The 57,671-nt window shown below is 59.3% G+C and carries 45 protein-coding genes (2 of these 45 running past the window's edge); 32 read left to right on the plus strand and 13 right to left on the minus strand.

What is annotated here, in order from left to right; translation table 11 throughout:
- Positions 1 to 785, plus strand: partial view of an MATE family efflux transporter gene (locus ACP7A4_RS15965; RefSeq protein ID WP_426247764.1) — the 3' portion only. 562 nt of this gene lie to the left of the window's left edge; the window shows 785 of its 1,347 coding nt (coding positions 563-1,347); its start codon lies off the left edge, out of view; its stop codon occupies positions 783 to 785.
- Positions 786 to 860: 75 nt separating this feature from the next.
- Here ACP7A4_RS15965 and speA read toward each other — a convergent pair whose 3' ends face one another.
- From speA to ACP7A4_RS15985, 4 genes are all read right to left on the minus strand, one after another.
- Positions 861 to 2,777 carry an arginine decarboxylase gene (gene speA, locus ACP7A4_RS15970; RefSeq protein WP_048364353.1) on the minus strand — a complete coding sequence of 639 codons (1,917 nt, stop codon included), beginning with the start codon at positions 2,775 to 2,777 and terminating at the stop codon, positions 861 to 863.
- A gap of 217 nt (positions 2,778 to 2,994) precedes the next feature.
- Positions 2,995 to 3,366: a translation initiation factor Sui1 gene (locus tag ACP7A4_RS15975; RefSeq protein ID WP_048364354.1), complete on the minus strand. Its 372-nt coding sequence runs from the start codon at positions 3,364 to 3,366 to the stop codon at positions 2,995 to 2,997.
- 225 nt (positions 3,367 to 3,591) lie between these two features.
- Entirely contained in the window at positions 3,592 to 4,140 is a 549-nt protein-coding gene (locus tag ACP7A4_RS15980; protein WP_203303006.1) for an NUDIX hydrolase, read from the minus strand.
- A gap of 3 nt (positions 4,141 to 4,143) precedes the next feature.
- Positions 4,144 to 5,211, minus strand: coding sequence for a DUF2333 family protein (locus ACP7A4_RS15985; protein WP_048364356.1), 1,068 nt, complete (start codon positions 5,209 to 5,211; stop codon positions 4,144 to 4,146).
- Between the two features lie 285 nt (positions 5,212 to 5,496).
- Here ACP7A4_RS15985 and ACP7A4_RS15990 point away from each other — a divergent pair, with 285 nt between their 5' ends.
- The 14 genes from ACP7A4_RS15990 (at position 5,497) to ACP7A4_RS16055 (ending at position 24,156) form a co-directional block, all read left to right on the plus strand.
- Entirely contained in the window at positions 5,497 to 7,167 is a 1,671-nt protein-coding gene (locus tag ACP7A4_RS15990; RefSeq protein WP_059763398.1) for a response regulator, read from the plus strand.
- 1,466 nt (positions 7,168 to 8,633) lie between these two features.
- Positions 8,634 to 9,182, plus strand: coding sequence for a methyl-accepting chemotaxis protein (locus ACP7A4_RS15995; RefSeq protein ID WP_371260631.1), 549 nt, complete (start codon positions 8,634 to 8,636; stop codon positions 9,180 to 9,182).
- A gap of 123 nt (positions 9,183 to 9,305) precedes the next feature.
- The gene (locus tag ACP7A4_RS16000) at positions 9,306 to 11,078 is read left to right on the plus strand and encodes a protein-disulfide reductase DsbD (protein WP_426247765.1); all 1,773 of its coding nucleotides are present in this window, start codon (positions 9,306 to 9,308) and stop codon (positions 11,076 to 11,078) included.
- 130 nt (positions 11,079 to 11,208) lie between these two features.
- Positions 11,209 to 11,664 carry a type II 3-dehydroquinate dehydratase gene (gene aroQ, locus ACP7A4_RS16005; protein ID WP_019408789.1) on the plus strand — a complete coding sequence of 152 codons (456 nt, stop codon included), beginning with the start codon at positions 11,209 to 11,211 and terminating at the stop codon, positions 11,662 to 11,664.
- 25 nt (positions 11,665 to 11,689) lie between these two features.
- Entirely contained in the window at positions 11,690 to 12,148 is a 459-nt protein-coding gene (gene accB, locus ACP7A4_RS16010) for an acetyl-CoA carboxylase biotin carboxyl carrier protein (RefSeq protein ID WP_003439221.1), read from the plus strand.
- A gap of 17 nt (positions 12,149 to 12,165) precedes the next feature.
- Entirely contained in the window at positions 12,166 to 13,527 is a 1,362-nt protein-coding gene (gene accC, locus ACP7A4_RS16015; protein WP_426247766.1) for an acetyl-CoA carboxylase biotin carboxylase subunit, read from the plus strand.
- A gap of 250 nt (positions 13,528 to 13,777) precedes the next feature.
- The gene (gene prmA / locus ACP7A4_RS16020) at positions 13,778 to 14,656 is read left to right on the plus strand and encodes a 50S ribosomal protein L11 methyltransferase (RefSeq protein WP_059763401.1); all 879 of its coding nucleotides are present in this window, start codon (positions 13,778 to 13,780) and stop codon (positions 14,654 to 14,656) included.
- 30 nt (positions 14,657 to 14,686) lie between these two features.
- Complete coding sequence (locus tag ACP7A4_RS16025) at positions 14,687 to 15,931, plus strand: DUF3426 domain-containing protein (protein ID WP_426247767.1); 1,245 nt, start codon at positions 14,687 to 14,689, stop codon at positions 15,929 to 15,931.
- A gap of 174 nt (positions 15,932 to 16,105) precedes the next feature.
- Entirely contained in the window at positions 16,106 to 17,119 is a 1,014-nt protein-coding gene (gene dusB / locus ACP7A4_RS16030; protein ID WP_048364362.1) for a tRNA dihydrouridine synthase DusB, read from the plus strand.
- Positions 17,116 to 17,436, plus strand: a complete 321-nt coding sequence (gene fis, locus ACP7A4_RS16035) for a DNA-binding transcriptional regulator Fis (protein ID WP_019408796.1) — start codon at positions 17,116 to 17,118, stop codon at positions 17,434 to 17,436. The genes dusB and fis overlap by 4 nt, the downstream gene beginning before the upstream one ends.
- An 81-nt stretch (positions 17,437 to 17,517) precedes the next feature.
- The gene (gene purH, locus ACP7A4_RS16040) at positions 17,518 to 19,125 is read left to right on the plus strand and encodes a bifunctional phosphoribosylaminoimidazolecarboxamide formyltransferase/IMP cyclohydrolase (RefSeq protein ID WP_059763404.1); all 1,608 of its coding nucleotides are present in this window, start codon (positions 17,518 to 17,520) and stop codon (positions 19,123 to 19,125) included.
- 178 nt (positions 19,126 to 19,303) lie between these two features.
- Positions 19,304 to 20,602 carry a phosphoribosylamine--glycine ligase gene (gene purD / locus ACP7A4_RS16045; RefSeq protein ID WP_059763405.1) on the plus strand — a complete coding sequence of 433 codons (1,299 nt, stop codon included), beginning with the start codon at positions 19,304 to 19,306 and terminating at the stop codon, positions 20,600 to 20,602.
- Positions 20,603 to 20,700: 98 nt separating this feature from the next.
- Entirely contained in the window at positions 20,701 to 23,478 is a 2,778-nt protein-coding gene (locus ACP7A4_RS16050; RefSeq protein WP_059763406.1) for a hybrid sensor histidine kinase/response regulator, read from the plus strand.
- 81 nt (positions 23,479 to 23,559) lie between these two features.
- Positions 23,560 to 24,156, plus strand: a complete 597-nt coding sequence (locus tag ACP7A4_RS16055; RefSeq protein WP_048364366.1) for a MarC family protein — start codon at positions 23,560 to 23,562, stop codon at positions 24,154 to 24,156.
- Between the two features lie 48 nt (positions 24,157 to 24,204).
- Here the strand turns inward: ACP7A4_RS16055 and ACP7A4_RS16060 are convergent, their stop codons facing one another.
- The 8 genes from ACP7A4_RS16060 to ACP7A4_RS16095 all read right to left on the minus strand — a co-directional run bounded on the left by ACP7A4_RS16060 (position 24,205) and on the right by ACP7A4_RS16095 (position 36,533).
- Positions 24,205 to 24,819, minus strand: coding sequence for a hypothetical protein (locus ACP7A4_RS16060; protein WP_203303011.1), 615 nt, complete (start codon positions 24,817 to 24,819; stop codon positions 24,205 to 24,207).
- 14 nt (positions 24,820 to 24,833) lie between these two features.
- The gene (locus tag ACP7A4_RS16065) at positions 24,834 to 25,577 is read right to left on the minus strand and encodes a hypothetical protein (RefSeq protein WP_426247768.1); all 744 of its coding nucleotides are present in this window, start codon (positions 25,575 to 25,577) and stop codon (positions 24,834 to 24,836) included.
- A gap of 25 nt (positions 25,578 to 25,602) precedes the next feature.
- Positions 25,603 to 26,400: a hypothetical protein gene (locus ACP7A4_RS16070; RefSeq protein WP_426247769.1), complete on the minus strand. Its 798-nt coding sequence runs from the start codon at positions 26,398 to 26,400 to the stop codon at positions 25,603 to 25,605.
- 416 nt (positions 26,401 to 26,816) lie between these two features.
- Positions 26,817 to 28,490, minus strand: coding sequence for a precorrin-3B C(17)-methyltransferase (gene cobJ, locus ACP7A4_RS16075; protein ID WP_426247770.1), 1,674 nt, complete (start codon positions 28,488 to 28,490; stop codon positions 26,817 to 26,819).
- Entirely contained in the window at positions 28,487 to 29,218 is a 732-nt protein-coding gene (locus tag ACP7A4_RS16080; RefSeq protein ID WP_426247771.1) for a precorrin-2 C(20)-methyltransferase, read from the minus strand. Before ACP7A4_RS16080 ends, cobJ begins: the two co-directional genes overlap by 4 nt.
- Positions 29,218 to 29,844, minus strand: coding sequence for a precorrin-8X methylmutase (locus ACP7A4_RS16085; RefSeq protein WP_203303015.1), 627 nt, complete (start codon positions 29,842 to 29,844; stop codon positions 29,218 to 29,220). The genes ACP7A4_RS16080 and ACP7A4_RS16085 overlap by 1 nt, the downstream gene beginning before the upstream one ends.
- Complete coding sequence (gene cobG / locus ACP7A4_RS16090; protein ID WP_426247772.1) at positions 29,837 to 31,171, minus strand: precorrin-3B synthase; 1,335 nt, start codon at positions 31,169 to 31,171, stop codon at positions 29,837 to 29,839. The genes ACP7A4_RS16085 and cobG overlap by 8 nt, the downstream gene beginning before the upstream one ends.
- Positions 31,172 to 31,277: 106 nt before the next feature.
- The gene (locus ACP7A4_RS16095; RefSeq protein WP_426247773.1) at positions 31,278 to 36,533 is read right to left on the minus strand and encodes a dermonecrotic toxin domain-containing protein; all 5,256 of its coding nucleotides are present in this window, start codon (positions 36,531 to 36,533) and stop codon (positions 31,278 to 31,280) included.
- A gap of 257 nt (positions 36,534 to 36,790) precedes the next feature.
- Between ACP7A4_RS16095 and cbiE the strand changes: the two genes are divergently transcribed.
- The 14 genes from cbiE to ACP7A4_RS16165 all read left to right on the plus strand — a co-directional run bounded on the left by cbiE (position 36,791) and on the right by ACP7A4_RS16165 (position 50,724).
- Positions 36,791 to 38,002, plus strand: a complete 1,212-nt coding sequence (gene cbiE, locus ACP7A4_RS16100) for a precorrin-6y C5,15-methyltransferase (decarboxylating) subunit CbiE (RefSeq protein WP_203303017.1) — start codon at positions 36,791 to 36,793, stop codon at positions 38,000 to 38,002.
- Complete coding sequence (locus tag ACP7A4_RS16105) at positions 37,995 to 39,092, plus strand: cobalt-precorrin-5B (C(1))-methyltransferase (RefSeq protein WP_426247774.1); 1,098 nt, start codon at positions 37,995 to 37,997, stop codon at positions 39,090 to 39,092. The genes cbiE and ACP7A4_RS16105 overlap by 8 nt, the downstream gene beginning before the upstream one ends.
- Complete coding sequence (locus tag ACP7A4_RS16110) at positions 39,089 to 39,817, plus strand: cobalt-precorrin-6A reductase (protein WP_426247775.1); 729 nt, start codon at positions 39,089 to 39,091, stop codon at positions 39,815 to 39,817. The genes ACP7A4_RS16105 and ACP7A4_RS16110 overlap by 4 nt, the downstream gene beginning before the upstream one ends.
- Before the next feature lie 48 nt (positions 39,818 to 39,865).
- Positions 39,866 to 40,168: a type II toxin-antitoxin system RelE/ParE family toxin gene (locus ACP7A4_RS16115; RefSeq protein WP_059763418.1), complete on the plus strand. Its 303-nt coding sequence runs from the start codon at positions 39,866 to 39,868 to the stop codon at positions 40,166 to 40,168.
- 3 nt (positions 40,169 to 40,171) lie between these two features.
- Complete coding sequence (locus ACP7A4_RS16120) at positions 40,172 to 40,462, plus strand: addiction module antidote protein (RefSeq protein ID WP_059763419.1); 291 nt, start codon at positions 40,172 to 40,174, stop codon at positions 40,460 to 40,462.
- Between the two features lie 107 nt (positions 40,463 to 40,569).
- The gene (locus tag ACP7A4_RS16125) at positions 40,570 to 40,968 is read left to right on the plus strand and encodes a DUF2946 domain-containing protein (protein ID WP_048364379.1); all 399 of its coding nucleotides are present in this window, start codon (positions 40,570 to 40,572) and stop codon (positions 40,966 to 40,968) included.
- 47 nt (positions 40,969 to 41,015) lie between these two features.
- Positions 41,016 to 41,510: a copper chaperone PCu(A)C gene (locus ACP7A4_RS16130; RefSeq protein ID WP_059763421.1), complete on the plus strand. Its 495-nt coding sequence runs from the start codon at positions 41,016 to 41,018 to the stop codon at positions 41,508 to 41,510.
- 48 nt (positions 41,511 to 41,558) lie between these two features.
- Positions 41,559 to 41,927 carry a DUF2946 domain-containing protein gene (locus ACP7A4_RS16135; protein ID WP_059763422.1) on the plus strand — a complete coding sequence of 123 codons (369 nt, stop codon included), beginning with the start codon at positions 41,559 to 41,561 and terminating at the stop codon, positions 41,925 to 41,927.
- A gap of 100 nt (positions 41,928 to 42,027) precedes the next feature.
- On the plus strand, positions 42,028 to 44,118 hold the full coding sequence (locus tag ACP7A4_RS16140; protein ID WP_203303020.1) for a TonB-dependent copper receptor: 2,091 nt from the start codon (positions 42,028 to 42,030) through the stop codon (positions 44,116 to 44,118).
- An 85-nt stretch (positions 44,119 to 44,203) separates the two neighbouring features.
- Entirely contained in the window at positions 44,204 to 45,580 is a 1,377-nt protein-coding gene (locus tag ACP7A4_RS16145; protein WP_426247776.1) for a PepSY-associated TM helix domain-containing protein, read from the plus strand.
- Positions 45,581 to 45,746: 166 nt separating this feature from the next.
- Positions 45,747 to 47,873 carry a TonB-dependent receptor gene (locus ACP7A4_RS16150; protein WP_426247777.1) on the plus strand — a complete coding sequence of 709 codons (2,127 nt, stop codon included), beginning with the start codon at positions 45,747 to 45,749 and terminating at the stop codon, positions 47,871 to 47,873.
- Positions 47,874 to 47,981: 108 nt separating this feature from the next.
- The gene (locus ACP7A4_RS16155; protein WP_426247778.1) at positions 47,982 to 48,770 is read left to right on the plus strand and encodes an ABC transporter ATP-binding protein; all 789 of its coding nucleotides are present in this window, start codon (positions 47,982 to 47,984) and stop codon (positions 48,768 to 48,770) included.
- A complete protein-coding gene (locus ACP7A4_RS16160; protein ID WP_426247779.1) occupies positions 48,767 to 49,717 on the plus strand; it encodes an ABC transporter substrate-binding protein in 951 nt (316 codons plus the stop codon). The genes ACP7A4_RS16155 and ACP7A4_RS16160 overlap by 4 nt, the downstream gene beginning before the upstream one ends.
- Positions 49,714 to 50,724 (plus strand): FecCD family ABC transporter permease, encoded by a 1,011-nt coding sequence (locus tag ACP7A4_RS16165; RefSeq protein ID WP_203303023.1) that lies wholly within the window; start codon positions 49,714 to 49,716, stop codon positions 50,722 to 50,724. The genes ACP7A4_RS16160 and ACP7A4_RS16165 overlap by 4 nt, the downstream gene beginning before the upstream one ends.
- Before the next feature lie 40 nt (positions 50,725 to 50,764).
- On the opposite strand, the gene ACP7A4_RS16170 is transcribed toward ACP7A4_RS16165, so the two are convergent.
- Positions 50,765 to 54,169, minus strand: coding sequence for a DUF4329 domain-containing protein (locus tag ACP7A4_RS16170; RefSeq protein ID WP_426247780.1), 3,405 nt, complete (start codon positions 54,167 to 54,169; stop codon positions 50,765 to 50,767).
- A gap of 297 nt (positions 54,170 to 54,466) precedes the next feature.
- Here ACP7A4_RS16170 and urtA point away from each other — a divergent pair, with 297 nt between their 5' ends.
- The 3 genes from urtA to urtC all read left to right on the plus strand — a co-directional run.
- The gene (gene urtA / locus ACP7A4_RS16175; RefSeq protein ID WP_059763430.1) at positions 54,467 to 55,732 is read left to right on the plus strand and encodes an urea ABC transporter substrate-binding protein; all 1,266 of its coding nucleotides are present in this window, start codon (positions 54,467 to 54,469) and stop codon (positions 55,730 to 55,732) included.
- Positions 55,733 to 55,873: 141 nt separating this feature from the next.
- Complete coding sequence (gene urtB, locus ACP7A4_RS16180; protein ID WP_426247781.1) at positions 55,874 to 57,376, plus strand: urea ABC transporter permease subunit UrtB; 1,503 nt, start codon at positions 55,874 to 55,876, stop codon at positions 57,374 to 57,376.
- A protein-coding gene (urtC, locus tag ACP7A4_RS16185; protein WP_203303026.1) for an urea ABC transporter permease subunit UrtC crosses the window boundary here: on the plus strand, positions 57,376 to 57,671 show its 5' portion. It continues 781 nt past the right edge of the window; only the first 296 of its 1,077 coding nucleotides appear in the window; its start codon is at positions 57,376 to 57,378; its stop codon lies beyond the right edge, outside the window. The genes urtB and urtC overlap by 1 nt, the downstream gene beginning before the upstream one ends.

Here is a 57,671-nt window from a genome sequence, read left to right on the forward strand (position 1 = left end):
TGGGGCTGGACTGGGGCGTGGTCGGTTCGGCGCGCGCCTCGGTGATTGCCGAGTGGAGCGGCGCCCTGCTCGGCCTGTGGCTGACTCGCGGCGCACTGCGCCGGTTTCCGGGCACGGTGGTGTGGGCCGCGCTGCGGGTGTGGCACAACTGGAAACCGCTGCTGGGGGTCAACCGCGACATTTTCATCCGCAGCCTGATGCTGCAATCGGTGTTCTTCCTCATCACCTTGCAAGGTGCGCGACTGGGCGATGCCACGGTGGCGGCCAATGCACTGTTGCTCAACGGTTTGTTGTTGGCGGCGCATGCGCTGGACGGTTTGGCGCACGCCGTAGAAGCCCTGTGCGGCCACGCCATCGGCGCCCGCGATCGCACCGCCTTGCGCCGCTCGATGGTGGTGGCCAGCGGTTGGTCGCTGATTGCCAGCGCAGGGTTTGCGGTGCTGTTTTTGTTCGGCGGGCATTTGTTTATCGCAATGCAAACCGACATCCCGAGCGTGCGCGACACCGCCTTCCAGTACGTGCCGTACCTGGCGCTGTTGCCGCTGATCGCGGTGTGGAGTTACTTGCTGGACGGGTTGTTCATTGGCGCCACCCGTGCCCGTGAAATGCGTAACGCGATGGTGATCAGCGTGATCATCGCCCTGCCCGTCGCCTGGGCGTTGCACCAGTATGGCAATCACGGGCTGTGGATAAGTTTTCTGCTGTTCATGGTGCTGCGCAGCGTCACGCTGGGTGCGTGTGCATGGCGCATGCAGCGCAAAGACGAATGGTTCCATCCCCGCTAATCAGCGCACTTCGCCAGCGCCTGCGCAAAACAAAAACGCCGCCCAATGGGCGGCGTTTTCTAGGCGTGGCGAAACTTACGAAGACAGGTACGACGAACGCGTCAGGCCCAGACGCAAGGCGTCCAGGTACTGGGCGCGCTCTTTGACGCTGATGTTGGCGCTGGCCACTTTGTCACGGTAGTGATTCATCAACTCCTCGGGCGACAAGTGCACGTAGCGCAGCATGTCTTCGATGGTGTCGTGGGTCTCGATACCGGCGTGGTACACGCTGCCGTCAGCGTTCTGGTAGATGTTCACCGAGTCGGTGTCACCGAACAGGTTGTGCATGTCACCGAGGATTTCCTGATAAGCGCCCACCAGGAAGATGCCCAGCAAATAGTCTTCGCCTTCGTTCAGGCTGTGGACCGGCAAGCTGGTCTCGATGCTTTGCTCGTCGACGTATTGCTTGATCTTGCCATCAGAATCGCAGGTCAAATCTTGCAACACGGCACGGCGCAGCGGCTCTTCGTTCAAGCGGTGCAACGGCAAAATCGGCAGTACCTGGCCAATGGCCCAAGTGTCCGGCAGGCTCTGGAACACCGAGAAGTTGCAGATGTACTTGTCGGCCAGCTTGTCATTGAGTTCGTCCAGCACTTGGCGGTGCGAACGCTGACGCGCTTTCAAGGAGTTGTGCAGGCGACGGCAAACGGCGAAGTAGCATTGCTCAGCCAAGGCTTTTTCAGCCAGGGAAATCTTGCCGTCTGCGTACTGGGCGGCAATGTCGCTCATGTAGTGCGTGGCACGCCAGTAGGTTTCGGTGACCATTTCAATGTCGGTCGGGCCCAGCAGGTCCACCAGCCATTGCACGGTTTCAGGCAGGCTTTCTTTGTTCTCGATGAGCGGCACGTCGTCGTTGTGTTTTTCGACGTCGGTCACTTGCACCACCAGCATGGCGTGGTGCGCGGTCAGGGAGCGGCCGCTTTCAGAAAAGATGTTGGGATGCGGCAGGTTTTGCGCGTCGCAGAACTCTTTGAGCATGCCGACCACAACACCGGCGTAATCGTCCATGTCGTAGTTGATCGAGCTGGCGTTGCGCGAGTGCGTGCCGTCGTAATCCACGCCCAGACCGCCGCCCACGTCGATGTGGTCTACCGGCAGGCCGAGGTTGCGCAGCTCGCCATAGTAGCGAATCGCTTCTTTGAAGCCGTGCTGATAGTCAGCCAGGTTGGCGATCTGCGACCCCATGTGAAAGTGCAGCAGGCGAATGCCTTGGTCCAGACCGGCGGCGCGGAAGCGCTCAACCACCGACAACAACTGCGCCGCCGACAAACCAAACTTGGATTTCTCGCCGCCGGTGTCTGCCCACTTGCTGGAGGCCAGGGACGACAGGCGCACGCGCAGGCCCACTTGTGGCTTGACCTTGAGCGAGGCCGCTTCTTCGATCACCAGGTCCACTTCGGACTCTTTCTCGATCACGATGAACACGTTGTGACCCAACTTCTGGCCCATCAGCGCCAGACGAATGAACTCGCGGTCCTTGTAACCGTTGCACACGATGGTGCCGCCTTTAGGGGCCAGCGCCAGCACGGCCAGCAGCTCAGGCTTGGAGCCGGCTTCAAGGCCAATCGACACGTCTTTGGTGGCGATGATGTTTTCGATCACCGCCTCTTGCTGGTTCACCTTGATCGGGTACAGCGCGGTGTACTTGCTCTGGTATTCCAGACGCTCGATGTTGGCATCGAAAGCGCCGGTCAGTTGGCGTACACGGTCTTGCAGGATATCCGGGAAACGCACCAGTAACGGCAAGGACAAACCGCTGCTTTTACGCAGTTCGTCGACTTGCTCGTACAGATCGATGGGCGAGCTGTTCGGGCCGTTCGGACGGACTTCTACGCGACCGGCTTCATTGATCGCGAAATACCCGGCCCCCCAATGGCGAATCCCGTAAACACTGCGGCTGTCCGCAACTGTCCATTGGCTGCCATCGTCTTTGCGTGTGCGTCGTACGGACATCGAAGTCCCCTATAAATAAGTCAAATAGCCCAGCCTGAAAGCAAGCTGGCGCAGTCTAAAGCGTGAATATGAAGATTCGTCTGCACAGGGGTAGACCCTGATCACAGCGTGGAGTTTAGAAACCCGTCGTAACAGGCTCTGTGAAAACCATGGCCAGCGGTGACTGTCAGCCCGGTGGGGCAACAGCCTGGCTCAGCGGTGGTTTTCACAGAGGCTGCTAGCCGCCGGACTTCTTGGCTTTAAACCCGAGTTTGACCAATTCGGCTAACAGCAGATCAACGTGCTCGCCCTGGATCTCGATGATGCCGTCTTTCAACGCACCACCGGTGCCACAGCGTTTTTTCAACGTAGTGGCCAGGTCTTTGAGGGCGTCTTCGGCCAGTGGCACACCGGTGATGGTGGTCACGGTCTTGCCGCCACGGCCTTTGCTTTCGCGGCGCACGCGAGCAATGCCGTCACCTTCGGGGATGCGGGTTTGTTTGCAGGTACAGGCGTCCACCGGCTGACGACAGTCCGGACAGTGACGACCTGCGTCGGTGGAAAATACCAAGCCACCAAGGGCGGCGAAGGATGCGGCTTTTTTGGCCACCGGCAATCCTCTAGATGGAGGACGAAAAATTGGCCAGCACATGACGCGGGAGCATCAGGGGTTACCGACCGCGAAGCCCCACTCTGGCAGGGGCAGCGCAACTCAGGCGGCGAACCGCTTGAGCCTGAAAAAGGTCGCGCAGTGTAACGACAAAATCGCCGGTGCCCAAGAGCCAATCAGCGGCAATTTACAAACGTTTTCACACCACGGCGCCTTCACCTGCGCCTACGAAGAAATTGTCCGGGTCTGGACCAGGTAACGTTCGAGCGCCGCCAGTGAGTCCGGGCAGTAGCGCTGGGTTTGACTGCGGCGCAACGCCTCGGCCACCGGCATAAAGCTGGCGCTTTGCACTTCTTCAGGCTGGACCTGCAACGGCCCGTCCCAGATGGCTGAAAACACCGCACACCACAGGTGATTATCCTCACCCTTAAAGTAGAAGCGCTCATGGGCAGTCAACGGCACACCGCTGACACCCAGCTCTTCTTGCAGCTCGCGGGCGGCGGAGTCGGCGTAGCTTTCATCCACCCCCACCATGCCGCCCGCCGCCACGTCCCAGTAGCCGGGGTACAGCGCCTTGCTCAGCGTGCGCTGATGCACGCACAGCTCACCCGCCGAATTGAATAACAGAATGAACGTGCCGCGCCCGATTAACCCTCGGTCACGCAGTTCGGCACGAGGCAAGACACCCAGTAACCGGTCTTCACGATCGACCCAGGCGACTTGCTCGGCATCAGAGGCCGTACGGTGCGCGGCCTCCAAGGCTGAAATAGCCATCACTTATCCTTGTGAGAGCAATTGACGAAGGTCCATGACCGCCGCATTGGCGCGGGAGATGTAGTTGGCCATGACCAACGAATGGTTGGCCAACATGCCATAACCGCTGCCATTGAGAATCATCGGGCTCCAGACAGGCTCTTGTGCTGCTTCCAGCTCGCGAATGATCTGACGGACACTGACCGTTGCGTTCTTTTTAGCCAACACGTCGGCAAAGTCAACTTCGATGGCGCGCAACAGGTGCGACAACGCCCATGCCTGACCGCGTGCTTCATAGAACACGTTGTCGATCTGCATCCACGGTGTTTCGACGATTTCTTCATCCACCACCGGCACTTGGCCCGGTTGCAAGGACTCGGTTTTCAGCGTGCTGTTGAGCTTGACCCGGCCCACACTGGCCGACAGGCGCTGCGACAACGAGCCCAAACGCGTGCCCACATCACCCAGCCAGTTGTTCAGGTTGTCGGCACGGGCGTAGAACAGTGCGTTTTTCTGGTTCGGGTCGGACAGGCGCGCCTGGTAGCGGCTCAGCGAGTTGATGCCTTCCTGATACTCAGACTCGCTGGATGGCAGCATCCAGCTCTTGTTGTCGAAGTTGAAACGTGGCTCGGCCTTGGCCAAATCCGCATCTTCGGCCGACTGCGATTGCGAGCGGGCGAAGTCTTTGCGCAGGGCGCGGGTCAGGTCACGCACTTGCACCAGCACGCCGTATTCCCAGCTTGGGATGTTGTCGAGCAGCACGCCTGGCGGGAAGCGGTCATTGGACAAATAGCCGCCAGGCTTGTTGAGCAGCGTACCGGCCACGGTTTTGAGGGTTTCAACCGTGGTGAACCCCGGCACCATTTGCTTGCCGTCACGGTCAGCCGCCTGCTGGGCATTTTGCTGCACCGGGAACAGGTCAGGCTCCTGGCTCCAATACCAGCCAAAGCCCAGGCATACCAGCACATACACGCCCAACAGCGTCGCGATTGAGCGGCTTAGCAGAATGCTTTTGAAATAGCCACGCGGCGCTGTTTTGGTCTCTTTGACCGATTCGCGGGCGCTGCCCTCACGTTTTTTCCAGTCCAGCATGGCTATATCCTTTCGATTACTGAATTCAACGGTTCGACCACAACCCTAACCCATCGTGCCTTCGGTGCCTGCTTTAAATCGCCTGCAGGTTGATCTGCAACAAGACGGTCTGGTGGCGCGAGCGGCACTATAAATCATGCTCGCGACGCTGCCACACCCATCGCAACGATTAAAAATGGCACGCTGGCAGTTAATTTCAAGCGGGGACTCGTGCATTTTGAAAGAGGTGCTAGCATAGAGCCACCAGTCGAACCTCAGCATGCCCCCTCACGAAGCAGTCAGGATATGACCGAGCAAGAAGACCCTAGCCGCGAGCGCCTAAAGAACCACTTTGCCCAACGGGTCATCCACCAGGCACGTCAAATTCTTGAGATCTGGCAACGCTTGCAGGGCAACGAGTGGTCCCCGCCAGACCTGGCCGAACTCAGCGAGGCGAATCAACGCCTGCTGCGCTTTGCCGAACGCTTTGAACAACCCGAGCACTCACAACTGGCGCGCGCCATCAGCGACGCACTGCAACACATTGATGCCAATGGTGGGCGGTTGAGCAGCACGCTGATTAGCGACCTCAACCGTTTGATGCAGCGCCTGTCGCGTACCGGTTTGCGCCACGGCGATCAACTGGAGCAGACGTTCCTGCCGCCGCTGCGCAAACCCGTCTACATCTTGTTGCAAGACCTTGACCGTGCTGAACGGCTGGCTAAACAGCTGGATTTCTTCGGCCTGGGCGCGCAATCAATCACCAGCGTCAAAGCGTTTCGCAGTGCGATGGTCGAACGCTTGCCGGCCGCGATTGTGATGGACGTGGACTTCAGTGGCGCAAACCTGGGCCTGGAGCTGGCGGCACAAGCCCAATTGGGCCTGGAGCAAAAGCTGCCCCTGTTATTTTTCAGCCTGCACGAAACCGACACCCCGACCCGTCTGGCGGCTGTGCGCGCAGGCGGGCAAGAGTTTCTGACCGGCACCCTCGAAGCCTCCAGCCTGATGGAAAAAATCGAGGTCCTGACCTGCGTGGCGCAGTACGAACCGTACAAAGTGCTGATCATCGACGATTCAAGGGCGCAAGCGCTGCACACCGAACGCCTGCTCAACAGCGCCGGCATCGTCACCCGCACCCTCATCGAACCGATTCAGGCGATGGCTGAACTGGCGGATTTCCAGCCCGACCTGATCATCCTCGACATGTACATGCCCGCCTGCACCGGCACCGAACTGGCCAAGGTGATCCGCCACAATGATCGCTACGTCAGCGTGCCGATCATTTACTTGTCGGCCGAAGACGACCTGGACAAGCAACTGGACGCCATGAGCGAGGGCGGCGACGACTTTTTGACCAAGCCCATCAAGCCGCGCCATTTGATTACCACCGTGCGCAACCGGGCTGCCCGTGCGCGGCACCTTAAAGCGCGCATGGTGCGTGACAGCCTCACCGGCCTGTACAACCACACTCACATCCTGCAACTGCTCGAAGACTGCACCTTTCGCGCACGCCGCGAAGACCGTCCGCTGAGCTTTGCGATGATCGACATCGACCATTTCAAACGGGTCAACGACTCCTACGGCCACCCAATGGGCGACCGCGTGATCAAAAGCCTGGCGCTGTTTCTCAAACAACGCCTGCGCAAGACCGATTTCATTGGCCGTTACGGCGGCGAGGAATTCGCCATCGTCATGCCTGACACGGACCAGGAGGCCGCGCACAAGGTGCTGAACACCATTCGCCAGCGCTTTGCCGAAATCCATTACCCGGCGCAGCCCACCGATCTGTGCTGCACGTTCAGCGCAGGCGTGGTTGAACTCAAGGGCGACACTGACGGCCTGATCATGGCCTCGCAGGCGGACGAAGCGCTGTACCGCGCCAAAAATAATGGACGCAATCTGGTCGAGCGCTACCACCCGGCAAGGCCAATTGCCACTATTTGCATGGAATTGCAGGATTCCGTCACATCGCTGTAACGCCAGTGCAATAACTTCAGCCGCTTCTCAATGCGTCGTAGGCAAAATCCCACATGCGCCTGAAGCTGCTTACCAACCTCAATACTGCGTTGCTGGTCGCCGTCTGCCTCGCTCTCGGCGCTACGTTGTGGTGGTCGCAACACGCGCTGGAGCGGCCATTTTTATTGATGGAGCGTTACGTCAACCTGTCACAGCAGTTCCAGAATCAGGTCGCGCGCAATATTGAAGATTACTTGGCCAGCGGCGATGCCCTGCGTTTAAGCGATGCCACGACGGCGCTCGACACGCTGAAAACCGAGTTAGGCCCCTTACCGCCCGCACTGGCCAGCGCCTTGCGCCCCAGCCTTGAAAGCCTGAGCGCCTACAGCAACAGCGAGCTACTGGCGGCGGGCAAATTGGCCGGCGACCCGCAAGCGTTGCTGATTCAGGCCGAGCGCGAGCTAGGCGCCACTCTGGAGCAACTCGCCCAGTACGCCAGCCAAAGCTCTGCACCCGCCGCGCAGGACTATTTAAGCCCTCTGGTTGAGGCGTTTCAGCACGTGGCCAAGCTATCGCTGAGCCGCGAAAAGCTCGTGAGCAGCGGGCGCAGTGAACTGGCTTCTGATGTGGAACGCGAACTGACAACTCTCCAGGCTCAAGCCCACACCCTCGACGCACTGCCCTTGCTCGGCGTCAGTGCCAAAAGCGCCTCGGCCAGCGATGATTTTGCCGCCCTGATGGGGCTTGAGTCCCAACAGAGCGGGCAAGCAGAGGACGCTGCTGTCAGCCTCAAGCGCGAGCTCAATAACCTGCTCAATCGCTACCCTGGCGAACTTAAACGCACGCAAACACAAATCGAGCAACGCACACAACTGGCCGCAGCCACCCATGTGAAACTGGACGCGGTGCAACAGGCCATTGCCGGGCTTGAGCCGGTGGTGCGCGCCGAACACGGGCAGATCCAGCAAGAAGTGCGGTTGATTCAAGCCGTGATGATTGCCCTCATCCTGCTGATCGCGCTGTTGATCGACACCCTGCAACGCAAGCTGGCCAAGGTACTGACGCACCTGGCGCCAATGCTCGGGACGTGGGCGCAAGGGGACTTCAGCCGCGATATTCAACTGGGCAACACCAACCGCGAGTTGCACGACATTCAGGCTTCACTCAATCGGCTGCGCACGTATCTGGTCAATCTGGTCGGCACCTTGCGCGTAAACGCCGAACAAGTGGCGGGCAGCAGCCAAGCCTTGGCCGAACTGAGCAACGGGCTGCACAGTGGCGCCGAACGGCAAGCGGGGGACACGGCTCAAATCCGCGATGCGCTGGGCGAGTTGGAAGCCACGATTTCTCAGGTCGCAGGGGACGCCAGCCAAGCGGCCGATGCCAGCCGCAGTGCCGGACTGGCCGTGGCGCAGGGTCAGCGCGTGATCGGTCAAAGCCTGACCGGCCTGCATGCGCTGGTGGGCGAGGTGCAAGGCAACGCGCAAATGATCGAGCAGTTGGCCGAAGAGTCCGCAACGATTGGCGGCGTGTTGACGGTGATTCGTTCGATTGCCGACCAAACCAACCTGTTGGCGCTCAACGCCGCGATTGAAGCCGCCCGCGCAGGCGAGATGGGCCGCGGATTTGCCGTGGTGGCCGAAGAAGTGCGCACCTTGGCGCAGCGCACAGCTGGCGCCACCGGGGAAATTCAAACCTTGATCGGCGGGCTGCAAGCAGCCGCGCGCCAATCGGTAGAAGGCATGCGCGCCCAAGTGGTACACGCTCAGGCGACGGCACAACAGGCTCAGGCAGCGGACGGCGCACTGGATGAAATCGTCGAGGCGATTGCCACCATCGCGGACACCGCTGTGCGCATTGCCGACGTCACCGCACAGCAGAGTGGCGCGGTCAGTGAGATCCGCGATCACAGTGAGCGTATTCACCAATTGGGCGATGACAACCTGCAACGCATCGGCCAGGGCCGTGATCAGGGCGAACGTTTGCTGGTGCTGGGCGGCGAGCTGAACGCCGCCGTGCAAGCGTTTCGGGTGTGACCCCGCAGGCAGCGCCCGACTGCAAAAAGCCTGTAACGGCTACAGGTGTGCGTGCTCGAAGCTGACCTGCACAGTGTTTCTCAGTCCGTTATCATGGCCGCACGTTTGATTTGCGAGATCACTATGCGCCGCCTGCTTTTGCTTATGTGTTTACTCTTCGCCGTGCCAGCCCTGGGCGCGGGGTTGCTGGATAACCGACCCAGCGCCACGCTGGGGGCGATCAATAACAGCCGCGATTTCCTGCCGGTCAGCGAGGCGTTCAAGCTCAACCTGATCCAGAGCACCCCAGAAAACATCAAGCTGCGCTTTGTACCGACCGACGGTTATTACCTGTACCAACACCGTTTCGCCTTCAAGGCCGAGCCAGCCGATGTGGCTCTTGGCCCGGTGCAATTGCCGCCTGGCGAACCCAAGCATGATGAGTATTTCGGCGATGTGCAGGTCTATCACGGCATCGTTGACGTGGACGTGCCACGCCCAGCCAACGATCCGCGGGCGTTCACGCTGGTGGTCACCTATCAAGGCTGCGCCGACAAGGGCTTGTGCTACCCGCCCGAAACCGTACGCCTAAATATTGAAGGCACGCCAGCCGCCGACGCCGCCACTCCCGGCGCCCCTACTGCATCCTGGAGCTGGCGCGAACTGGCGATCTTTTTCCTGGCGGGGCTGGGCCTGACCTTTACCCCGTGCGTGCTGCCAATGCTGCCGATTCTGTCGGGGGTGGTGTTGCGCGGCCAGGTCGGCGGGTGGCGCGGTTTCAGCCTGTCGCTGGCTTACGTGCTGCCAATGGCTGCCTGCTTTGCCCTGCTCGGCGCGCTGATGGGCATGTTCGGCGCTCAGCTCAATCTGCAAGCACGCTTGCAGTCCGCCTGGGTGCTGGTGCCGTTCGCGATGTTTTTTGCAGTGTTTGCGCTGGCGATGTTTGGGGTGTTCGAACTCAAACTGCCACGCGCCCTCAGCAATCGCCTGGACCGTGTGGCCAATAACACCCAAGGCGGCTCGTTGTGGGGCGCCGCCGTACTGGGCGTGGTCTCCAGCTTGCTGGTATCGCCCTGCGTGTCGGCGCCGCTGGCCGGTGCGCTGCTGTATATCAGCGCCAGTGGCGATGCATTGGGCGGCGGCTTGAAGTTGCTCGTGTTAGGGCTGGGCATGGGCACTCCGCTGGTGATCGTCGCCACCGGCGGCGCGGCCTGGCTGCCTAAAAGCGGACCGTGGCTGGTCACGGTGAAAAATGCCATTGGCGTGTTGCTGCTGGGCTTGGCCATCGGCCTGCTCAGCCGCGTTCTGCCCGGCCCGGCCACCTTGCTGTTGGTCGGCTTTCTGGCCGCCGGGGTGAGCCTGTTTCTCGGCACGCTGGAGTTTATCGACAAGTCCCCTCGCCAGCGTCTTGCGCAATTGGTGGGCCTGTTCCTGCTGGTTTACGCGCTCATGTGTTGGTATGGCGCATTAAGCGGCCAGGGCGATCCCCTCAAACCTGGACCTGGCCAGACCCCTAGCGCAACCCAGGGCAGCGCCGCACAACCCGCCAGCCAATGGCTCACCGTCAGCACCCCGGCACAGCTTGACGCCGCACTGGCCCAAGCCAAAGCCGCAGGGCAACCGCTGTTGCTCGACTGGTACGCCGACTGGTGCATCAGCTGCAAAGTGATTGAGCACGAGGTGCTGAACAACTCGCGTGTGCTGGATTTACTCAAAGGCTATCAACTGGTGCGTTTCGACATCACCGCCAGCAACCCTGAGCAACGCGCCCTGCTCGACCGCTACCAACTGTTCGGGCCTCCTGCACTGATGTTCTTTGACAAAAAGGGCTCAGAAATCAGTGACCAACGGGTCATTGGCGAGATCAATGCACAAGACTTCGCCGAACGTGTCGTCAAGGCGAATGACCAGATCTAGCACCTGAGTCACAAACTTTGCGCGAACATCGGTCATCGTGCTGGCTATTGCAGTTAACTGGACAGCGATTATGCTTTTGGGCATAGTCGCCCGGCACTGACAACTGCGCACAGATAATAAGGAACAGCACATGGCGACTTTCCTGGTGCTACACGGCCCCAACTTGAACTTGCTCGGCACCCGCGAGCCGGGCGTCTACGGCGCCACGACGCTGGCGCAGATCAATCAGGATCTGGAACAACGGGCCCGCGAAGCCGGTCACCATTTGCTCTACCTGCAAAGCAATGCCGAGTATGAATTGATCGACCGGATTCACGCTGCACGCGACGAAGGCGTGGATTTTATTTTGATCAACCCGGCGGCGTTCACCCACACCAGCGTGGCATTACGTGACGCGCTGCTGGCGGTGAGCATCCCATTCATCGAAGTGCATTTGTCTAACGTGCACAAACGCGAACCTTTCCGCCATCACTCCTACTTCTCCGACGTTGCGGTAGGTGTGATCTGCGGCCTTGGCGCCAGCGGTTATCGACTGGCCTTGGAGGCCGCCCTGGAACAGCTTGAACTACAAGCTAAACGCCCCTGACCGACCCATTGGGAGTTGACGATTCATGGATATCCGTAAAGTTAAGAAACTGATCGAACTGCTGGAAGAGTCCGGCATCGACGAGCTGGAAATTAAAGAAGGCGAAGAGTCGGTACGCATCAGCCGCCACAGCAAGACTCCTGCTCAGCAGTTCTACGCCCCGGCTCCAATGCAAGCGCCTGCCGCAGCGCCAGTGGCTGTTGCTCCGGTTGCCACCGTGACTGAAGCCCCTGCTGCACCAAAACTGAACGGTTTTGTGGTCAAGTCGCCAATGGTCGGTACGTTCTACCGCACCCCGGCACCTACCTCACCTGCCTTCGTTGAAGTGGGCCAGACCGTCAAGGTCGGCGACACCATTTGCATCGTTGAAGCGATGAAGATGATGAACCACATCACCGCTGAAAAAGCCGGTGTTATCGAGTCCATCCTGGTAGAAAACGGTCAGCCGGTTGAGTTCGACCAACCGCTGTTCACCATCGTTTGAACCACGGGGAGCCAACGATGTTGAAGCCTCAGAAGAAGCTGGAAAAAGTCCTGATCGCCAACCGTGGCGAGATTGCTTTGCGCATCCTGCGGGCGTGCAAAGAAATGGGGATCAAGACGGTCGCGGTGTACTCAACTGCCGACAAAGAGCTGATGCACCTGGGCCTGGCTGACGAAACCGTCTGCATTGGTCCGGCACCGGCCAACCTGTCTTACCTGCACATTCCGGCCATCATCGCGGCCGCTGAAGTGACCGGCGCCACGGCGATTCACCCAGGCTATGGCTTTTTGGCTGAAAACGCCGATTTTGCCGAGCAAGTCGAAAAATCCGGCTTTGCCTTCATCGGCCCTAAAGCTGACACCATTCGCCTGATGGGCGACAAGGTATCGGCCAAGCACGCCATGATTGCTGCGGGTGTACCTACGGTTCCAGGTTCTGACGGCCCACTGCCTGAAGACGAAGAAACCGCGCTGCGTATCGGCCGTGAAGTCGGCTACCCGGTGATCATCAAAGCCGCTGGCGGCGGCGGTGGTCGCGGCATGCGCGTTGTACACCGCGAAGAAGACCTGATCGAAGCGGCCAAGCAGACTCGCGAAGAAGCGGGCGCCTGGTTCAGCAACCCGATAGTCTACCTCGAAAAATACCTGACCAACCCACGTCACGTGGAAGTTCAGGTTATTTCTGATGGCCAGGGCAATGCGATCCACCTGGGCGACCGCGATTGCTCGCTGCAACGTCGTCACCAGAAGGTACTCGAAGAAGCGCCCGCACCGGGCATCGACGAAACCGCACGCGCCGAAGTGCTGGCTCGCTGCGTAAAAGCATGCGTGGACATCAACTACCGTGGCGCGGGCACCTTCGAGTTCCTGTACGAAAATGGTCGCTTCTACTTCATCGAGATGAACACTCGCGTGCAAGTAGAGCACCCGGTGTCCGAAATGGTCACTGGCATCGACATCGTTAAAGAGATGTTGAGCATCGCCGCCGGTAACAAGCTGTCCTTCACCCAGGCTGACGTGAACATTCACGGTCACTCGCTGGAATGCCGGATCAACGCTGAAGACCCGGCGACGTTCATGCCCAGCCCTGGCATGGTCAAGCACTTCCACGCACCGGGTGGCAATGGCGTTCGCGTCGACTCGCACCTGTACAGCGGCTACAAGGTTCCGTCCAACTACGACTCCCTGATCGGCAAGCTGATCACGTGGGGTTCGACCCGTGATGAAGCCATGGCGCGCATGCGCAATGCCCTGGACGAAATCGTGGTCGACGGGATCAAAACCAACATCCCGCTGCACCGCGATCTGGTGAATGACGAAGGCTTCTGCAAAGGCGGCGTCAACATTCACTACCTGGAACACAAACTGGCTAACCAGTAAGTTTGTGCCCTGATCAACAAAGCCGCTTTCGAGCGGCTTTGTTGTGTCTGGCAAGCGCAAAAACCGCAGGCTGCGATCTGTTGAGCGTTAAAGGATCGCAGCCTGCGCCAGCGTCTACCCATATTCTGCGATTACCGTCAGCAGCGTTTTTCATCGCTTTTGATTACCCGTCACGCCCCCTGCTCGCGTAAACTTGCGCGCTTCTCGCAGCCCGACGGCTGCACACTTCTATTTTTCAAAGGTGCCCGCCATGCCTTGGCTGCAAGTACGCCTCGCCATCAGCCCGGAACAAGCCGAAACCTACGAAGACGCGTTCCTCGAAGTCGGTGCCGTTTCGGTCACGTTCATGGATGCCGAAGACCAACCGATCTTCGAACCTGAACTCAACACCACACCACTGTGGTCGCACACCCATTTGCTGGCACTGTTCGAGGGCGGCACCGAAGCCGAACTCGTGCTGTCCCATCTGGCACTGCTGACCGGCTCACCACTGCCAGAACACCACGCCGAAGTCATCGAAGACCAGGACTGGGAGCGCAGCTGGATGGACAACTTCCACCCGATGCGTTTCGGTCAGCGCCTGTGGATCGTGCCAAGCTGGCACGCTGCACCGGAGCCGGGCGCGGTGAACCTGCTGCTTGACCCGGGCCTGGCCTTCGGCACTGGCACCCACCCCACGACCGCGCTGTGCCTTGAGTGGCTCGACGGCCAGGACCTCAAGGACTGCAACGTGCTGGACTTCGGTTGCGGCTCGGGCATTTTGGCCATTGCGGCCCTGCTGCTGGGCGCCAAAGAAGCCGTCGGCACCGACATTGACGTGCAGGCGCTCGAAGCCTCCCGCGACAACGCCGGGCGCAACAACATCGACCCAGCCCTGTTCCCGCTGTACCTGCCGCAAGACTTGCCGCAAGTACAGGCTGACGTGCTGGTCGCCAACATTCTGGCTGGACCGCTGGTCGCACTGGCGCCACAACTGTCCAGCCTGGTGAAACCGGGTGGCCGCCTGGCACTCTCCGGCATCCTCGCCGAACAAGGCGATGAAGTGGCCGCGGCCTACGCTCAGGACTTTGATCTGGACCCTATCGCCAATCGCGATGGCTGGGTGCGCATCAGTGGTCGTCGGCGCTAGAATGCACGCCTGTCTAACCCGGATGGCCGCATGAGCGATAGCTTCGTAACACAGTGCCCCCATTGCCAAACCAGCTTTCGCGTCAGCCATTCTCAATTGAGCATGGCCCGTGGAGTGGTGCGCTGTGGCGCCTGCCTGCAAGTGTTCAATGCCGCACAGCAATTGCTCAACAAGAGCACTGAAACAGAGCAGCAGCCTGTCGCTGCCGCCCCTGTTGCTGTCGTGCCCGAGGCCGTCGAGCCACCCGCCAGGCCCGAGCCTATCAGCCAGACGCAATGGCAGGCAGGCGAACTCGACCTCGAGCATCTGGATCTGGACAAAGAGCTGGCCAAGCTTGAGGAGCTGGAAATTCAGCCCAGCAAAAGCTTTGGCCAGCCGCACACACCTAAAGAAGACACGCTGAGTGCGCACCGCGAAAGCGCCACCGGCGAAGACAACCCTTGGCCCGACAGCCTGTTCAGCGATTCGGCCGCAGAGCGCGCCGACACCTTGGCATTGGCGCAAACACCGGCTGAGCCTAGCAAACCCGGTCGCACCGAGCCGTCACTGTCACGCGATCTCGACGAGTCCGATGACACGCCGCCCCTTGAGCATTCGCTGCAAGAGGAGCAAGAGCCGCCGCTGATGCCTATGTCCGCTGTGGATGACGATGACGACGACGACGACGAGCCAATCGCCGCGCCGTCTGTCACCAAGGGCAAACGCAAGCGTAACGAGCCGGGTGTACGCGAAGAACTGCTCCAGGACTTGGTGGATGACCCGCTGCAACTGGATTGGCAAAAGCGCAGTACGCCGTGGGGCAAGCGTCTGCTGTGGCTATTGCTGGCGTTATTGGCTGGCGCCGCACTGGCCGGGCAATACATCGCGGGCCACTTCGAAGAGCTGGCCCGACAAGACCGGTATCGCCCGCTGTTTCAGCAACTGTGCCCGACGCTCGGCTGCACCGTGCCGTCCAAAGTCGACATTGATCGCATCAAAAGCAGCAACCTGGTGGTGCGCAGCCACCCTGAGTTCACCGGTGCGCTGGTGGTGGACGCGATCCTGTACAACCGCGCGCCGTTCTCGCAACCCTTCCCGCTGCTGGAACTGCGCTTCGCTGACCTGAACGGCAAAATGATCGCCAGTCGTCGCTTCAAACCCGGCGAATACTTGAGCGGCGACTTGGCCAAACAAGCCGAAATGCCGCCCCAGACGCCAATCCATATCGCCCTGGACATCCTCGATCCAGGTCCGAAAGCCGTTAACTACAGCCTGAGTTTTCATTCCCCGGAATGATCCCCTGCGCGCCTGGTGGCAAACGACACGCCTGAAGGTTGTCGTTTGCCATTGGCTTTATGCCTAAATTGTTCAAAAAACATCCAACCCAGCCTTTATCCAGTCATCGAGAGCGGGTATCATGCCAACCCTTTTTCGAACTCCCAAGATCCGGCCCCACAACAGGGAAGTCCTATGTCGGCGGTACGCATCGGCCCATATACATTGCACAACGGTTTGATTCTCGCCCCGATGGCGGGGGTCACCGACCAGCCCTTTCGTCAGCTTTGTCGACGGATGGGCGCAGGCCTGGTTGTTTCGGAAATGGTCACCAGTGACATGAGTCTCTGGAACAGTCGTAAATCGCGCCTGCGCATGATTCACGACGGTGATCCCGAGCCGCGCTCGGTACAGATCGCCGGCGGTGATGCGCAAATGCTCGCAGACGCCGCCAGGGCCAATGTGGAACTGGGCGCACAGATCATTGATATCAATATGGGTTGCCCGGCAAAAAAGGTCTGCAACAAGGCCGCCGGTTCCGCCTTATTGAAAGACGAAGCATTGGTGAACGAGATCCTGCAAGCCGTTGTGGCTGCGGTTGATGTGCCGGTCACCCTGAAAATCCGTACCGGCTGGGACCGGGACAACAAAAACGGCCTGACGGTGGCCAAGATCGCCGAGCAGGCAGGCATCACAGCACTGGCGGTACACGGCAGAACCCGTGCCGACCTTTACACCGGCGAAGCCGAATACGACACCATCGCCGCGATCAAGCAGGCCGTGTCGATACCGGTCTTTGCCAACGGCGACATCGATTCACCCCACAAAGCCCGGCATGTGTTGCACGCGACCGGCGCTGATGGACTATTAATTGGCAGGGCGGCTCAAGGGCGGCCCTGGATTTTCCGCGAAGTTGATCATTTTCTGCGAACCGGCCAGCTGTTGCCGGCACCGCCGATGAGCGAAGTGGAACGTATTCTGCTAGAGCATCTGGCCGCCTTGCATGCCTTCTATGGGGAGGTATTGGGCGTACGCATTGCCCGCAAGCATGTCGGCTGGTATCTCGCAACCTTGCCGGGCGCCAAGGAGTTTCGCGCCCACTTCAATCGTTTAGAAGACACGGAAGCACAATGCGCCAACGTTCAGGCGTTTTTCGCCGAACGACACAAGAGCCTGGGGACAGGGGACGAAGGATGGGTGGCCGCATGACGATGATGACCGAGACATTAGTGAGTGGAACAACGCCCGTGAGCGACAACGTCAATTTGAAACAGCACCTCAATACGCCGAGCGAAGAAGGCCAGACCCTTCGCGGGAGTGTCGAAAAGGCGCTGCACAACTATTTCGCCCACCTGGAGGGCGCTGAAGTCACGGACGTATACAACCTGGTACTTTCCGAAGTCGAGGCCCCCCTGCTCGAGTGCGTCATGAACTACGTCAAGGGCAACCAGACCAAAGCCTCCGAGATGCTGGGCCTCAACCGCGGCACGCTGCGCAAAAAACTCAAACAGTACGATCTGCTGTAAGCATTCAATCAAACCTGAAAGGCGTCCTCGTAAAACGGGCCGCCTTTTTTGCTGACTCCTTTGCTTTTGATGGAAATCGAGATGACCGATCAGACTACCCGCCTGCCGATCCGCCGCGCTTTAATCAGCGTTTCCGACAAAACCGGAATCCTTGATTTCGCCCGTGAACTGGAAGCCCTCGGCGTCGAGATCCTGTCCACTGGCGGTACGTTCAAGTTGCTGCAAGACAACGGCGTGGCCGCAGTTGAAGTCGCCGATTACACCGGCTTCGCGGAAATGATGGACGGTCGGGTGAAAACCCTGCATCCCAAAATCCACGGCGGCATCCTGGGCCGTCGCGGCATTGACGACGACATCATGAACGAGCACGGCATCAAGCCGATCGACCTGGTAGCGGTCAACCTCTACCCGTTCGAAGCCACCATCAACAAGCCGGGTTGCGACCTGCCTACCGCCATCGAGAACATCGACATCGGCGGCCCGACCATGGTCCGTTCGGCAGCTAAAAACCACAAAGACGTGGCCATCGTGGTTAACGCCAGCGATTACGCCAACGTGCTGCAAAACCTCAAAGCCGGCGGCCTGACCTACGCTCAGCGTTTCGACCTGATGCTCAAGGCCTTCGAACACACCGCTGCCTACGACGGCATGATCGCCAACTACCTGGGCACCGTGAACCAGGCCGCACAAACCCTGAGCACTGAAGACCGCGGCCTGTTCCCACGCACCTTCAACAGCCAGTTCATCAAGGCGCAAGAAATGCGCTACGGCGAGAACCCGCACCAGAAAGCGGCGTTCTACGTTGAAGCCAAGCCTGCCGAAGTCAGCATCGCTACCGCGACTCAGCTGCAAGGCAAAGAGCTGTCGTTCAACAACGTGGCCGACACCGACGCTGCGCTGGAATGCGTGAAAAGCTTCGTCAAACCGGCGTGTGTGATCGTCAAGCACGCCAACCCGTGCGGCGTAGCCGTCAGCCCGGACGCCGAAGGCGGCATCCGCCAGGCTTACGAACTGGCGTATGCCACCGACACCGAGTCCGCGTTCGGCGGCATCATCGCCTTCAACCGCGAGCTGGACGCCGAAACGGCCAAGGCCATCGTTGAGCGTCAATTCGTTGAAGTCATCATCGCCCCGTCCGTGAGCGCCGAAGCGCGCGCCATCGTCGCCGCCAAAGCCAATGTACGCTTGCTGGCCTGTGGTGAGTGGAGCGCAGATCGCGCACCGGCATGGGACTTCAAGCGCGTCAACGGTGGTTTGCTGGTGCAAAGCCGTGACATCGAAATGATCGGCAGCGAAGACCTCAAAGTCGTCACCCGGCGCGCACCCACCGAGCAAGAGATCAACGACCTGATCTTCGCCTGGAAAGTGGCCAAGTACGTGAAGTCCAATGCCATCGTTTACGCCAAGGGCCGTCAAACCATCGGCGTGGGCGCGGGCCAGATGAGCCGCGTAAACTCGGCGCGCATTGCCGCCATCAAGGCCGAACACGCGGGCCTGCAAGTGCAAGGCGCGGTCATGGCGTCGGACGCTTTCTTCCCGTTCCGTGACGGTATCGACAACGCAGCCAAAGCCGGTATCACGGCCGTGATCCAGCCGGGCGGCTCGATGCGTGACAACGAAGTGATTGCAGCTGCCGATGAAGCGGGTATTGCCATGGTATTCACCGGCATGCGCCACTTCCGTCATTAAGCATTATTGAAGGCGCCGCATAGTCTGTAGCCGCTGCCGCAGGCTGCGATAAGACCCGAAGGGTCTTCAGCGATCTAAACATCCTGCAACCGCTTCGCGGTTGATCGCAGCCTGCGGCAGCGGCTACAGAGCCTGACGTGCGCCCCACAGAATTCAGCGTCATCCGAGGTTTTTTGAAATGAATGTTTTGATCATTGGCAGCGGTGGCCGCGAACACGCACTGGCCTGGAAAGTAGCTCAGGACCCCCGTGTCGCCAAAGTATTCGTTGCCCCAGGCAACGCCGGCACCGCCACCGAAGCCAAGTGCGAGAACGTCGCCATCGACGTGCTGGCCCTTGAACAGTTGGCCGACTTCGCCGAGAAGAACGTTTCCCTGACCATCGTCGGCCCCGAAGTGCCATTGGTAGCGGGCGTGGTCGATCTGTTCCGCGCCCGGGGCCTGGACTGCTTCGGCCCGACCGCTGGCGCTGCCCAGCTCGAAGGCTCGAAGGCGTTCACCAAAGATTTCCTGGCGCGTCACAAGATCCCGACAGCCGACTACCAGAACTTCACCGAAATCGAACCGGCGCTGGCGTATCTGCAAAAAGTCGGCGCGCCAATTGTGATCAAGGCTGATGGCCTGGCCGCCGGTAAAGGCGTCATCGTTGCCATGACCCTGACCGAAGCCGAAGACGCCGTGCGCGACATGCTGGCGGGCAATGCGTTCGGCGATGCCGGTTCGCGCGTGGTGATCGAAGAATTCCTCGACGGCGAAGAAGCCAGTTTCATCGTGATGGTCGACGGCAAGAACGTGTTGCCAATGGCCACCAGCCAGGACCACAAACGCGTTGGCGACGGCGACACCGGGCCCAACACGGGCGGTATGGGTGCTTACTCCCCTGCCCCGGTGGTCACCGCACACGTTCACCAACGTGTGATGGACCTGGTGATCTGGCCGACCGTGCGCGGCATGGCTGAAGAAGGCAATGTCTACACGGGTTTCCTGTACGCAGGGCTGATGATCGACAAAGCTGGCAACCCGAAAGTCATCGAATTCAACTGCCGCTTTGGCGATCCCGAAACCCAACCGGTGATGTTGCGTCTGCAATCGAGCCTGGTGCTGTTGGTTGAAGCCGCACTGGCTCAAGCACTGGACAAGGTGGAAGCACAATGGGACCCGCGCCCCAGCCTGGGTATCGTTTTGGCAGCAGGCGGCTATCCTGGCGACTACGCTAAAGGCGCGGTCATTCACGGACTGGACGCCGCTGCAAAGCTCGAAGGCAAAGTTTTCCACGCAGGCACGGCGCTGAATGCCGCAGGCGAAGTGGTAACCGCCGGTGGTCGCGTGCTGTGTGCAACGGCGATGGGTGACACGGTTCAGGCCGCTCAGGAGCAAGCGTACTCATTGGCCAAAGCCATCGAGTGGGACGGCTGTTTTTATCGTAATGACATTGGCTACCGCGCCATTGCACGCGAACGCGGTGAAAATAAGGAGTAAGCCATCCTTATGGATAGGCAGGGGTGCCAACCCTTGCCTAACTGTTCCAGCGCCGCGCATAGTTATCATTAGGCTTTACTCTACGAAGGGACTTCGCCGTGCGCTGGCTCAGGATCGCCACAGGTTTTATTGTCAGTTTACTGACCGCCATGCTCGTCTTTCTGCCGGCACATGCTGCCCAAGGCAGCAGCTGGTCAGTGCTCTCAGATCCTGAAGGCACTTTGCAAATAGGCGACGTGCGTTCTGCCCGGTTTGCCAATCAATTCAGCCCTGTCGAACTCGATCAGCTTAAAGCGGCTGAAGCGGGCGAAGCGTTATGGGTGCGCTTTCGACTGGTGCCCGACAAACACGAACAAATCCTGCGCGTTTTTGCCCCCGATTTGTCCCGCCTGGACATGTACGTACTTGATGATCAAAAACTGATCAACGAAGTGACGACGGGCAATAATCTGTCCCAAGCCGACAAACCCCTGCCAAGCAGTGACTATATGTTGCCGCTGCCTCAAAGCAGCCACACGCTGGATGTGTACTTGCGCATGGTCTCCGATCATCAATTGCGCCCTTACATCACCCTCGACACGGCGGTGATGCTCGCAGCCAATCAGGGCAGGCCCCTGCTCTATGGTTTGTTACTGGGCTGCATGATGATGCTGGTGCTGCACAACCTCACACGTTTTGCGTTCACCCGCTCCATCAGTAGCCTGTGGCTGGCGGTGTGTGAAGGCTTGCTGCTCAGCAGCTCGGCCTTGTTCCTGAACCTGATAGGGCCTTGGCTGCCCGAGTGGCATGGCGCACAGACGCCGGGGGCGTATCTGGCGCTGCTGTTGACCGCACCGTGCGGCTTGATGTTCGCCTACAGCTTTTTCTCGACCCGTGGCCCGCATCCACTTAACCGCCTGCTGCTAGCCAATATTCTGATCATCAGCCTGGGCGGCTTGCTGCTGCTGTTCATCGACAGCCTGCCCCTGAACCTGATGACCTACGCATTCGTCGCCCTGGCCAGCCTGAGCATTTTGCTGGTCTCGGTGTACCACCTGCAAAAAGGCTATCGCCCCGCGCGCCTGTTCGTGGTGGCCATTGCGATTTTCAATATTGGCACGCTGGTGATTCTGCCCGCCCTCTTGGGCCTGACGCTGATCGCTCCCCAAGAACTGGTTCTGGCGCTGATGGCGATCGTCTGCATCAGTGGTTTTCTGATGAGCCTGGCGTTGAGCGAACGCAACCGCAGCATCACCGAGGATGCGTTCAGCATCAGCCGCGAACTGGCCGCCAGTAATGCCGAGGTCAATGCCAAGGCCGAGTTTTTGGCCAAAATCAGCCACGAGATTCGCACCCCCATGAACGGCGTTCTGGGCATGACCGAGCTGCTGCTTGGCACCCCGCTGTCGGTCAAACAGCGCGATTACGTGCAGACGATCCACAGTGCAGGCAACGAGTTGCTGACACTGATTAACGAAATTCTCGACATCTCCAAACTTGAGTCCGGGCAAATCGAGCTGGACGACGTGCAATTCGATCTCAACGCGCTGATTGACGATTGCCTGAGTATTTTCCGCACCAAGGCCGAACAGCAAAACGTTGAACTCATCAGCTTCATTCAGCCACAAGTGCCGCGCGTCATCAGTGGCGACCCGACTCGCTTGCGGCAAACCCTGCTCAGCCTGCTCGAAAGCGCACTGAAGAAAACCGACGAAGGCGAAATCCTCATCGTGGTTGCCCTCGAAGAGCGAACCGGCCCGCCGCGTCTGCGCATTACGGTTCAGGACTCCGGCCAACCGATGGATGAGCAGGAACGGGATGCACTGCTGCACGCAGAACTGCACAGCAAGAACTTCCTGGCTGCCACTCGCCTGGGCGGTCATCTGGGGTTAGTGATTGCCCGCCAGTTAATCATGTTGATGGGCGGTGAGTTCGGCATTAAACCCGGCCTGAGCAAAGGCAGCAGCTTGTGGATGACCCTGCCTCTTGACCCGCAGCATCTGGAGCACCAGACCTCAGACCTGGACAGCCCGCTCAAAGGGGCACGGGTGCTGGTGGTCGACGACAATGACACCTGCCGCAAAGTCCTGGTGCAGCAATGCACCGCGTGGGGCCTTAACGTCAATGCTGCCGCCTCGGGCAAAGAAGCCTTGGCCTTGCTGCGAACCAAAGCTCACTTGCGCGACTATTTCGACATTGTGTTGCTGGACCAGAACATGCCCGGCATGACTGGCATGCAACTGGCCGCCAAGATCAAGGAAGACCCGAGCCTGAACCACGACATTTTGCTGGTCATGCTGACGGGTATCAGCAATGCCCCCAGCAAGATCATTGCGCGTAACTGCGGGATCAAACGCATCCTGGCAAAACCGGTGGCCGGCTACACCCTCAAAACCACCCTCGCCGATGAACTTAGCCAGCGCAACAAAGGTCATGCCACCAGCAAACCCCAGCCCAGCCACCCGGCATTGCCGACGACGGTGCCGAGCGACTTCCGCATTTTGGTGGCCGAAGACAACAGCATTTCCACCAAAGTTATCCGCGGCATGCTGGGCAAACTGAACTTGCAACCCGACACCGCGTGCAACGGCGCCGAGGCACTGAAGGCCATGAAAGCCGAGCGCTACGACCTGGTGCTGATGGATTGTGAGATGCCCGTGCTGGATGGCTTCTCGGCAACCGAACAACTACGCGCGTGGGAAGTCAGCCATCAACGGGTACGTACACCCGTGGTGGCGCTGACCGCCCATATTCTGGCCGAGCACAAGGACCGCGCCCGCCAGGCGGGGATGGACGGCCACATGGCCAAACCGGTTGAGTTATCGCAGTTGCGCGAACTGGTCGAGTATTGGGTGGCGCAGCGTGAGCTGCGTCAATCTCAGATACAGCCTTCCTAGCTACATTACCTGCAAGCCTGCCGACAGAGTTCCAACTGCCTGATAGACTTTCGGCGCCTTCCTTCGATGTGAGCTCATACCATGCTCCATGTGCTGTTCAGTGTGTATTTGAAGATGCTGGTGCTCTACAGCCCGTTCTTCGTGCTGTCGTGCTTTATCAGCCTGACGCGTGGCTACTCGAACAAGGAACGCCGCCGCCTGGCTTGGAAGGTCGCCCTCGCGACGTTGATTTCCAGCGTGTTGCTGTACTTGTTTGGACGCACGATTTTCAACGTGTTCGGCATCACCGTGGATGCCTTTCGCATCGGCGCCGGCAGCGTGTTGTTCATCTCGGCGCTGGGGATGGCCCAAGGTAAATCAGCCGTACAAACCGACAACGTTCAGCAAGACGTCACCATCGTGCCACTCACTATTCCGTTGACGGTTGGCCCCGGCACCATTGGTGCCTTGCTGGTAATGGGCATCAGCCAGCCGCACTGGGATGACAAGCTGATGGCGATTGTCAGTATTGCCCTGGCAAGCCTGACAGTGGGCGTGGTGCTGTACTTGTCCAACCGGATTGAACGCATCCTGGGTGAGCAAGGCTTGCAGATTGTCAGCCGTTTGATGGGCCTTTTTGTGTGTGCGCTGGCTGCGCAAATTATCTTTACCGGCGTTAAAGGCTACATGGTGCCTTAAACAAAAAACCGCTGCTCAAGCCCTGAAAGCCATAGGCAGCGGTTCTATTTACAGTTCAACCTCTTTAATCATTGTCGCGGCCCACTCACCCACCACCTGCTGCACCTCGGCTCGCTGGCTTTCATAGACCCCCGGTTCGAACAGAAAGCTGCCGCCTTTCGCGTTCAACTGCACAAAACTCAAACCTGGATTAGCCTCTGGAGACGTGCAAGTAAGCTGCAACCCGCACACAAAAATCAGGAACTCGCCGTGGTGTGTCATCTCACACGGAACACATTGATAGCGGGTCGAACGCGCCTCACCTGGAGGGTTCATCAAGTAACTCAAAGCATCTCGCTCCAGGGACAAACCATCAAACATTGCCCCCAGGTGCTCAGCCAGGGGCTGGGTGTTTCCGGTACCCGCGATCTGCACTTGATAATCACGCACCTGGTGAACATTGGAGATCAGTAAAGGCCGCTCGACTATATAAGACGTGAGGGTCAAGCCCAGATTCAACAGCGCATATTGATAATGCGACAACCATGCCCACCCCCCTGTTTCGCCCCCCCGGTTTGCAAACACTTCGGCATACAAAAGGCAGTCCTGAATATCCTGCTTTTCGCCTTCGGGCATGCCCGGGACGAAAACAACAAGCGTGCCTCCAATCATTGTTGCCTTCATGAGTGTGTCACCCCTTAATTTTTTGTTAAGCCCGGCGGCTGGCAAGGAGGCTGTACGCAGGCCCAGGGCATCACGTACTGCTCGGGTTTGTCACCCAGCTTTTTGACCACCGTGCCCCTGAGATTCGCGTAATTACGCCCACTTAACTCATACGAATAGGCTTGAAGGACTAACTTGCTTTCAGAATCGGTCACGAGGGTTTGATTTAAAAAATCCGTGGCCAAAACCGTATGCGTTGTAAAACTTAACATCAGGGTGTGAAGCACTGGCCCCACGCCCATGAGTGCAAACTTCACACACACCTGGAAGCGATCGGGCACGGGGCACTCGGTGCTCTCTAAATGCTCCGTGTGCAAAGGCCGCACGGTCTGCTCGCGCCATACAGCCAATGCGCGTTCTGAAGGTGGCGAGGTCTTGAGCGAGGCGATCAAGGCAACAAAACCCGCCGTGACATCAGCCGTAAAAAGCCCGCCAATTTGGGTCGCTACAACCGCGTCGATGCTTAAAGTCTGTACACCGTCCAGGGAAAAGTAAGGCTCGTTTAATCTGATCCAGTACAGGTTGTCGAGCATCGTTTGACAGGCCCGTTCTCGCTCAACCTGTTGCGCCGCCAGCGAGTATTTGGCCCGTGCACTCAACTGTGCCAACAACAATGAATTTGAAACATCCGCTATTTGCTGTGCGGGGATTACAACCCCGGGCAGCGGCGCTATGACCATGCCTGCATTTACAAAGATTTGTTCAGGTTGTTTGAACATCGGGACGTCCTCGCTGGCCGACGGATTAAAGCTCTATGTTTTCAATAAAGTGTTTGCCTGACGCTTCGAGCTTATTAATGATGGTCTGTCGAACCACCGCGTACTGGCGCTGGTTCAGCGAGGTATTACTGGCCGCCGCGTACAGGTCAACGTTAGTGTGGCTCCATTCCCAAAACAGGACTTTGGTCACCCGGGTGGACGAGGTGAACTGCAGACACGTCTTGATCATGAGCACCCCACCGTCACGCGTCGCGATGCACGGCAGAATCTGAAAGTTACCCGAGTTCACACCCTTGGTTTCATTTTCAAACAGGCTCAGAGCTTTGGGCGTGTCTTTAAGTGCGTTGAAGACTTGGGCAACCACTTCCAGAATCACCTTGTTGGGTCCCACCACACTGGCAATGATTTCCAGAGCGACTTGATCCATTGTGAACTTCTGCTTAAGCCCGGTTACTTTGTGCATGGACTCCCCGGTTGTCGTCCAGCCGCACTTACTTAGAATTTCATTGTAGTAATTGAAACGTTCAACACGATGCGTATCTTTATTTGGGAACTTCTTGTCGACGGCCAACTGGGCAAATAACACGCCGTCTTGCACATCCTGTTTCAGTTGCTCACTCAGGTCGCCTACAAACGACACCACGCTGCTCCCCGTGACCAGCGCACTGTCGCCCTCCGCCTCCACTGCTTTTAGAGCCGAGGCCCTGAGGGTCTTGAAGCGGGGAATGAGCGAGGGGGCGACTACGGGAAGCTCCAGACTGCTCACAAAACCAAGACGCTCAACGTCATCAACGCCGTTCACACTGCTGTTTTTAATGTCCATATCATTCACCTGTGCGGCCATCATGGCCTTTAAATGTTTATTACGGCCTGCCGAATGCAGACAATAAAAACACTAGACAGCCCACTTGTTTACGTCCACTTCGCTGAATAATTAACTGCGCAAACACCATGCAACACTTAACCCAACGCCCCTGAGTTATATATTTATCACGTGTGCGCACAGCCCACGAAAACGTGCACTTACGCGCCCGCCATTGTTTTTTATTTATTCACGTCAAAATATTAAAAGCCGACACACCTTGCACTTCAACACACCCTATTACCTTAATCAGTAACTATCGAAGACTTAGTGCACGCGCACCGGCGAACATTCTGACGTCGCTAACGCATCAAAATGAATGAAGGATTGATAACACTTAAAGTTATGGCCCTGTTACGGGCCATAGTTTCATGAGGTCAAGGCTTATCGCCATACCAGCGTGGCGTATAAACCCACTCGCGCCCGTCAGCACGAGGGAAGGTGCAGGTGGTCGACGAACCGATAATGACCATCGTGCGCATATCCACTTGGTCCGGCGTCAAGTCACCCAGGGTGGTCACCCGTAACGTCTGACCCGGCCGCCCGATATCACGCCCCAACACGACAGGGGTTTGCGGCGTGCGATGACGAGCAACGATTTGCAGCGCAACACCCAGCTGCCAGGGCCGCGAGCGTGAAATAGGGTTGTAGAACGCCAATGCCAGGTCAGCTTCGCCCGCCAGATCCAGACGCTTCTCGATGATGCTCCAGGGCTTGAGGTTGTCAGAGAGCGACATCACGCAGAAGTCGTGACCCAAAGGCGCGCCGGCCTGTGCGGCGGTCGCCAGCGAGGCCGAAACACCGGGCAATATTTCAAGCTCAACGCTGTGCCATTGCGGGTCGCTGGACGCGTGCAACGCCTCAAGCACTGCGGCCGCCATCGCAAATACGCCGGGGTCGCCAGAGGACACCACCACCACTGAGCGACCTTGTGCGGCCAACTCGAAGGCATGCCGGGCGCGCTGCATTTCTTCGCGATTGTCCGTGCAATGCAGCACTTGCTCAGGACGAAACGGCCCGGCCATGCGCACATACGTTTCATAGCCCAACACGTCATTGGCCTGTGCCAGCGCGGCCTTGACCGCAGGCACCATCAGCTCCGCAGCGCCAGGCCCCAGCCCGATCACGGACAGACGACCGCGTGCGCGGCCTAATCGCTGAGGGTCCAACGGCGCAGACGCTACCCCCAAAACCACGCCACTCAGCGGATTTCGCCAGGTTAACGGCTGAGCACACACGTCATCACCGGCTTGGACAAAGCGCAACGGCACCTCCCATTCAGCAGCCAGCTCATGCAGTTGAATGTCTGCCATCAACGTGTCGTCGGCCACGATGCAAGCCAAGGATTGCCAGGCCAGTTTCGCCTCCCGCAAGGCTTCACGTATTGCCTGAGCGCTAACCACTGCGTTCAGCCTGGCCACTACGTTGCGTGGGTAGATCCGCAGCTCGTCCGCCACGGGGGCGCGCTCATCGCTGCCCACATGGATCGCCAAACGCGCCTGCGCACTGACCGCCAGTTGAGCGCCAGCCAGCCATGGGGCGTCACCTTCAATGCGCACCGACTCACCGGCCAACAGATCTGAAACAAAACGTTTGCCCAGCTCCAGATCGCCCAAGGCGTAGCCACTGGGCGGGTTCAGCAAGCAGGTCCCAAAACGCAGTTCGCCGCTGGTGGTGATGGCAGGTGCAATGCCCAAACCGGCAGCGATCTTGCGCGCCAGATCATTCACTCCGCTCAACCCGCCCAACAATGGCACCACGGCGCTGGCGTCTTCGGCCACCGCCAACACGGGTGGTTCGGCGCCTTTTTCCAGCAGCAGCGGTGCCAGCGTGCGGATCACGATACCGGCCGCACACAGCGCAATAATCGGTGTGTCCAGCTGATACAGCTGCCGCAGGTTTGCGCCAAAGTCACTGTAGACACGATCAGCACCGTCAACCCGTTCGGCCAGGCCGTAAATCAGTGCATCCGGGTACAGCTGCTGAATACGCCGTGCTGTCGCCAGGCTGCCATTGCCCAGAATGACAATGGCCGGTGCGGTACGGCTCATCCTTGCCACCGTTCGCCGGGCACGATGATCAGCGAGAAGTAAGGCGAGGACATCGGGTCGACTTCATTAAACGGCACGATTTTCTGATTGCTCATGGTCGCGCGCTCAACGTACAGGGCACGGTCGGCCAAACCCAATTCGCTCAGGACTTCACGCACCTTATGAAAGTTGCGCCCCAGCTTCATGATGACGGCAGCATCAGCATCGGCTAAACGACGCTTAAGTTCATCGTGCGGCAAAACACCCGACAACACCGACAGGCTCTGGTTGCGGTACACCAGCGGCACACCCAGCACCGACGCGCCGCCCAGCATCGAACAGACACCCGGTACGACTTGAGCCTCGAAGCGGTGTGCCAGTCGGTCGTGCAAGTACATGTAAGAACCATAGAAGAACGGATCACCTTCGCAGATCACCGCCACATCACGGCCAGCCTGCAAATGCTGCGCGACGTCTTCTGCAGCCTGATCATAAAAATCGCTGATCACTTGCTCATACGACAGCGGTGCGGGCAGCACTTCGGTGGTGACCGGGTACACCAGCGGCATCAAACTTTGCGCGCCTTGCAGGTGAGCCTCGATGATGCCGAACGCATTGCCTTTTTTACCTTTGGCCACGAAATACGCCACCACCGGCGACTCGCGCAGCAGGCGCAAGGCTTTGACCGTAATCAGTTCAGGATCGCCGGGGCCTACGCCCAAGCCGATCAAACGTCCAGGTTGGGTCATTACTCGATCTCCGTCGCCAGTGCGTTAACCGCGGCGGCGGCCATTGCGCTGCCACCACGGCGGCCTTGCATGATCACAAACGGCACGCCACGGCTATCTGCCGCAAGCATGGCCTTGGATTCGGCAGCACCGACAAAACCGACCGGAAAGCCAAGGATCAGTGCAGGCTTTGGCGCACCGGCGTCGATCATTTCCAACAGGTAAAACAGTGCGGTCGGTGCGTTACCGATCACCACCACGCTGCCTTCCAGGTAGGGGCGCCACAACTCAAGGGCCACGGCGGAGCGGGTGTTGCCCTGCTCTAGCGCCATCTCGGCCACGCCGTCTTCTTTAAGGGTGCAGATCACCTGGTTGTTGGCGGGCAAACGGGTGCGCGTGACCCCTTCAAGCACCATGCGCGCATCGCACAAAATCGGCGCGCCAGCGGCCAGCGCATCGCGTCCGGCCTTGCCTGCACCCGGCGAGAAACGCAGGTCTTCGATAGCGTCGACCATGCCGCAGGCGTGAATCACGCGCACAGCGAGTTTTTCAAGGTCGGCCGGGATGCTGTCCAGGTTAGCCTCGGCACGAATAATGGCGAACGAGTTGCGATAGATCTCTTGACCGTCGCGGATGTAATCAATCATCGGTGTTGCTCCGTTGGCGGGCCTCAAGCCAGGCGCCTGCCGCTTCAATAGTGAGGTTGCGCTCGCGCAGAACGCCGAAACCGGCATGTTCTGGGGCACGTAAATAGAGGTCGTAATGACCGGGCGCTACGGCCAGCAATGTGACCGGCGCAATGTGAGCAGCCGCGCAAGAACGCGGGCAGCCACTGAGGTGGATGTTGAGGGGTTGCGACAACAGGGTCGCGAGCTGGCGCGCATCCTGTTTTGTGTCTGCCAAGCCTTTGGCACAGGCGCTGGACCCGGTGCAGGCGACCAGGTGCGACAACGGATCGGTGATCTCACACAGCAAGCCCAAAGCCACGAGTTGCCGGGTTACCTCGGGCGCCAGCTCGGCGCGTAAATTGGGTAGCAGCACGCTCTGCCACGGCGTAAAACGCAAAGTCCCATCGCCGTAATCGCTGGCAATTTGCGCCAGCCCGCTGAGCATTTCCGCATCCAGTCGTCCCAACGGCGGCGCGGCCCCCACATACACACGGCCCGTTTCTCGTTGTGGATAAGTGCCAATGTGCAGAGGCGTCTCAAGGGTATGACGGCGCCATGCGGCCAGTTGAACGGGCGCAGCACTGAGACGTTCTGCCAATTGCTGGACGAACTGGGCAACAGGGACCTCCTTGAGCAGGTGGCGCATGCGCGTGTGCTCAGGGCGCGCCATATCGAGAAACAGGTTCAGCACGGCCATGACCAGCTCATGCCCCTGGGCAACCGGGACCGCTGCCAATGCCGCGTCGTGTGCCGGACAACCTGCCAGGCCGAAACCCAGCAGCACCTGCCCATCGTGCTCGAACGCGGATAACCACAGATCATGCGGATGTTCCAGCATCGCCAGTGCTTCACCCCCATCGAGCTGAACGGCGAACTTGGCCGACAATTCGGACAACCGGGGAGTTGCTTCCAGACTGGCGAGTACCTCTTGGGCCAATGGCCAAGTGTCCAGCGCCATCGCCGGGTCAATGCCCGCAGTGGGGCTGAGCATCAGGTTACGCACCTCATCACTGGCCGCCGTGTTGGGGCCAAGCCCCGCTGCCAGCAAAGGCGCAATCAGGGCGGAGTGCTGGGTACCTACCCCGCGAATTTGCAGATTGGCACGGTTAGTGGCTTCGATCACGCCGCTGGCATATTGCCTGGCCGCATCAGCCACTGCCTGCGCCTGGTGCGCGGTGATTGAGCCACCGGCCAGTTTGACCCGGCAAATACCGCCGTCCATTGCCGAAACAATGCGCAGCAACCCTGGACACCCCGAGGGGCGAACTGGTATTTGGGACGGGGTATTTGAAGAGGGTGTGTTCACGGGTTAACCAAGGCAGGCAGTACGCTCTTTGAGGGCGCGTATTATGCCTGCTTTGGGCAACTGCATGAAAAGCTTGCCGGACGGAATGACAGGGGCTACCCCGACATTACGCGGATACGGGGTAATTACGCCCCAAACGCATTAACAGCAATACGACTGTATCGGCATTGGCCAACATTAATTCGACGCGTTTGGCAGGATCATTTTTGAAAACCTGCCGCGCTTCTTCCAGTGTGTTCACTCCCGCAATACTTTTGACCTTGGCTTTGGCAGGCCCTGGCGGCATGTCCGACCACCCCAGCGTGTCAGGATCAAGCTTTTGAAAAATATGCTCGGGGGGCAGTTGAGGGCTGTGACATTGCTGGACGCTTTCAGTCAGCTCTTTCAGCTCATGCCCAAGAGGCTGGTCAGTGTCGAACAAATCCAGGTAAGGAAAACCCGGATTCAAATAATGAATGTCTTCAGTGCCCAGTACCTGGTGTGTTATTTCGTGCAGTAGAAAGGCTGCCTGCATCTGGCGGTTGACCGCAAAGGACGTAGCCGTCTGTTTGAGGTACGGGTGGGTCAGCGGATACGGCTGCTCAAACACCGGTTTGAAAAACTCCTCGGTCAAGTACACACGCTTGGTGCCATCCCAGCGGTTGATAAAAGCTGAGGCGTGCGAATCGAATCGAGAGCGGCACGCCACGTATTTATTGGAGGTGTGTGGCGACATATCAGGGTGCATAAAACGCGCAAGCATGTCGTCGAAAGCGCGACTGAGCTGATCTTCCAGGGCTTGATCGACGCTGCCTACATCAAAGAAACGGGCGATCAATTCACGATTTTGTACCGCCTGCGGGCCTGGCTCATGCAAGGTTTGCAGCGCATCCCTGCTGCGTTGCAAATAATCAGTCGCCAGTGAATGAGCCTCGCGGATGGCAAGCGCCTTGTCAGGGTAGCGTCGCTCAATACTTTGCATGCCAATGGCTCTGATTTCATAACTCAGCGCATTGGCCGCCAGGGTGGTATAGCCGCCCAGTCGCGAAAGTACGGCGCCCCCGAATAGAAACTCGTCTGTATCCACCTCCCAGGCCTGTCGAGCGTTGAGTCTGATCAATGGCCCTTCACGGTGCTCACCCATATAGATGCGCCACCGCTGACGCCACTGATAAATCCGAAACACCTGCCCTCGCCACTGCACATATTTAAGGCCCGATCGCGGATCACTGTAGATCTGACTATCGAGGTCTTTATTCAGGTCGATCAGTGCAATGTCATTGGCCTGGAAGGGCCTGAGCGCCACTTGCTGTTTTTCGAGCGTGATATCTGTCGCAGAGGGCAGCCCCGGCTGCGTCGGTTTAAAGGTCACAGTGCCGTTTTCAAGGCCAGGGTGTAGCGTGCGGCGGCTTGAGGCCAACATCACCAAGGCGATGGCAAACTGTTCAACCGACAAGACCCACTCACCTTTTTTCAAGGACGCTACCCCTTCACGCGCCAAGCCAACGCCTTGCCACACAACGAATGGAATACTCAACTTGCCAGGCACGAACATGATTGCGGTGCTGACCACCAACGTAAGCAGATATTTAAACGACTCCCAGTCTTTCTCGGCAGTGGTTTTGGACTGCAAGGCCGCCATCGCCAACAGTAAGTGGTAGTTGTCGTTGTAGAGATGTAGAAATAGATTCCCCGCGATGGGGCGACTGGCCAGCGTGACAGGCGCCGGCGTGGACAGGTCCCCCAACGCCGTTGAAGCGATGTAACGCGGTAAGTGAGGCTCGACAAAACCACCGTTGGCGTAAGTTTTGTGCTCACTGGCGGGCAGACGCTGCAACAGCAGGGTTTGCAGCGCAGTGCTGCTGTGTATGTCAGCCAACACAGCCGTTTCGCTGGCATATTCGGTCAACGAAAAATGCTGGCTGTACATCACCCACAGCAGGCACGGCCCGGTTTGAGCGCCCAACGGACCAATCATGTAAATACCGGTTGCCGGGTCCGGCGCTCGTCCGGCATCCGCTATCAGCTCCAGGGGTTTAATGATGATCGCGACATCCTTGAGCGCAGCGCGCGCTGTTCCGTCCGGGTGGTTCAGCACATGCTCCAGATAACCATAAGCGGTCTCGCTGAGCATGCCATTGAGCTTTTCTCGCAGCCCTTGTTCCAATGTTTGCAAAACAAGCTGCTCGGCAAACTGATGCTGGCGCAAAGCGACCCCTTCATGCCCTGGCGCCAACCGGGTTTTGAGCACCTGTTGGTACGCCCCCCCGATGTCCAGTTTTCTGACCATACGCTTGAGGTAGTCGGCATCCAGCGCCAACGGCAAGGCGGCGCCATTGCTTGAACGTAAAAAAATCGCCCCGCCCACAAGCCGATAAAAACCGCTCAGTGCGAACTGTGTGAGGGTCTGAACTTCGCGAGAGGTGGCCGCGGGTAAAAAAGACGGTGTACTGCCAACAAGAACCGGCGCCGCAACGTAAGTATCAACCACCACCTCAATAGCATCGGGGTCAAGCACAAGGCCGGGAAAGTCTGCCAGCAGGCGCTCTTTGAGGTGTGTTCTTGAATAGTCGTTGATGTCAGGAATGTCTCGCAGGTAATAGCCTTTTTCCTGCACAACATATTGATAACGTTGAAGCAGGTTGGCGTATTGCAGTTGCTCATCTGCCGAGGCATTTTTCAGCCAGTCAGGCAGCGAAGCCTTGAGCACTTGTGCATCTGCCAAGGCTTGCGCATAACCAAATGTGACGCCAGCATGCCCCTCAACCAGTTGACTCAGCGCCATATTCTCAAGCGCTTGCGCGCTCATCTTTGTGTCGCGGGCGCTCTGGCATAGGTAATCGGCGTCTTTAAGCATTTTGCCAATGGCCTGGTTTTGACTATCGCGAACAAAGTCAGATTCGATCCGGTCAAAATAGAGCCACGACTCACTCTGCGCAGATTGCCCATCGTGCAGCCGGTCCAAATAAGCCTCGACCAACGGTTGTTCGGCGCAGCTCACATGGTTCAGCAATCCCCAGCGTAAGGTCTTGTCCAGCCAGCGCGCCTCAAGCCGGGCGCGACAAATGTCCAGAGACTCAAACCCTTCAAAGCCCAGGAGCGGTGTCCAGATAATCGCGCGGCCCGCATTGATCGACTCCAACCCCCCTCGCTCGGTGACCAGCAAACAATTGGCCACGCCCACGGCGTTCAGCGTGCCTCCCAGTGCCAACGACAAGCGATAAACGTCGGGCACGAAATGCTTGAGAGCAGGTCGGGCAGCACTCACCGGATACCCCAGAACGGTTTTGACAATCGCCTGGTCAGTCAAGCCCAGACTGTTGTCCAGGTAGTTGAGGCGTACTTCAGCACGGAGCATCACCATCCTTAACATCGCCAGCCGATTCGCCAGCGAGTCATCAGCCAGCGGGTTGTGCGGGGCAAAAAAGAATGCCGTTAGCTGCTGCTGATAATGCTGGGCAAAATTCTTTACCGCCTGGTCCAGCACCGTCAGCAACTTGGTCCCGCCCAATGTTTTGAGCGGCTTTACTTCGTCACTGACTTTCGATGTCACCCCCACCTGAATGCGCGCAGGATCAAGGGGAAAAGTGTGGCGGCTCGTAAAATGCTCCAAAAGCGCATCAACCAGCGAACTGGCGCGATGCACCACCGCACCGGGGGATAGCGGGTCCCTGTCGTAAATCTGGACCACGGTATAGGCGATATCCAACCCAGGGTGCCCTGCACGCATCAATGGCTCCAACAACTGCTGCCGGGCGACTGAACGAGGCGTTGGCCAGTAACGAAGCAACGCATCGCGCTGCGCTTGTACCTTTGGCAGTTTGAGGCTGAGCAAGTCTGCCAGGCCGCCATTGTCATTGCTCGCCAGCCTCAACCCATTGGTGTTGGGCACAAAACGACTGTCCCAGCGACCTTGACTATTGAGCCGCAAAAAAACGGGATCGATCAGGCTTCGAATATCAAGCGCATGGTCCAGCGCCGCCAGCACTTGAGTTTGAGCCTGATATTGGTGCAACAAGTAGCCAAAGTCGCGAGCCTGTTTGAGGCGGATATCCAGCATGCATTGGTCGAACACATCACCTTCGATATTTTCGACATTCAGACGCGGCGCAGACATTCCTGCCAACAATGCCTGCTGATCCAGCGGGGCGTAATGTGCAATGGACTCGTATGCCAAAGGGTCCCTGAGTGGTTTTAGCACCTGGGCCTTGAGCCTGCCGCGAGAGGGCAGTTTTTCCAGGCCTCGGGAGGCGCTGAACAAAAACACCGCCGAGCTTTGGCCCGGAACAAAAATACCCAACAGTGAACACAGCAACACCTCGCCCCCGCCCTCTTGAAAAACCCGTAACCGGATCGCCTGAACCTTGCGTGGCCCATGCGCACCGGATACCAGTTGCTTCAAATCCAGGAACTGTTCTGCACTGATTTCCCCGTCGTGATGCGCCTGTACGACGTGCTGAAAAAAAATGTCGCTTAAACGCGCCACACAATAAGCGTGCGCGGTGGGTTGAGGGGCCTGCGCTTCGCGCCAAAAGTCTGCCAGCGCCTCATTCATCTGCGTGGGCAGTTGCGCGGTTGCTGCCCGCAATACGGAAGTAAAGCGGGTCAGCAAGGTGTCATCGTCATCCTGGACATGCGCAATAAACGGCCCTGAAAACCTGTGGTATTCATCCGTGGCAAGTTGGCCCTTGACGAAAAAATCCAGGGCGACACTGCTCAGGCTGGTCACTGTTTCATCGGGTACAGGAGAATGATTCCCCCGCCGGGTGCTGTGAACCCGAATGCTATGAGCGTCTAACGATTGCCCCGCAAACTCTCGTTCCAGCTGCACCTTCAACTGGGCATCCAGCAAAGAACGCAAGGACGGCACCGCGACCAGAGACGCTAGCGTGTCCTCCTGACTTTGTTGCACTAAATCCGCGATGCTCTGGCTGGCGTGAGCCTTGATCGACAATGACAAGGGTTTGGCCACTAACTGGAGCTGACCGGGTTGCTTCAACGCCGGCCGAACATCGGCCGGGACAACATGCAGCCACTCAACACGCTTGATGGGATCATCCAGCGCCTGCTCAAGCCCATGACGCAAAGCATCGACATCGGTGTATCGCTCCAGCCCGCCCAGTACCGTCAGTAAGTACACGGGTTCATGCAGGGAGGCATTGTGTCGAAGCATGTAAGCACCGGCCAACAGAGCAGGTCGGGACTGATGCCGGGACACAAACAGGCTATTGGCCCAAAGCCCGGTGTCATCCTCAAGTACCTGTTTTAACCACGCGCTTTCAAGTGCAGTAATGACACCTGATGACTCAGCAGCCGCCAGCCCGCTGCGAAAAGTGTCTTGCAGGGACTGCGGAGCATAAAAAGAATGTCCTGTAAGGTTCATGGGGTATTCCTGAAAAAGAACTCAGACGTTACCCATCTGCGTGATCAGGCATGCGTTACATAGTTAGTGGGTTTGCGGGGATTTTGTAAGCGCGGGCTTATCGATACACCCTCCCGCCAAAAATACCGTCTGTACGCTGAGCGACCACACGCAAAGGCATCCCCGCGCCAAGCCGCGTATCATGCGGCCCTTCTCTATCGCCCGGCCTTTGAGCGGCACGGCGAGCAGACAGATTGATCTTGAACATGAGGATTGGCATGGCGCCCTGGCTAACAGTTGTGGGAATCGGTGAAGACGGCTTCAGCGGTCTGGGCAAAAACGCCCGGCGAGCGCTGTTGAGCGCGAGCACAGTGATGGGCAGCCAGCGTCAGCTGGATCTGCTGCCTGTGTGTATGCGTGCCGAACGCCAACGCTGGCCAAGCCCTTTTTCACTGGCGCCCGTCATGGCGCTTCGTGGCGAGCCGGTCTGTGTGCTGGCCAGTGGCGATCCGATGCTGTTCGGCGTGGGCGCCAGCCTGGCGCGCACCATTGCCAGCGACGAAATGCAGATATTGCCGTCACCTTCTTCGTTTTCATTGGCCGCCGCACGCTTGGGCTGGGCCTTACAGGACGTGATCACGTTATCGGTGGTGGCGCGTCCCCTCGCTGCCCTCAACGCCCACTTGCACAGTGGTGTACGCCTGCTGGTATTGAGCAATGACGCCAGCAGCCCTGCCGCCATCGCGGCACTGTTGCGCGAGCAAGGCTTTGGGCCTAGCCGCCTGTGCGTGCTTGAACATCTGGGCGGCCCGACCGAACGACGCGTCCAGGCGTGCGCCGCCGACTGGGAAAACCCGCCCCTCGCCGATCTGAATGTGCTGGCAATCGACTGTGTGGCCGATGCCAGCGCACAACCGCTGTCGCGTATCGGCGGCCTGCCCGACAGCGCCTTCAAGCATGACGGCCAACTGACCAAACGCGATGTGCGCGCGATCACCCTCGCCCGCCTCGCCCCTTTACCCGGCCAACTGCTGTGGGACGTGGGCGCGGGCAGCGGTTCCATCGGCATCGAATGGATGCGCTGCTACCCCAGCTGTCGCACCGTGGCTATTGAGGCTGACAGCGGCCGCCAAGAGTTGATCGAACACAACCGTGACGCGCTGGGCGTGCCCGGCCTGCAATTGATTCGCGGCAAAGCCCCGCAGGCGCTCGAGGGGCTGGAGCGACCGGACGCCATTTTTATCGGCGGCGGCGTGACCCGCGAAGGCGTGCTTGACACCTGTTGGCAACAGCTCAAACCCGGCGGCCGGCTAGTGGCCAATGCCGTAACCCTGCAAAGTGAACTGTTGCTGATGAGCTGGCGCGAACAACATGGCGGTGAGCTGACGCGCATTCATATCGCCCAAGCCCAGCCCTTGGGCGACTTCGACACCTGGCGCCAAGCACTGCCGATTACCCTTTTAGACGTGACCAAAGCCCTTGATGCGTGACGAAACCGCCGAACAACCCGCACCGCTGCGCAGCGGTCTGACCACTGGTAGCTGCGCGACGGCGACCAGCCTGGCCGCCGCCCGCCTGCTGCTCAGTGGCATAAGCCATGACGCGGTTGAAATCACCCTGCCCAAGGGCAAAGTCGTGACCATGCGCCTGGAGTTCTGCCGCCTTCACGCGCAGGGTGCCGAAGCCGGGACCCTCAAGGATGCAGGCGACGACCCTGACGTGACCCACGGCGCGCTGCTGTATTCGCGTGTGCGCCTGCTACCGCAGGCTGGCATCTCGTTTGTCGCCGGCCAGGGCGTTGGCACCGTGACGCGCCCCGGCCTGGTGCTGGCTGTAGGCGAGCCTGCGATCAACCCGGTGCCGCGCAGGATGATCACCGATCACTTGCTGCAATTGGCCGCAGAGCACGGTTATGGCGGCGGGTTTGAAGTCACGGTCAACGTGCGCGATGGCGAGTCGCTGGCGCTCAAGACCATGAATCCCCGGCTGGGGATTCTGGGCGGGCTGTCGATTTTGGGCACCAGCGGCATCGTGCGCCCGTTCTCCTGCGCGGCCTACATCGCCTCAATCCATCAAGGGATCGACGTGGCCAAAACCAATGGCTATTTGCACATTGCCGCCTGCACCGGCAATGCCAGCGAAGACACCATGCGCCGCGTGTACCACTTGCCGGAAATCGCCCTGATCGAAATGGGCGACTTTGTGGGGGCGGTGCTCAAGCACCTGCGCAAAGTCCCTGTGGATAAGTTGAGCCTGTGCGGCGGCTTCGGCAAAATCAGCAAACTGGCCGCCGGCCACATGGATTTGCACAGCCGCCATTCCAGTATCGACTTGGCGCAGTTGGCGCAATGGGCCGCCGCCATTGGCGCCGACGCTGAGTTGCAAGCTGCCATCCGTGCGGCCAATACCAGCCAGCAAGCCTTGGCCATGGCCAGCGCCGCGGGCATCGCGCTCGGAGACGCTGTGTGCCAGCACGCACTCAACTTTGCCCGCAGCGTGGTGCCTGCGCAGGTGCAAGTCGAAGTCTTCGCCATCGACCGTCAAGGGGGCATCGTTGGCCACGCCGGGGCCTTTACATGACGCGCATTTTATTACTCGGCGGGGTCACCGAAGCACTGGCCATTGCCCGCACGCTGGGACCGCAGCACGTTTACAGCCTGGCGGGTATGGGCCGCGTACCGACTGACTTGCACTGCCAAGTGCGGGTCGGCGGGTATGGCGGCGCACAAGGATTGGCACAGTACATTCGCGAGCAACGCATCGACCTGCTGCTGGATGCGACCCACCCGTATGCCGCGCAAATCAGCCACAACGCGGCCGAGGCGGCCCGCTGCTGCGCCATTGCGTGCTGGGCCTTGCGCCGTCCGGCCTGGCAGGCACAGGCCGCTGATGACTGGCGTGAAGTTGCCGACTGGGCCGAACTGGCCGCCGCCCTCAAACCGTTCAAACGACCGCTGTTTACCTTGGGCAAAGAACCGCTGGCGCACCTGCATGAGATTCCAGCCGATCAGTTCTGGACCTTGCGCGCGCTGGACCCGTATCCCGGCAATGAGCGCTGTAAAGTCATCGGCGCACGCGGTCCGTTCAGGATTGAAGACGAACGGTTGCTGTTTGAGCAGCGCCACATCGACGTACTGATCAGTAAGAACAGCGGCAGCAGCGCCACCGAGCCTAAACTGCAAATCGCCCGTGAACGCGGGGTGCCCGTGTTGATACTCAAGCGCCCGGCGCTGGCGAAGGTAGACCGGGAGTTTTGGACGGTGGGGGGTGTGCTGGAGGCATTGAAACAGAAAAAATATTTTTGAATGTGTAATTGATGGCGTGAGTGTATCCTTGGGGATACGATTCGCCACATGATAAATTTCGAACAAACCCATGAGTTCTCAAAATGGCTAAGCTCATTAAAAGACAAGGTTGGGCAAGCACGTATTCTGGCTCGCATCCGAGCCGCTGGATTAGGCCATTTCGCTGACTGCGAGCCTGTAGGCGAACGCGTTTACGAAATGCGCATCCATTGCGGGCCTGGTTACAGGATCTACTACACCCGCAAAGGAGAAGTGGTTTACCTGCTGCTTATGGGTGGAGATAAAACCACTCAGGCGCGCGACATAAAACGCGCAAAAAACATGGCACATATGTTGGGTAATGAGGACTGAACCATGACCGAGCAACTTACCCGTTTCGATACCGTTGATTACTTGAAAAGCCCTGAAGAAATGGCGGCCTATCTCGATGCATGCTTCGAGGAAGACCCAGGTGACGGCAGTCTGATTCGCGCGGCACTTAACGATATCGCTCGCGCTCAAGGCATGAGCCAGCTATCTCGGGACACAGGGCTGGGCCGCGAGAGCCTCTACAAAGCACTCGGCAGCAGTGGCAATCCGGAGTTCGCGACTGTCATCAAAGTCATGAAAGCACTGGGACTCAAACTGCACGCGAGCGCAGCCTGAGGCTGCGCCACGGTATTGAGCGACACTTCGCCGCACTCGCTCTTTTTACTTACGCTCACCATTCAGGCTAAATAGCCGCCTTGGTCGCGTAACTCACGGAACTCGTCATGTCACGACAACGCTTTGCATTTGCCTGGATCGCCTGCTTTGCAGTGCTATTCAACATGCTCGCCATGTCGATGGCAGGCGCGATGACTGATGCCACCTCGGCCCCCACCGAACAGTTCATGTGGAGCAGCTTTTGCACCTCTACCGGCACCCAGATGGTGGCCGTGTCGTTAGGCAAAGTTGACGCTGGCGACAGCCAAAAAGACGATCACTCGACAATGCAGCACTGCTGGTGCTGCTCAGGCTCGGCGCCGTTAGTCGCCTTGCCGGCGCATATCCCCACGCTGTATTTCGCCGCCATCGAGCATGGCCACAGCCTGATCGCCGACCACCTGAAGCGCCCCACCCCGCGCCAGCAATGGCCGAGCCTCAACCCCCGCGCCTCGCCTCTGGTGTGATTCAGCCTCGCAACCCCTTTGCGTTTGAATCGTTCCGGAGAACTGCCATGTTGAACCTGTCACTGGTCAAGCACGCCCTGATTGCGGCGGCTGTGTTATTGCCTGCCTGCTTTGCCAACGCCCACGAATATAAAGTCGGCGCACTGCAAATTGCTCACCCGTGGTCACAAGAGTTGCCACCGAATGCGCCCACTGTGGCGGCGTATTTCGTCATCAAAAACACCGGCAACAGCGCTGATCGTTTGCTGAGTGCCGAGACGCCAATTGCCGAAAAAGCCGAGATTCACGAGCACGTCATGCAGGGCGACTTGATGAAAATGCAGCATGTGCCCACGGTTGATATCCCGCCAGGCGGCACTCTCACGTTCGCGCCAATGGCCTATCACGTGATGCTGTTCAACCTCAAAGACCGCAGCCTGCTGCAGGACGGCAAACACTTCCCGCTGACCCTGAATTTTGAAAAGGCAGGTGCGGTGCAAGTGGACGTGAATGTGCAAAAACAACCTCCGGCCGCCAGCATGGAACACCAGCACGCCCACTAACGGCCAAGGTTTTTAAACCCGGTGCGCGCGTCTCGCGCCAGGCCGCCCATGTCGCAGATTCGCGGCAGTTGGCTGAGCCTGTTTGCCATGTTGATGATCTTCATCGGCCCGCTGATTTCCCAAGCGATGCCGATGGATCATCACGCCTCCATGCCCATGCCGATGGACATGCGCATGGCTGCGCACAGCGAACACGCAGAGCCTCAGCAACCGCCCGAGGACCATCACGCGCTCTGGGAAAAATGCGGCTATTGCACGCTGCTGTTCAGTTGCCCCGCGCTGCCCGGTGCCGTTGATCTGGTCGTGTTCGATACGCCAGCTCCCAAAACGTACCTGGCGTCCAACCCACGGCTAGGGCATGCCCGCCAACCGGTGTTCCCCGGCGCTCGCTCCCGCGCCCCGCCCGTATTCCTTTAAGCAACGACACAACCTCAACCCACGTGCCCCCCTGTATGCGCTGCTTTAGACAGCCGCAGGTAGGTGGCCGAGGTGTATTCGCTTGAATATTGGAATGCTTATGTCCCGTTTTACTGCTGCCTCCCGTTTGCCTCACGCCCAAGCGGTGTTTCCTTTCGCCCTCAGCGCCCTGTGTTGCGCAGTATTTGCACCCGCGGCGCTGGCTGCTGAGCCGGCAGATGCACACGCCACACACGTGCGCGAACTCAGCCCGACCGTGGTCACCGCGCTAGCTCCCAGCTCGCCGCTGACCATCGTCACCAACCCTAAAGACCCGCGCCAGCCGGTGCCCGCCAGTGACGGCGGCGATTACCTGAAGACCATTCCCGGCTTCGCCCTGATCCGCAACGGCGGCACCAACGGTGACCCGGTATTGCGCGGCATGTTCGGCTCACGGCTCAACATCCTCAGCAACGGCGGCATGATGCTCGGCGCCTGCCCAGGCCGCATGGATGCACCCACCTCCTACATCTCGCCGGAAACCTACGACAAACTGACGGTCATTAAAGGCCCGCAAACCGTGCTCTGGGGACCGGGTGCCTCGGCAGGCACGATCCTGTTTGAACGTGAACCGGAACACTTCGGCGAACTGGGTACACGGGTCAATGCCAGTGTGCTGGCCGGCTCCAACGGCCGCTTTGACAAAACCATCGACGCCGCCGCCGGTGGCCCGCTGGGCTATGTCAGGGTGATCGGCAACACCGCGCACTCTGACGATTACAAAGACGGCAATGGCGACACCGTGCCCTCGCGCTATGACAAATGGAATGGCGACATCGCCCTGGGCTGGACCCCCGACGCCGACACGCTGCTGGAACTCACCGCAGGCAAGGGCGATGGCCAAGCGCGTTCGGCAGGACGCGGTATGGACGGCAGCCAATACAAGCGCGAAAGCCTTGGCCTGCGCTTTGAAAAGTCCAACATCGGCGAGGTGCTCGACAAGATCGAAGCGCAGGTTTACTACAACTACGCCGACCACGTGATGGACAACTACACCCTGCGCACCCCGTCGGGCACCGGCATGATGGCGGGGCCGATGGCGTCCAACGTCGACCGCCGCACCCTCGGTGCACGGATCAAGGCCACTTGGCGCTGGGCCGACTACCAGTTGATCAGCGGCCTCGACGCGCAAACCAACGAACACCGTAAACGCATGGGCATGGGCATCAACACCTACAAGGATCAGAACTGGAGCAAAGACGCTGACTTCCACAACTACGGCGCCTTTGGCGAACTGACCTGGTACGCCGCTGACCGCGACCGCGTGATTGCGGGTGCCCGCATAGACCGTGCCTCAGCCAAGGACTTTCGTGCCCGCATTGGCTCGGGAATGATGAGCAAGCCTAATCCGACGCTGGATAAAACCCGCGCCGATACTCTGCCCAGCGGCTTCGTGCGCTATGAGCACGACCTGGCCGACAGCCCCACCACCGTTTACGCAGGCGTGGGCCACACCCAGCGCTTCCCGGACTATTGGGAGCTGTTTTCACCGACCTCAGGCCCCGCAGGTTCGGTGAACGCGTTTGATGCGATCAAGCCCGAAAAAACCACCCAGCTCGACCTGGGCCTGCAATACAAGACAGAGAAGGTGGAGGCGTGGGCCTCGGTGTATGCCGGAGAGATTCGCGACTACATCCTGTTTGACTACGCCAAGGGCTCGTCCCAGGCACAGAACATCAACGCGCGGGTGATGGGCGGCGAACTGGGGGCCGCGTACCAACTGACGTCCCACTGGAAAGCCGACGCGACCCTGGCCTATGCCTGGGGTAAAAACACCAGCGATGGCAAGGCATTGCCACAAATGCCGCCGCTCGATACCCGCCTCGGTCTGACCTACAGCGAGGACGACTGGAGTGCCGGTGCCTTGTGGCGTGTGGTCGCGCGCCAGGACCGAATTGATCGCAACGCTGGCAACGTGGTGGGCAAGGACTACGACAAAAGCGCTGGCTTTGGTGTGTTCTCGCTCAACGGCGCCTACCGCCTCAACAAAAACCTCAAGGTCAGCGCCGGGGTCGACAACCTGCTGGATAAAAACTACAGCGAGCACCTGAACATGGCGGGCAACGCGGGCTACGGCTACCCGGCCAGCGACCCGACCCCGATCAACGAACCCGGCCGCACGTTGTGGACCAAGATTGATGTGAGCTTTTGATAGCCCTGTGACCGTCTGACCCCAACCCTCTCCCTCAGGGAGAGGGCTTCAATCACAACACGCGCTAACTTGCGGAGCCGCTCACATGAGTCAACCCACACCGTCTTTCTACAACCTGGCCTGGCGATGGCATTTCTACGCCGGGCTGTTTGTCGCACCCTTCATGATCCTGCTGGCCCTGACCGGGATTATTTACCTGTTCAAGCCCCAGCTCGACCCGCTGCTCTACGACCACCTGATCAACGTCAGCCCCGGCCATCACCGCCTCAGCGCCGACCAACAACTGCAACGCGTCCAAACCACCTACCCACAGAGCCACGTCAGCCAGTACCTGCCAGCGGTCAACCCGCAACGCAGCGGCCAGTTCGTTATTCATAACGCTGGCCGCGAGCTCAATGTGTTCATCAACCCCTACAGCGGCGAAATACTGGGCGAGCAAGATGCCAAGCTCAACCTGCAAGCCGTGGCCCGCGCGCTGCATGGCGAGTTGATGATCGGCACCCTCGGCGACCGGCTGGTGGAGCTGGCCGCTGGCTGGGGCGTGGTGCTGGTGATTTCCGGCCTGTATTTATGGTGGCCGCGCGGGCAATCAGCGGCCGGTGTGTTATGGCCTCGCGTGAGCCGGCGCGGACGCGTGCTCTGGCGCGACCTGCACGCGGTGACAGGTTTTTGGGGCGCCGCCTTGCTGCTGTTCATGTTGATCAGCGGCATGACCTGGACCGGTTTTTGGGGCAAGCAATATGCCGACCTGTGGAACCAGTTCCCGGCCGCGATGTGGAACAACGTCCCTCAATCGGACTTGCAAGCGCGCAACCTTAATACCGCCACCCGCCAAACCGTGCCGTGGGCCATGGAAAACACGCCCATGCCGCTCTCCGGCGCCCACGCCGAACACAGTGGCCACACTGCTCACGCCAGCGGCCCCGCCGCACCGCGCGTGACCCTGCAACAAGTGGTCGACACCGCGAACAGGCGCAACGTTGAACCCGGTTACAGCATCACCCTGCCGACCACTGCTGAAGGGGTCTTCACCGTCGCCGTCTTTGCCGATGACCCGCGCAACGACGCCACGCTGCATGTCGATCAATACACGGGCGAAGTGCTGGCCGATGTGCGCTGGCAGCATTACAGCAACGTCGCACGCGCCACGGAAATGGGCGTGATGCTGCATGAAGGCAAACTCTTTGGGTCGCTGAATCAAATCGCCATTTTGCTGGTGTGCCTGATGATTCTGCTCAGCTCGATCAGCGGCCTGGTGATCTGGTGGAAGCGCCGTCCACAAGGGCGTTTAGGCGTACCGCCGCGGCGTCATGCACTGCCAACCTGGAAGACCGGCGTGGCGATCATGCTGCTCCTTGCCGTGCTCTTCCCGCTGGTGGGCGCCTCATTGCTTGCGGTCTGGGCCGTGGACCGCTTGCTGCTGATTATTCGTTCTAAACAGCAACATGAGCGCTGCTCATAGGCAACGTGAATGCTTCGAGAGATGCCGTCTAGAGACTTGGGGATAATGGCGCCCTGATAAAAAGCCCGAAAAAGCCTGTTACTTTATAACAGCTTTATTTAAGCTCCATCACCCGCCGCCAGGAGGCAGCGGGCATACCTCCAGAAAAAAGCGACTGACTGCCCCGATGAATAAGTACCTGCTTTCCAGCCTTTGCCTGTTGGCGATCAACCACGCGCACGCGGATGACACTGCGCCGTCGTTGATGCTACCCGCCGCCACCATTACCGCGCCAGAAGTCGATGCCGAACACATTGACCTCAAAACCGCTACAAGCGCCGGTTCGCGCCTGAACCTCAACAGCCTCCAAACCCCCGCCAGCGTTGAAAACCTGACCGGCGAGCAGATTCGCGCACGCGGTGACCGCAGTGTGCAGGACGCCGTGACCCGCACGACCGGCATCAGTTTTACCGGATCGCCCGGCAACGGCGGTTCGGCGTATGCGGCCCGGGGCTTCGTCGGCGAAGGCTCGGTCATGCAGCTTTACGACGGCGTGCGCATGTACAGCGGTGCAGGCACCGTGACCTTCCCGGTGGACGACTGGTCGGTAGAGCGCATCGACGTGCTGCGCGGCCCGGCCTCGGTGTTGTATGGCGAAGGCGCGACGGGCGCCGTGATCAACGTGATCCCGAAAAAGCCCTTCAGCGGCGAAATCGAAAACCATGTGCGCATCGGTTACGGCTCCTACGACACCCGGCAACAGGCGCTGGACAGCGGCGGTTCGCTGACTGACACCCTCAGCTATCGCTTGAACATCAACCACCTCCAGAGCAATGGCTGGATCGACCACGGTGAATCTGAAAAAACCTTCATCAGCGCCGCCCTGCGCTGGCAGGCCACCGATGACCTGGCGTTCACCCTGAGCCACGACTACGGCGATCAGGAGCCGCAAAACGATTTCGGCGTGCCGTTGATCAATGGCCGTTATCACAAGAGCCTGCGCGACAAGAACTACAACGTGCGTGACGCCAAGTTGCACTACAACGACCAGTGGACGCGCCTCAACAGCGAATGGCAGATCAGCGACAACCTGAGCGCCAGCAACGAACTGTATTACCTCAAGGCCCAGCGCCGTTGGCAAAACGCCGAGAACCACGGCTGGGATCAAGACCGTCAAACGTTATTGCGCAGCGGCTACTTCAGCATCAAGCATGATCAGGAACAGATCGGTGACCGTCAGACGTTCACCCTCAACCATGACCTGTTCGGGCTTAGAAGCAGAACCCTGGTGGGCATGGACTACAACCGTATCCATTTCAGCCTGCACAGCAACTCGCCGTACCACGATGTCGATGCAGACGGGCAGCCCGTTGATCTGTACCACCCGGATCGCGGCGAATTCCAAAGCGCGTCGCCCTACCGCGACCAGTTCACCACCACCACGCAACAGGTATCGCTGTTCGCCGAAAACCGCACTGAACTGACAGATCAACTGTCGCTGGTCACCGGTGTGCGCCGCGACATCGTGCACCTGGACCGCGACGACTTTGCCGCAAACGGCGACACCACGCGCAGTGACCGCAGCCTGTCAGCCAACAGCTGGAAAGTCGGCCTGGTGTACGAACTGACCCCCGACATGTCGATCTACGCACAACAAGCCACCAGCGTCGATGGCGTCGGCGGGTTGATCAGCCTGGACGCCGGTCAGCAAAATTTTGATCTGGCCCATGCGCGTCAAACTGAAATCGGCTTCAAGCAGATGTTCTGGAACCAGCGTGGCGAGTGGACCTTGGCGGCGTACCACATCGTCAAAAAGGACTTGCTGACCACCGACCCCAACAACGCGACTCGCACCGTGCAAGTGGGCGAGCAGTCCTCTAATGGCCTGGAAGCCAGCCTTGACCTGCAACTGCCCAACCGTTGGGCACTGCAAGCCAACGCGTCGATCGTGCGCGCCGAGTACGACACCTTCAACGACGACGGCGTGTCGCGCAAAGGCAACCGCCCCACCGACGTGCCGCGCCGTACCGCCAACCTGTGGCTGAGCAACGCCATCACCGACGACGTGCGCGCCGGCGCAGGTGTGCGTTATGTCGATTCGCGCTATGCCGACACCGCCAACAACGTCGAGCTACCGAGCTACACCGTGGTTGACGCCACCGTGAGCTGGAAAGCCTTGCCTAAAACGACTCTGGGCGTGCGATTGAACAATTTGTTCAACCGCCAGTACGCCGTAAGCCAATACAATGGCGGCCAACAATGGATCATGGGCGAGCCGCGCTCGTTCTTTGTGACCGCCGATTACGCCTTTTAAGCACGCCCGTAACACCCCGCAGGCTGCGCACTCTTGATGCTCAAAGAGCAAAAGCTCGCAGCCTGCGCCTGCACTGATCGGCGTTAACTCAACCCCCCCGGATTTTTTATGACCCGTCTCACCCTCACTCAACTCGCCTGGTCGCCTTTGGGCCACGGCCATTGCCATCACCAGTTCCACCTGCGTGATGCCAGCCTGCACGTGGCCGCAGGGGAGTTCGTGGGGTTGATCGGGCCTAACGGCAGCGGCAAAACCAGCCTGCTGCGCTGCGCCTATCGCTTCAGCAAGCCTGAATCCGGCAGCGTGCATCTCGAACAGTACAACCTGTGGCAACAGTCGCCCCGCTGGAGCGCACAACGCATCGCCGTGGTGTTGCAAGAATTCCCCGATGCTTTTGGCCTGACCGTCGACGAAGTGGTCGCGATGGGCCGCACCCCGCACAAAGGCTTGTTCGACGGCGACACCGAGGCCGACCGCCAACTGGCGAAAAACGCCCTCGAATCGGTGGGCCTGCACGGCTTTGAAGACCACGCCTTCGCCACCTTGTCCGGCGGTGAAAAACAGCGCGTGATTCTGGCCCGCGCCCTGACCCAGCAACCCGACCTGTTGGTCCTCGACGAGCCAACCAATCACCTCGACCCGCGCTATCAACTGGCGTTGTTGCAACTGGTCAAACGGCTGAACATCGCCACCCTGGCCAGCATCCACGACCTCAACCTGGCCGCCGCCTTTTGCGACCGCCTGTACGTCATCAACCACGGCAACATCATCGCCAGCGGCACGCCCCGCGAAGTACTGACCGTAGAGCTGTTGCGCGAGGTGTTTGGCGTCGACGCGCTGATCGACGATCATCCGCTGTCCGGCTACCCGCGCATCACCTGGATAACCCAACCATGAACCTGATCCGCCTCGCTCTATGCTTAAGCGTGTTGTTCGGTGCCCAACTGGCCCAGGCCGACGCCACCACCTACCCGCTGACGATCAAAAGCTGCAACCGCGACGTGACCTTCAATGCAGCGCCCAAACACGCGGTCAGCCACGACATCAACATGACGCAAATGATGCTCGCCCTGGGCCTCAAACCGCACATGGTCGGCTACAGCGGCATCAGTGGCTGGAAGGCCGTAACGCCGCAGATGAACGTGATCCTCGACGGGCTGCCGGAGCTGGCAAGCAAGTACCCGTCAGTCGAGACCCTGCTCAACGCCAACGTCGATTTCTTCTTCGCCGGTTGGGACTACGGCATGCGCGTGGGCGGCGATCTCACCCCGCAAACCCTGACCCCGCTGGGCATCAACGTGTACGAGCTGACCGAGTCGTGTGCGTTTGTGATGAAACGTCCACCGGCGAGCATGGAGGACACCTATAACGACCTGCGCAACATCGGCAAAATCTTCGATGTACAAGACCGCGCCAACGCCTTGATCGCACGCATGCAGCAGACAATCGCCGAGGTGCAAAAGACCCTGCCTGCTACAAAGCCGCGTGTGTTTTTGTATGACAGTGGCGAAGACCGCGCCATGACCTCGGGCAAACTGGGCATCCCCCATGCCTTGATCGAAGCCGCAGGCGGCAACGACATCCTGAGCGATATCGACGCCAGCTGGACCCGCATCAACTGGGAGACCGTGGTCGAGCGCAATCCCGAGGTGATCGTGATCGTCGATTACAGCGAAGTCAGCGCCGAGCAAAAACAGCACTTCCTCCAGACCAACCCCGCGCTGCAATCGGTCGATGCCGTTCGCAACCAACGCTTCATCGTCATCCCTTACGTGCAAGCCACGCCGGGCATCGACAATGTGCTGGCCATCGAAACGCTCGCCAAAGGCTTTCATCCCCAATGATGTCTCACCGCTACACGTTGCTACTGGTGAGCCTTGGCGCACTGCTGCTGGTGTCATGCGTGGTGTCGTTGGGCTTTGGCCCGGCGCGGGTGCCCGTGGACGTGGTCTGGCACATCGTGCTGCACAAGCTGTTGGGCATCGGTGACGTGAGCTGGAGCGCGGGGCAGGAACATATCGTGTGGCTGATCCGCGTGCCGCGCATGCTGCTCGGTGCCTTGGTGGGTGCCGGGCTGGCGTTGATCGGTGCCGTGCTGCAAGCCGTGACGCGTAACCCGCTGGCGGACCCGCACCTGCTGGGCGTGACCAGTGGCGCCACGCTGGGTGCGGTGATTGTGGTGCTGCACGTGGGCGAAATCGTCGGCCTGCTGACCTTACCCATCGCCGCCTTTATCGGCGCACTGTTGAGCATGCTGCTGGTGCTGGCCATCGCCAGCCGTCACGGCCGATTAGACAGCGACCGCCTGTTGCTATGCGGGGTTGCTGTGTCGTTTGTGATGATGGCCGTGGCCAATACCTTGTTGTTTTTAGGCGACCATCGCGCCAGCTCCGCCGTGTTGTTCTGGATGCTCGGCGGCCTGGGGTTGGCGCGCTGGGAGCTGCTGGCCATCCCCAGCGCCAGCGTGCTGCTGGGGCTGGTTTTACTGCTGGGCATGGCCCGCCCGCTCAACGCGCTGATGGCGGGCGAACAAACTGCCGTCACTTTGGGCCTGAATGCGCGCAATGTGCGGCTCAAGGTGTTTTTGATCGCCTCGTTGATGACCGGTGTACTGGTGGCCATCAGCGGTTCAATCGGTTTTGTCGGGCTGATGATCCCGCACATTGCCCGCCGTTTGGTGGGCGCCGAGCACCGGCGGTTATTGCCTGTTTCAGCGTTGCTGGGCAGCGTGTTTCTGGTGTGGGTCGATGTAGCCGCACGCACCCTGATCGCCCCCGAAGACTTGCCCATCGGCGTGGCCACGGCGGCGATTGGCGGGCTGTTTTTTATTGGGTTGATGCGCAAGCGTTAAACCTCGCGGCGCTTGCATTTGGCACGCTGCCCGAGGCGTCTCAAAGCTCGTCTTTACCGTGAGCGGGCGAGCGCACCCACGGTAACTCAGGCTTGACCATGACCGGCGCCGTGGCGAGCCCCTCAGCAGTCACCCATGCGGCACGTGCCCAGTGCGCACCGGGGCTGACGACCACCAGCTCGCCCGCCTTGAGCAGCTTGGCGATGTATGCACTTTTCGTCTCGATGCCTTTATCAACCCAGTCCTGATCCAGGTACTGGTTTTCCCAATAGTCATAGCCCACGACCGACTGGCACAAATCGTTTTCGGCCTGACCGGGACGACGTGCATACTTCAGTAGCGCGCCGTCATTGCCTGACAAAAAAACAATGTTTACGGCAAATCCCAGCCGCGCCAGGTTCTTGGCCACATAACAAATGTCCATCGGCCAGAACATATGATCGACCCAGTTGCGTTGCTGGGGCCTGGCAATACTCGGTTTGATCGGAGGGTGCGCATTGTGCACCGCGATCGGCCCATACCCGGTCGGCAAGCGAGGTAATGGCCGTGAAGTGCCCGAAGAGCGCTCAAACAAAGCATTTAAAAAAATGCGGTCCTGAGCGTTCGCGGGTACGCCATTGATTTGAGGTTCAACGGGCAGATAAAGGGTGTCTGCCGATGAGTAAAGCACCGCGCCGACTATTGTTTGGGCGTGCGGCAAGACCATTTTCCGGTGGCTGTAGAGTGCCGCATCGTCAACATGACTAAACATCGGCCCAAGCGCCGGCACATTGGGCGCGGGTTCTTGATCGAGCGGCGCAACCCTGGCGTAGGGCTGCCATGTACTCGTCACACGGCCTGGCGCGGCCCACACGTTGCTGGTTGACAGGACGTCCAGGTGCCCTGCGGCCGCTATTTTGCGCACGTAATCAGAGGATCGAAGCGTGTGGTTGTTCAACAACACCTGCAGGGGGGTGTGCGGCCCGAATGCGCTGTCCAGTACCAACAAGGTGTTGAGGTTTGTGGTGCGGTAGCTCAGCAAAGCCTCGTTGCGGGTAGAGATAAACATCTGAGGATAATCACTGCGCCAAGGAGAGTGGTCACGGGCCATGCTCGACAGCACCGCCAGGTCTACCAGATCCGAAGGGTCAATGAAGTCGGCAAAGACGTCGTCTGTGGCCAGGTTCACAGGGGTTTTTGGCGTGGCTATATAGACCGCGTTAAGGCTGAATCCGGCCGGAAAGCTATAGTCTGTCGAGCCAAAAGGGCGAGGGAATATCTGCCCCAGCAGGGCACTGCGCGCGGACAGTGGCTCTGTAACGAGATACTGCTCACCGGTCGCACGCTTAAGGATGACCCCGAACTGAGTCGTTACACGTGCGCCCATTCGTGCATGAACGTAGCGCATGGCATCTTCAGCTTGCGAAAAAAGAGGGCCGTAAGCCGGTTGCAGATTGAGCCGACTCATCTCAACGGGTGGCTGAACGGGCTTCCAGGCAGGCGTCACCGGGCCACGAGCGCCCCATAACGGGCTGCTCACCACGACACTCAACCCCCCTGCACGCGCGACCTGCGCCACGTATTGACTGGGGGCGAGTGTGTTGGCGCGCAGTTTGTTCTGCGTCTGATTGTTGCGCGCCTGCTCGGGATGCGCCTCGGGCGGTGAAACCCGGGCCAGTAATTTTTTCTCAAGATCAGAGCCACTCGGGGCGTATTTGAGCAGTGCACCGTCTTGTGCTGAAAAATAACGCACCCGCCCGCGACGATCGAGTAGGGCCGCACGCACTTCATGAGGGGCGAACATGTTGCGACAGACACGTTCTTCATTGGCAGGACGCCAGAGTTGCAGGGGGCGAACACGGCGCGTGTGATAAGTGGCGAAGATCACACAGCCAAAAGGGATATAGGCTGCCATCTCGGGAGGGAAAACCGTTTGTTCGTCAAACGTTTCAGTGCTCAAAGCCAGCGGCTCTGTCACGACAAAAAGATTGTCCTGACGCTTGAGAATCAGCCCCCCGTACGTGAAGTCCACCCGACGTGCAATCAACTCGTGGGCGTATCGCGCGGCATCGTCCATATCAACGAAAACCGGGCTGAGCGTGCGCCGCATAAAGCCTTCAAACGGCAGCCATGCGTCCCAGACTCGCCCCTCCCTGCCCCACACATCACTGCGGCGTATCACCTCCAACTGACCTGCGTAGGCCAACGCACGTACCAGCGCGACGAACTGTACGGCGCCTGACATCACATCGTGCACAATCGCCATACCGTCGCCCTTATCTTGCGGCAACTTTGCAAACTGCATTTTCTCAACCGGAGAAGACCTGGAGATGTACTTCAACAAGGCCCCGTCACGGGTCGCAATATAAAGAGGCAACGCATGAACCTGATCAGGAGGGCCGAGCGCTTGTGCCACTGAGAGGGCTTTCTCCAGTGCTTCAGGGTGCAAGAAGTTTTTAAACAACGACACCTGATCGGGCGGTAAAAGGGCCGGATCGCGGTATTCAGAATCACAGCCGTACAGCGCAACAATCGTAAAATTCGCAGGCAATTGTGGGCGCCGCTCACTGTCATGGGTAAACGCCCGCACCAGCGCAAAGTCCAGCGCTTCAGTCACTGGTTGCGAAACCACAAACTCATTACTCGTGCTGTTTTTGAGGATAAAACAGTAATGCTGACTCGACGTTTGTGCAGTCAGTGATTGCCCATACTCAAGGGCCAATTGCTCACTGGCCAGCACCGGGCCGAACGCTGGCCGTTGAATAATCACATCGTCCGTATCGAGAGCGCGCAGGGGCAAAGAAAAGAACCCCGGCGATAGCCTGCCCGTTTGCCCGCTCCACACTTCATTGGACTCAATGACGTCAACCTGCAACGTGTCAGCCACTTGCTTGAAGTAGCCCTGCAATCCGTTCATCCGTTCGCCTCCTTCCTCGACCAGCGACAGAAAAGCGAAGAGTTCTTGGGCGTCTTCTGTGGGCCGCGCTTGAACTTTGAGCAACGAGCCATTGAAACCGGACAAGTAATGCACATCAGCAAAGCGGGCCACACCCAACAGGCTGTATATATCGCCGGGTAAAAAAAAGTTGGCCAGCGTGATGACGTCCGCCCTGGACACTCCGGCTGGCGCGGTTTCACCCCCGCCAAGTTGATGCGCCCTGGAGTAATAAAAGCCGTAACACGTAAAGCCGTGAGGGTGTTTGAGCTGACCCTTTTCATCGACTGCAATAAATTGCGTCGGGCTAAAGCGCTCACCCGTTACCTTCACCGGGCGCGATGCCAGGTAGCGGCCTTGGGCATTTTTTAAAATCACCCCGGCGTACTGCTCCGCACGCTTATCACCTATCAATTGATGGGCAAATCGTGCGGCATCATCGGGGTTTAAAAAGGGTGGGCTCAAGGAGGGCAAACGGCCCGGTGTATTGCTGGGGAACAGCACCTGTGGAATGTCATAAACAGGTTCCATAGTTTTAAATTCCTGTATTGAGTCGTGATCGGCAGGTGCGCGATCCCACTCATACTTCGCCTTGCAGGTGTTGCGCAGGTGGTAGTTAGTTACCGGCCCTTGACCCGCAAGCACCAAGGCAGCGCACGCCAGCGCACCGCCCCTCCCATCAAGCGCCAAACGGGTGCACCGATGCGCCCCCTCTTTGCGCAAGGCCCCGGTCTTGAGCGCTGTTTGAATCCCGGCACAGCCTTTGCAAAAGCCTGCTCATTGTCCGAATCCATCCCTGATGAACATCGAGTTCCTGGAGATCGCACCATGAAGCGTCGCAGCCTGATCAAAGCGTTCACCTTGTCGGCCTCCATTGCCGCCATGGGCCTGACCTGGACGGTGCACGCCGCCGAGACCATCAAGGTGGGCATTCTGCATTCGTTGTCCGGGACCATGGCGATCTCTGAAACATCACTCAAAGACATGGCCCTGATGACCATCGACGAGATCAACGCCAAAGGCGGGGTCAACGGCAAAATGCTCGAAGCGGTGGTGGTCGACCCGGCGTCCAACTGGCCGCTGTTCGCGGAAAAAGGCCGCCAGTTGCTGACGCAGGACAAAGTCGCCGTGGTGTTCGGCTGCTGGACCTCGGTGTCACGCAAGTCCGTGTTGCCGGTGTTTGAAGAACTCAATGGCTTGCTGTTCTACCCGGTGCAATACGAGGGCGAAGAAATGTCGCCCAACGTGTTCTACACCGGCGCTGCGCCCAACCAGCAAGCGATTCCGGCGGTTGAGTACCTGATGAGCGAAGACGGCGGCAGTGCCAAGCGCTTTGTGCTGCTGGGCACCGACTACGTATACCCGCGTACCACCAACAAAATCCTGCGCGCTTTCCTGCATAGCAAAGGCGTGGCCGACAAGGACATTGAAGAGGTCTATACCCCGTTCGGGCACAGCGATTACCAGACCATCGTGTCCAATATCAAAAAATTCTCGGCGGGCGGTAAAACAGCGGTGATCTCCACCGTCAATGGCGACTCCAACGTGCCGTTCTATAAAGAGCTGGCCAACCAGGGCATCAAGGCCACCGACGTGCCAGTGATTGCGTTCTCGGTGGGCGAAGAAGAACTGCGCGGCATCGACACCAAACCGTTGGTGGGCAACCTGGCCGCGTGGAACTACTTCGAGTCGGTTGAGAACCCGGTCAATCAGAAGTTCGTCGCTGACTGGAAAGCCTATGCCAAGGCCAAAAACCTGCCGGGCGCCGACAAGGCCGTGACCAACGACCCGATGGAAGCCACCTACGTGGGCATTCATATGTGGGCGCAGGCGGCTGAGAAAGCCAAGTCCACCGATGTGGATAAAGTGCGCGAAGCCCTGGCCGGCCAGACCTTCGCGGCACCCTCGGGTTACACCCTGACCATGGACAAGACCAACCATCACCTGCACAAGCCGGTAATGATTGGTGAGATCCAGCCAGACGGTCAGTTCAGTGTGGTGTGGCAAACCGAAGGCCCGATCCGCGCGCAGCCGTGGAGCCCCTACATTACGGGCAACGACAAAAAACCGGATTACGCGGTGAAGAGCAACTAGTCACTTAAAAGCCCCTCAGCTCCCCTCTGCCGGAGGGCGAGGGGCTGATGTGTGGCGTTTAGTCCCCTCTCCCTCTGGGAAAGGGCCAGGGTGAGGGTCAGCGCCCTGAAGCTCGACCACCTGCAAACAGGGACACTCGCTATGCCCACTGCCCTTTATCGTTTGATCCTCGCGTTGCTGCTGTGGCTGCCCCTGGCCGCCCACGCCGATGACGCCAGCGACTTTGCCGCGGCCAACCTGCCACAGCAGGTCAAGCTGCTGGAAAGCTGGGCCGCCCAGCCAGACCCGGCTCGCACCGAATTGATCATGGCCCTGCAACACGGCCAGATCACGGTCGACGGCCAACCCAAAACCGTGCGCTTGAACAACCGCCTGCGCGGTTTGATCGACACCGCACTGGCCAGCCATCAACTGCTCTCGGCCGACCCCACGCTGCGCCTGAGCGCTGCGCAACAATTGCAAAAGACTGCCCAGCCTGCGCAGTTGGTGCTGCTCAACCGCCGCCTCACCCTCGAAGCGGACGACAAGGTGTACGCAGCCCTGAACCTGGCGCTGGCCAATTTGCAGTTGGTCGATGCCGACCCGACGGTGCGTTTGGCCGCCGTGCGCCTGCTCGGCGAAACCGGCGAGCCATTGGCCCGCACCCGCCTTGAAACCCTGTTGCAGCCCGAGGTCGAGACCGACGCCCGCGTGCGCACCGCCGCCGAGACCAGCCTGGCGCAAGTCAAACGTAAGCTGTTGATCGGCGACCTGCTGGGTCAAGCATTCAGCGGCCTGTCACTCGGCTCGATTCTGCTGCTCGCGGCTCTCGGGCTGGCCATCACCTTCGGCCTGCTGGGGGTGATCAACATGGCCCACGGCGAAATGCTGATGCTTGGTGCCTACTCCACGTATTGCGTGCAGTTGCTGTTCCAGCGCTTCGCCCCCGGCGCCATCGAGTTTTATCCGTTGCTGGCCCTGCCGGTGGCGTTCTTCGTCACGGCGGGCGTGGGCATGGTGCTGGAGCGCACAATCATCCGTCACCTCTACGGCCGCCCGCTGGAAACCTTGCTCGCCACGTGGGGCATCAGCCTGATCCTGATCCAGTTGGTGCGTGTGCTGTTTGGCGCGCAGAACGTTGAAGTGGCCAACCCGGCGTGGCTCTCGGGCGGCATTCAAGTGCTGCCCAACCTGGTACTGCCCTACAACCGTCTGGTGATCATCGCGTTCGCGCTGGCCGTGGTGTTTCTGACGTGGTTGTTGTTGAACAAAACCCGCTTGGGTCTCAACGTTCGCGCCGTCACTCAAAACCGCAACATGGCTGCCTGCTGCGGCGTGCCCACCGGGCGCGTTGACATGCTCGCGTTCGGTCTGGGTTCGGGGATCGCCGGGCTGGGCGGCGTGGCCTTGAGCCAGGTCGGCAACGTCGGCCCCGACCTCGGCCAGGGCTACATCATCGACTCGTTTCTGGTGGTGGTGCTGGGCGGCGTCGGCCAACTCGCAGGCACGGTGTACGCCGCATTGGGGCTGGGTATCGCCAACAAAATCCTCGAACCGCAGATCGGTGCCGTGCTCGGCAAAATCCTTATCCTGGGGCTGATCATTCTGTTCATTCAGAAACGCCCGCAAGGTCTCTTCGCGCTTAAAGGACGGGTGATCGACTGATGAATCAGCCACTGATGCTCACCGCAGCCCAAAAAGCAGGCCCGGCCCTGACTGCACTGATTGGCGGACTCGTGCTGCTGGTGCTGCTGGCCTTGCCCTTACTCTCATTGCTGCCCGCCGACAGCCCGTTTCAAGTCTCGGCATACACCTTGACCCTGGTCGGCAAAATCCTCTGCTATGCCATCGTTGCGTTGGCGCTCGATCTGGTGTGGGGCTACGCCGGGCTGTTGTCGCTGGGCCACGGTTTGTTCTTCGCTCTGGGCGGCTACGCGATGGGCATGTACTTGATGCGTCA

This window comes from Pseudomonas sp. TWR3-1-1 (genome assembly GCF_049896545.1).
Classification (GTDB): domain Bacteria; phylum Pseudomonadota; class Gammaproteobacteria; order Pseudomonadales; family Pseudomonadaceae; genus Aquipseudomonas; species Aquipseudomonas weihenstephanensis.

Excerpts from the sequence above, each read along its gene's own strand:
- speA (WP_048364353.1), bottom strand. The coding sequence starts at position 2,777 with ATGTCCGTACGACGCACACGCAAAGACGATGGCAGCCAATGGACAGTT.
- ACP7A4_RS15980 (WP_203303006.1), bottom strand. The coding sequence starts at position 4,140 with ATGGCTATTTCAGCCTTGGAGGCCGCGCACCGTACGGCCTCTGATGCC.
- ACP7A4_RS15985 (WP_048364356.1), bottom strand. The coding sequence starts at position 5,211 with ATGCTGGACTGGAAAAAACGTGAGGGCAGCGCCCGCGAATCGGTCAAA.
- ACP7A4_RS15990 (WP_059763398.1), top strand. The coding sequence starts at position 5,497 with ATGACCGAGCAAGAAGACCCTAGCCGCGAGCGCCTAAAGAACCACTTT.
- ACP7A4_RS15995 (WP_371260631.1), top strand. The coding sequence starts at position 8,634 with ATGATCGAGCAGTTGGCCGAAGAGTCCGCAACGATTGGCGGCGTGTTG.
- ACP7A4_RS16000 (WP_426247765.1), top strand. The coding sequence starts at position 9,306 with ATGCGCCGCCTGCTTTTGCTTATGTGTTTACTCTTCGCCGTGCCAGCC.
- aroQ (WP_019408789.1), top strand. The coding sequence starts at position 11,209 with ATGGCGACTTTCCTGGTGCTACACGGCCCCAACTTGAACTTGCTCGGC.
- accB (WP_003439221.1), top strand. The coding sequence starts at position 11,690 with ATGGATATCCGTAAAGTTAAGAAACTGATCGAACTGCTGGAAGAGTCC.
- accC (WP_426247766.1), top strand. The coding sequence starts at position 12,166 with ATGTTGAAGCCTCAGAAGAAGCTGGAAAAAGTCCTGATCGCCAACCGT.
- prmA (WP_059763401.1), top strand. The coding sequence starts at position 13,778 with ATGCCTTGGCTGCAAGTACGCCTCGCCATCAGCCCGGAACAAGCCGAA.
- ACP7A4_RS16025 (WP_426247767.1), top strand. The coding sequence starts at position 14,687 with ATGAGCGATAGCTTCGTAACACAGTGCCCCCATTGCCAAACCAGCTTT.
- dusB (WP_048364362.1), top strand. The coding sequence starts at position 16,106 with ATGTCGGCGGTACGCATCGGCCCATATACATTGCACAACGGTTTGATT.
- fis (WP_019408796.1), top strand. The coding sequence starts at position 17,116 with ATGACGATGATGACCGAGACATTAGTGAGTGGAACAACGCCCGTGAGC.
- purH (WP_059763404.1), top strand. The coding sequence starts at position 17,518 with ATGACCGATCAGACTACCCGCCTGCCGATCCGCCGCGCTTTAATCAGC.
- purD (WP_059763405.1), top strand. The coding sequence starts at position 19,304 with ATGAATGTTTTGATCATTGGCAGCGGTGGCCGCGAACACGCACTGGCC.
- ACP7A4_RS16055 (WP_048364366.1), top strand. The coding sequence starts at position 23,560 with ATGCTCCATGTGCTGTTCAGTGTGTATTTGAAGATGCTGGTGCTCTAC.
- ACP7A4_RS16060 (WP_203303011.1), bottom strand. The coding sequence starts at position 24,819 with ATGAAGGCAACAATGATTGGAGGCACGCTTGTTGTTTTCGTCCCGGGC.
- ACP7A4_RS16065 (WP_426247768.1), bottom strand. The coding sequence starts at position 25,577 with ATGTTCAAACAACCTGAACAAATCTTTGTAAATGCAGGCATGGTCATA.
- ACP7A4_RS16070 (WP_426247769.1), bottom strand. The coding sequence starts at position 26,400 with ATGGACATTAAAAACAGCAGTGTGAACGGCGTTGATGACGTTGAGCGT.
- cobJ (WP_426247770.1), bottom strand. The coding sequence starts at position 28,490 with ATGAGCCGTACCGCACCGGCCATTGTCATTCTGGGCAATGGCAGCCTG.
- ACP7A4_RS16080 (WP_426247771.1), bottom strand. The coding sequence starts at position 29,218 with ATGACCCAACCTGGACGTTTGATCGGCTTGGGCGTAGGCCCCGGCGAT.
- ACP7A4_RS16085 (WP_203303015.1), bottom strand. The coding sequence starts at position 29,844 with ATGATTGATTACATCCGCGACGGTCAAGAGATCTATCGCAACTCGTTC.
- ACP7A4_RS16095 (WP_426247773.1), bottom strand. The coding sequence starts at position 36,533 with ATGAACCTTACAGGACATTCTTTTTATGCTCCGCAGTCCCTGCAAGAC.
- cbiE (WP_203303017.1), top strand. The coding sequence starts at position 36,791 with ATGGCGCCCTGGCTAACAGTTGTGGGAATCGGTGAAGACGGCTTCAGC.
- ACP7A4_RS16105 (WP_426247774.1), top strand. The coding sequence starts at position 37,995 with ATGCGTGACGAAACCGCCGAACAACCCGCACCGCTGCGCAGCGGTCTG.
- ACP7A4_RS16110 (WP_426247775.1), top strand. The coding sequence starts at position 39,089 with ATGACGCGCATTTTATTACTCGGCGGGGTCACCGAAGCACTGGCCATT.
- ACP7A4_RS16115 (WP_059763418.1), top strand. The coding sequence starts at position 39,866 with ATGATAAATTTCGAACAAACCCATGAGTTCTCAAAATGGCTAAGCTCA.
- ACP7A4_RS16120 (WP_059763419.1), top strand. The coding sequence starts at position 40,172 with ATGACCGAGCAACTTACCCGTTTCGATACCGTTGATTACTTGAAAAGC.
- ACP7A4_RS16125 (WP_048364379.1), top strand. The coding sequence starts at position 40,570 with ATGTCACGACAACGCTTTGCATTTGCCTGGATCGCCTGCTTTGCAGTG.
- ACP7A4_RS16130 (WP_059763421.1), top strand. The coding sequence starts at position 41,016 with ATGTTGAACCTGTCACTGGTCAAGCACGCCCTGATTGCGGCGGCTGTG.
- ACP7A4_RS16135 (WP_059763422.1), top strand. The coding sequence starts at position 41,559 with ATGTCGCAGATTCGCGGCAGTTGGCTGAGCCTGTTTGCCATGTTGATG.
- ACP7A4_RS16140 (WP_203303020.1), top strand. The coding sequence starts at position 42,028 with ATGTCCCGTTTTACTGCTGCCTCCCGTTTGCCTCACGCCCAAGCGGTG.
- ACP7A4_RS16145 (WP_426247776.1), top strand. The coding sequence starts at position 44,204 with ATGAGTCAACCCACACCGTCTTTCTACAACCTGGCCTGGCGATGGCAT.
- ACP7A4_RS16150 (WP_426247777.1), top strand. The coding sequence starts at position 45,747 with ATGAATAAGTACCTGCTTTCCAGCCTTTGCCTGTTGGCGATCAACCAC.
- ACP7A4_RS16155 (WP_426247778.1), top strand. The coding sequence starts at position 47,982 with ATGACCCGTCTCACCCTCACTCAACTCGCCTGGTCGCCTTTGGGCCAC.
- ACP7A4_RS16160 (WP_426247779.1), top strand. The coding sequence starts at position 48,767 with ATGAACCTGATCCGCCTCGCTCTATGCTTAAGCGTGTTGTTCGGTGCC.
- ACP7A4_RS16165 (WP_203303023.1), top strand. The coding sequence starts at position 49,714 with ATGATGTCTCACCGCTACACGTTGCTACTGGTGAGCCTTGGCGCACTG.
- ACP7A4_RS16170 (WP_426247780.1), bottom strand. The coding sequence starts at position 54,169 with ATGGAACCTGTTTATGACATTCCACAGGTGCTGTTCCCCAGCAATACA.
- urtA (WP_059763430.1), top strand. The coding sequence starts at position 54,467 with ATGAAGCGTCGCAGCCTGATCAAAGCGTTCACCTTGTCGGCCTCCATT.
- urtB (WP_426247781.1), top strand. The coding sequence starts at position 55,874 with ATGCCCACTGCCCTTTATCGTTTGATCCTCGCGTTGCTGCTGTGGCTG.